This is a genomic window from Acinetobacter calcoaceticus (genome assembly GCF_051947995.1).
Taxonomy (GTDB): domain Bacteria; phylum Pseudomonadota; class Gammaproteobacteria; order Pseudomonadales; family Moraxellaceae; genus Acinetobacter.
This window is the reverse complement of the sequence record NZ_JBLVVH010000003.1, coordinates 287,560-345,230: the sequence shown is the minus strand read 5'-3', so window position 1 is coordinate 345,230 and position 57,671 is coordinate 287,560. Positions and strand designations below refer to the sequence as shown.

At 43.3% G+C, this 57,671-nt stretch carries 51 protein-coding genes and 1 pseudogene (2 of these 52 only partly in view); 16 read left to right on the top strand and 36 right to left on the bottom strand.

Features of this window, described 5'->3' with window-relative positions; all coding sequences use genetic code 11:
* Nucleotides 1–45, top strand: the final stretch of a protein-coding gene (locus ACNQO6_RS07525) for a LysR substrate-binding domain-containing protein (RefSeq protein WP_440208550.1). 834 nt of this gene lie to the left of the window's left edge; 45 of the gene's 879 nt are visible here — the last part of the coding sequence; its start codon lies off the left edge, out of view; it ends in the stop codon at nt 43–45.
* A 92-nt stretch (nt 46–137) separates the two neighbouring features.
* On the opposite strand, the gene ACNQO6_RS07520 is transcribed toward ACNQO6_RS07525, so the two are convergent.
* From ACNQO6_RS07520 to ACNQO6_RS07500, 5 genes and pseudogenes are all read right to left on the bottom strand, one after another.
* Entirely contained in the window at nt 138–839 is a 702-nt protein-coding gene (locus ACNQO6_RS07520; RefSeq protein WP_343578370.1) for an SDR family oxidoreductase, read from the bottom strand.
* Between the two features lie 327 nt (nt 840–1,166).
* Nucleotides 1,167–1,331, bottom strand: a pseudogene (locus tag ACNQO6_RS07515) (VF530 family DNA-binding protein); the annotation flags it as partial.
* A gap of 508 nt (nt 1,332–1,839) precedes the next feature.
* Nucleotides 1,840–4,005, bottom strand: coding sequence for a TonB-dependent siderophore receptor (locus ACNQO6_RS07510; RefSeq protein WP_440208549.1), 2,166 nt, complete (start codon nt 4,003–4,005; stop codon nt 1,840–1,842).
* A gap of 153 nt (nt 4,006–4,158) precedes the next feature.
* On the bottom strand, nt 4,159–4,539 hold the full coding sequence (locus ACNQO6_RS07505; protein ID WP_440208548.1) for a Fur family transcriptional regulator: 381 nt from the start codon (nt 4,537–4,539) through the stop codon (nt 4,159–4,161).
* A gap of 143 nt (nt 4,540–4,682) precedes the next feature.
* Nucleotides 4,683–6,674: a TonB-dependent receptor plug domain-containing protein gene (locus ACNQO6_RS07500; RefSeq protein ID WP_440208547.1), complete on the bottom strand. Its 1,992-nt coding sequence runs from the start codon at nt 6,672–6,674 to the stop codon at nt 4,683–4,685.
* Nucleotides 6,675–7,174: 500 nt separating this feature from the next.
* Here ACNQO6_RS07500 and dsdA point away from each other — a divergent pair, with 500 nt between their 5' ends.
* Nucleotides 7,175–8,500: a D-serine ammonia-lyase gene (gene dsdA, locus ACNQO6_RS07495; protein ID WP_440208546.1), complete on the top strand. Its 1,326-nt coding sequence runs from the start codon at nt 7,175–7,177 to the stop codon at nt 8,498–8,500.
* Nucleotides 8,501–8,574: 74 nt separating this feature from the next.
* Here the strand turns inward: dsdA and ACNQO6_RS07490 are convergent, their stop codons facing one another.
* Nucleotides 8,575–10,407: a DUF1302 domain-containing protein gene (locus ACNQO6_RS07490; RefSeq protein ID WP_440208545.1), complete on the bottom strand. Its 1,833-nt coding sequence runs from the start codon at nt 10,405–10,407 to the stop codon at nt 8,575–8,577.
* Between the two features lie 212 nt (nt 10,408–10,619).
* Complete coding sequence (locus tag ACNQO6_RS07485) at nt 10,620–11,213, bottom strand: RBBP9/YdeN family alpha/beta hydrolase (protein WP_440208544.1); 594 nt, start codon at nt 11,211–11,213, stop codon at nt 10,620–10,622.
* 300 nt (nt 11,214–11,513) lie between these two features.
* Between ACNQO6_RS07485 and ACNQO6_RS07480 the strand changes: the two genes are divergently transcribed.
* The gene (locus ACNQO6_RS07480; RefSeq protein ID WP_343578361.1) at nt 11,514–12,530 is read left to right on the top strand and encodes an AraC family transcriptional regulator; all 1,017 of its coding nucleotides are present in this window, start codon (nt 11,514–11,516) and stop codon (nt 12,528–12,530) included.
* Between the two features lie 75 nt (nt 12,531–12,605).
* On the opposite strand, the gene ACNQO6_RS07475 is transcribed toward ACNQO6_RS07480, so the two are convergent.
* From ACNQO6_RS07475 to gltS, 11 genes are all read right to left on the bottom strand, one after another.
* Nucleotides 12,606–13,610 carry a YeiH family protein gene (locus ACNQO6_RS07475; protein WP_440208543.1) on the bottom strand — a complete coding sequence of 335 codons (1,005 nt, stop codon included), beginning with the start codon at nt 13,608–13,610 and terminating at the stop codon, nt 12,606–12,608.
* On the bottom strand, nt 13,603–13,929 hold the full coding sequence (locus ACNQO6_RS07470; RefSeq protein WP_070075411.1) for a Rieske (2Fe-2S) protein: 327 nt from the start codon (nt 13,927–13,929) through the stop codon (nt 13,603–13,605). Before ACNQO6_RS07470 ends, ACNQO6_RS07475 begins: the two co-directional genes overlap by 8 nt.
* A 5-nt stretch (nt 13,930–13,934) precedes the next feature.
* Nucleotides 13,935–14,582 carry a DsbA family oxidoreductase gene (locus tag ACNQO6_RS07465; RefSeq protein ID WP_440208542.1) on the bottom strand — a complete coding sequence of 216 codons (648 nt, stop codon included), beginning with the start codon at nt 14,580–14,582 and terminating at the stop codon, nt 13,935–13,937.
* On the bottom strand, nt 14,579–15,919 hold the full coding sequence (locus ACNQO6_RS07460) for an MFS transporter (protein WP_440208541.1): 1,341 nt from the start codon (nt 15,917–15,919) through the stop codon (nt 14,579–14,581). The genes ACNQO6_RS07465 and ACNQO6_RS07460 overlap by 4 nt, the downstream gene beginning before the upstream one ends.
* A 103-nt stretch (nt 15,920–16,022) precedes the next feature.
* A complete protein-coding gene (locus ACNQO6_RS07455; RefSeq protein WP_440208540.1) occupies nt 16,023–17,075 on the bottom strand; it encodes a 3-keto-5-aminohexanoate cleavage protein in 1,053 nt (350 codons plus the stop codon).
* A gap of 60 nt (nt 17,076–17,135) precedes the next feature.
* Nucleotides 17,136–17,984 (bottom strand): TauD/TfdA dioxygenase family protein, encoded by an 849-nt coding sequence (locus tag ACNQO6_RS07450; RefSeq protein ID WP_032869719.1) that lies wholly within the window; start codon nt 17,982–17,984, stop codon nt 17,136–17,138.
* An 11-nt stretch (nt 17,985–17,995) separates the two neighbouring features.
* Nucleotides 17,996–18,982 carry a quinone oxidoreductase family protein gene (locus ACNQO6_RS07445; protein WP_440208539.1) on the bottom strand — a complete coding sequence of 329 codons (987 nt, stop codon included), beginning with the start codon at nt 18,980–18,982 and terminating at the stop codon, nt 17,996–17,998.
* Between the two features lie 366 nt (nt 18,983–19,348).
* Complete coding sequence (yddG, locus tag ACNQO6_RS07440) at nt 19,349–20,242, bottom strand: aromatic amino acid DMT transporter YddG (RefSeq protein WP_440208538.1); 894 nt, start codon at nt 20,240–20,242, stop codon at nt 19,349–19,351.
* A 158-nt stretch (nt 20,243–20,400) separates the two neighbouring features.
* Nucleotides 20,401–21,201 (bottom strand): SDR family NAD(P)-dependent oxidoreductase, encoded by an 801-nt coding sequence (locus ACNQO6_RS07435; RefSeq protein WP_440208537.1) that lies wholly within the window; start codon nt 21,199–21,201, stop codon nt 20,401–20,403.
* A gap of 147 nt (nt 21,202–21,348) precedes the next feature.
* Nucleotides 21,349–22,512 (bottom strand): zinc-dependent alcohol dehydrogenase, encoded by a 1,164-nt coding sequence (locus tag ACNQO6_RS07430; protein WP_440208536.1) that lies wholly within the window; start codon nt 22,510–22,512, stop codon nt 21,349–21,351.
* Between the two features lie 300 nt (nt 22,513–22,812).
* Nucleotides 22,813–24,033 carry a sodium/glutamate symporter gene (gltS, locus tag ACNQO6_RS07425; RefSeq protein WP_440208535.1) on the bottom strand — a complete coding sequence of 407 codons (1,221 nt, stop codon included), beginning with the start codon at nt 24,031–24,033 and terminating at the stop codon, nt 22,813–22,815.
* Between the two features lie 469 nt (nt 24,034–24,502).
* On the opposite strand from gltS, the gene ACNQO6_RS07420 reads away from it, so the two are divergent.
* Both ACNQO6_RS07420 and ACNQO6_RS07415 read left to right on the top strand, forming a co-directional pair.
* Entirely contained in the window at nt 24,503–25,138 is a 636-nt protein-coding gene (locus ACNQO6_RS07420; RefSeq protein WP_440208534.1) for an SOS response-associated peptidase, read from the top strand.
* Between the two features lie 545 nt (nt 25,139–25,683).
* Nucleotides 25,684–26,022: a hypothetical protein gene (locus tag ACNQO6_RS07415; protein WP_440208533.1), complete on the top strand. Its 339-nt coding sequence runs from the start codon at nt 25,684–25,686 to the stop codon at nt 26,020–26,022.
* Here ACNQO6_RS07415 and ACNQO6_RS07410 read toward each other — a convergent pair.
* The 5 genes from ACNQO6_RS07410 to ACNQO6_RS07390 form a co-directional block, all read right to left on the bottom strand.
* Nucleotides 26,009–26,479: a BLUF domain-containing protein gene (locus ACNQO6_RS07410; RefSeq protein ID WP_440208532.1), complete on the bottom strand. Its 471-nt coding sequence runs from the start codon at nt 26,477–26,479 to the stop codon at nt 26,009–26,011. The genes ACNQO6_RS07415 and ACNQO6_RS07410 overlap by 14 nt on opposite strands.
* A gap of 143 nt (nt 26,480–26,622) precedes the next feature.
* Entirely contained in the window at nt 26,623–27,267 is a 645-nt protein-coding gene (locus ACNQO6_RS07405) for a glycosyltransferase (protein ID WP_440208531.1), read from the bottom strand.
* The gene (locus ACNQO6_RS07400; RefSeq protein WP_440208530.1) at nt 27,264–27,863 is read right to left on the bottom strand and encodes a class I SAM-dependent methyltransferase; all 600 of its coding nucleotides are present in this window, start codon (nt 27,861–27,863) and stop codon (nt 27,264–27,266) included. Before ACNQO6_RS07400 ends, ACNQO6_RS07405 begins: the two co-directional genes overlap by 4 nt.
* Nucleotides 27,856–28,632 carry a PIG-L deacetylase family protein gene (locus ACNQO6_RS07395; protein ID WP_440208529.1) on the bottom strand — a complete coding sequence of 259 codons (777 nt, stop codon included), beginning with the start codon at nt 28,630–28,632 and terminating at the stop codon, nt 27,856–27,858. Before ACNQO6_RS07395 ends, ACNQO6_RS07400 begins: the two co-directional genes overlap by 8 nt.
* Nucleotides 28,620–29,633 carry an acyl-CoA dehydrogenase gene (locus ACNQO6_RS07390; protein WP_440208528.1) on the bottom strand — a complete coding sequence of 338 codons (1,014 nt, stop codon included), beginning with the start codon at nt 29,631–29,633 and terminating at the stop codon, nt 28,620–28,622. The genes ACNQO6_RS07395 and ACNQO6_RS07390 overlap by 13 nt, the downstream gene beginning before the upstream one ends.
* A gap of 263 nt (nt 29,634–29,896) precedes the next feature.
* On the opposite strand from ACNQO6_RS07390, the gene ACNQO6_RS07385 reads away from it, so the two are divergent.
* On the top strand, nt 29,897–30,130 hold the full coding sequence (locus ACNQO6_RS07385; protein WP_004772208.1) for a DUF2171 domain-containing protein: 234 nt from the start codon (nt 29,897–29,899) through the stop codon (nt 30,128–30,130).
* Nucleotides 30,131–30,238: 108 nt separating this feature from the next.
* Here ACNQO6_RS07385 and ACNQO6_RS07380 read toward each other — a convergent pair whose 3' ends face one another.
* On the bottom strand, nt 30,239–31,171 hold the full coding sequence (locus tag ACNQO6_RS07380) for an LpxL/LpxP family acyltransferase (protein ID WP_440208527.1): 933 nt from the start codon (nt 31,169–31,171) through the stop codon (nt 30,239–30,241).
* Nucleotides 31,172–31,523: 352 nt separating this feature from the next.
* On the bottom strand, nt 31,524–32,699 hold the full coding sequence (locus ACNQO6_RS07375) for a benzoate/H(+) symporter BenE family transporter (RefSeq protein WP_440208526.1): 1,176 nt from the start codon (nt 32,697–32,699) through the stop codon (nt 31,524–31,526).
* 93 nt (nt 32,700–32,792) lie between these two features.
* On the opposite strand from ACNQO6_RS07375, the gene ACNQO6_RS07370 reads away from it, so the two are divergent.
* On the top strand, nt 32,793–33,362 hold the full coding sequence (locus tag ACNQO6_RS07370) for a helix-turn-helix domain-containing protein (protein ID WP_440208525.1): 570 nt from the start codon (nt 32,793–32,795) through the stop codon (nt 33,360–33,362).
* Nucleotides 33,363–33,391: 29 nt separating this feature from the next.
* Here the strand turns inward: ACNQO6_RS07370 and ACNQO6_RS07365 are convergent, their stop codons facing one another.
* From ACNQO6_RS07365 to ACNQO6_RS07350, 4 genes are all read right to left on the bottom strand, one after another.
* Nucleotides 33,392–34,066 (bottom strand): YjjG family noncanonical pyrimidine nucleotidase, encoded by a 675-nt coding sequence (locus ACNQO6_RS07365; RefSeq protein WP_343578342.1) that lies wholly within the window; start codon nt 34,064–34,066, stop codon nt 33,392–33,394.
* A gap of 207 nt (nt 34,067–34,273) precedes the next feature.
* Nucleotides 34,274–35,530 carry a 3-(3-hydroxy-phenyl)propionate transporter MhpT gene (gene mhpT, locus ACNQO6_RS07360; RefSeq protein ID WP_440208524.1) on the bottom strand — a complete coding sequence of 419 codons (1,257 nt, stop codon included), beginning with the start codon at nt 35,528–35,530 and terminating at the stop codon, nt 34,274–34,276.
* 283 nt (nt 35,531–35,813) lie between these two features.
* Complete coding sequence (locus tag ACNQO6_RS07355; RefSeq protein ID WP_440208523.1) at nt 35,814–38,222, bottom strand: TonB-dependent hemoglobin/transferrin/lactoferrin family receptor; 2,409 nt, start codon at nt 38,220–38,222, stop codon at nt 35,814–35,816.
* Nucleotides 38,223–38,308: 86 nt separating this feature from the next.
* Nucleotides 38,309–39,001: a type 1 glutamine amidotransferase domain-containing protein gene (locus tag ACNQO6_RS07350; RefSeq protein WP_440208522.1), complete on the bottom strand. Its 693-nt coding sequence runs from the start codon at nt 38,999–39,001 to the stop codon at nt 38,309–38,311.
* A gap of 90 nt (nt 39,002–39,091) precedes the next feature.
* Here ACNQO6_RS07350 and ACNQO6_RS07345 point away from each other — a divergent pair, with 90 nt between their 5' ends.
* The 3 genes from ACNQO6_RS07345 (at nt 39,092) to ACNQO6_RS07335 (ending at nt 41,647) form a co-directional block, all read left to right on the top strand.
* Entirely contained in the window at nt 39,092–39,511 is a 420-nt protein-coding gene (locus tag ACNQO6_RS07345) for a MerR family transcriptional regulator (protein WP_343578339.1), read from the top strand.
* Between the two features lie 109 nt (nt 39,512–39,620).
* Nucleotides 39,621–40,424, top strand: a complete 804-nt coding sequence (locus ACNQO6_RS07340) for a type 1 glutamine amidotransferase domain-containing protein (RefSeq protein WP_440208521.1) — start codon at nt 39,621–39,623, stop codon at nt 40,422–40,424.
* Between the two features lie 185 nt (nt 40,425–40,609).
* A complete protein-coding gene (locus ACNQO6_RS07335; protein WP_440208520.1) occupies nt 40,610–41,647 on the top strand; it encodes an acetoacetate decarboxylase in 1,038 nt (345 codons plus the stop codon).
* Nucleotides 41,648–41,958: 311 nt separating this feature from the next.
* On the opposite strand, the gene ACNQO6_RS07330 is transcribed toward ACNQO6_RS07335, so the two are convergent.
* Entirely contained in the window at nt 41,959–43,197 is a 1,239-nt protein-coding gene (locus tag ACNQO6_RS07330; protein WP_440208519.1) for an NADH:flavin oxidoreductase/NADH oxidase family protein, read from the bottom strand.
* A 173-nt stretch (nt 43,198–43,370) separates the two neighbouring features.
* Nucleotides 43,371–44,201 (bottom strand): alpha/beta fold hydrolase, encoded by an 831-nt coding sequence (locus ACNQO6_RS07325; protein ID WP_440208518.1) that lies wholly within the window; start codon nt 44,199–44,201, stop codon nt 43,371–43,373.
* A gap of 425 nt (nt 44,202–44,626) precedes the next feature.
* On the opposite strand from ACNQO6_RS07325, the gene ACNQO6_RS07320 reads away from it, so the two are divergent.
* The 3 genes from ACNQO6_RS07320 (at nt 44,627) to ACNQO6_RS07310 (ending at nt 47,889) form a co-directional block, all read left to right on the top strand.
* Nucleotides 44,627–45,562: an acetoacetate decarboxylase family protein gene (locus tag ACNQO6_RS07320; RefSeq protein ID WP_440208517.1), complete on the top strand. Its 936-nt coding sequence runs from the start codon at nt 44,627–44,629 to the stop codon at nt 45,560–45,562.
* A complete protein-coding gene (locus tag ACNQO6_RS07315) occupies nt 45,559–46,803 on the top strand; it encodes a saccharopine dehydrogenase family protein (protein WP_440208516.1) in 1,245 nt (414 codons plus the stop codon). Before ACNQO6_RS07320 ends, ACNQO6_RS07315 begins: the two co-directional genes overlap by 4 nt.
* A gap of 99 nt (nt 46,804–46,902) precedes the next feature.
* Nucleotides 46,903–47,889: an NAD(P)H-quinone oxidoreductase gene (locus tag ACNQO6_RS07310; protein WP_440208515.1), complete on the top strand. Its 987-nt coding sequence runs from the start codon at nt 46,903–46,905 to the stop codon at nt 47,887–47,889.
* Nucleotides 47,890–47,941: 52 nt separating this feature from the next.
* On the opposite strand, the gene ACNQO6_RS07305 is transcribed toward ACNQO6_RS07310, so the two are convergent.
* Nucleotides 47,942–48,919, bottom strand: a complete 978-nt coding sequence (locus ACNQO6_RS07305; RefSeq protein WP_440208514.1) for an NAD(P)H-dependent flavin oxidoreductase — start codon at nt 48,917–48,919, stop codon at nt 47,942–47,944.
* Nucleotides 48,920–49,198: 279 nt separating this feature from the next.
* Between ACNQO6_RS07305 and ACNQO6_RS07300 the strand changes: the two genes are divergently transcribed.
* A complete protein-coding gene (locus tag ACNQO6_RS07300) occupies nt 49,199–49,501 on the top strand; it encodes a DUF3817 domain-containing protein (protein ID WP_440208513.1) in 303 nt (100 codons plus the stop codon).
* A 70-nt stretch (nt 49,502–49,571) separates the two neighbouring features.
* Here ACNQO6_RS07300 and ACNQO6_RS07295 read toward each other — a convergent pair whose 3' ends face one another.
* From ACNQO6_RS07295 to ACNQO6_RS07280, 4 genes are all read right to left on the bottom strand, one after another.
* A complete protein-coding gene (locus tag ACNQO6_RS07295) occupies nt 49,572–50,603 on the bottom strand; it encodes a M20/M25/M40 family metallo-hydrolase (protein WP_440208512.1) in 1,032 nt (343 codons plus the stop codon).
* Nucleotides 50,604–50,779: 176 nt separating this feature from the next.
* Nucleotides 50,780–52,243, bottom strand: coding sequence for an indoleacetamide hydrolase (iaaH, locus tag ACNQO6_RS07290; protein WP_440208511.1), 1,464 nt, complete (start codon nt 52,241–52,243; stop codon nt 50,780–50,782).
* Nucleotides 52,244–52,311: 68 nt separating this feature from the next.
* A complete protein-coding gene (locus tag ACNQO6_RS07285; protein ID WP_440208510.1) occupies nt 52,312–53,043 on the bottom strand; it encodes a response regulator transcription factor in 732 nt (243 codons plus the stop codon).
* A gap of 118 nt (nt 53,044–53,161) precedes the next feature.
* A complete protein-coding gene (locus ACNQO6_RS07280) occupies nt 53,162–54,187 on the bottom strand; it encodes an AraC family transcriptional regulator (RefSeq protein ID WP_440208509.1) in 1,026 nt (341 codons plus the stop codon).
* 113 nt (nt 54,188–54,300) lie between these two features.
* On the opposite strand from ACNQO6_RS07280, the gene ACNQO6_RS07275 reads away from it, so the two are divergent.
* Nucleotides 54,301–55,833: a flavin-containing monooxygenase gene (locus tag ACNQO6_RS07275; protein WP_440208508.1), complete on the top strand. Its 1,533-nt coding sequence runs from the start codon at nt 54,301–54,303 to the stop codon at nt 55,831–55,833.
* Between the two features lie 183 nt (nt 55,834–56,016).
* Nucleotides 56,017–57,671 carry the 5' portion of a heavy metal translocating P-type ATPase gene (locus ACNQO6_RS07270; RefSeq protein WP_440208507.1) on the top strand. The gene runs 832 nt beyond the window's last position, so 1,655 of the gene's 2,487 nt are visible here — the first part of the coding sequence; the start codon lies at nt 56,017–56,019; the stop codon falls past the right edge of the window.

Sequence of the window (57,671 nt, the reverse complement as noted above, 5' to 3'; positions counted from 1 at the left end):
GTTTGGCAGTGGTGTATAGAATATTTAGGGACTGAGCAAAAATAGAAAACTTATACTTATCAGTATGATGAGATATCTTTTAATTTTAAAGGGATAATATGAAAGTAATTTATCCCTTCCAATTTTTTTTAAAGTCACTATACAGAGCGAGTTAAGCCGCCATCTACTCGGATATTTTGTCCTGTGATATAAGCTGCACCATCAGATGCAAGAAAAGCAACTGTAGCGGCAATCTCTTCTGTTGAACCATATCGTTTCATTGGAACACTGTCAGCGCGTTCATCTGTTTTTGGCAGGCTATCAATCCATCCAGGTAAAACATTGTTAATACGAATATTATCAACAGCATATGTGTCTGCACAAATCTTCGTAAAAGCTGCTAATCCAGAACGGGCAACGGCAGATGTTGGAAAGAGTGAACTAGGCTCAAATGTCCATGCACTGGAAATATTTACAATCACGCCGTGTTTTTGTTGTTGCATGATCGGAATCACTAAACGGGTAGGGCGTACAGCATTGAGAAAATAAGTATCTATACCATCATGCCAATCTTGATCTGTTAATTCTAAAATTCCTTTGCGTGGGCCATGCCCAGCACTGTTGACTAAAACATCGATACGCCCCCAACGATCCAGTGTTTCATTAATCAGGCGTTGAATATCTTCTATTGATTGATTAGATCCAGTAATACCCAAGCCATTCAGTTGATTCGCGAGAATTTCACCTTTGCCTGATGAAGATAAAATTGCAACTTTGTATCCATCTGCTGCTAGTTTTTTTGCAACAGCTGCGCCCATACCACTTCCTGCAGCCGTAACAATAGCGACTTTCTCAGTCATGATTTTTACCTCTTCATGTCATTAGGAATATGAAAGAATTAACTAACTTTTAAAATAATATTAAAGTTCAACAGTGTGCTGAGCAAACGATAAATTTTCCTTAAAGGCAGTAGAAAATCTATAGGCTTGATCCGTAATCGAATCAAGTTAAAAAAGGGATATCCTAAAAAACAAGCGAAACAGGTTTAAATTAAATGGGCTATATCAAAGGTATAGAAAGATTTTTAGGTATTATTTTTCATACTAAGCCCATAGGATGATAGGATTGTATTTCATTTAAACAAGCTCAAGTTACGCAGATAAGAACGATGTGTAATCCTGAATATGTGTGGTACGTAAAAATCGTAACGATGACTTAACACTTGGATCTATACAAAAACATCTAATTTCAATTTTGCGACTTAAACCTTCAAAGCCACCGTAATAATCCAATAACTCATCCAAAATGTCAGCAAGTTTTTTGCCATGTAGAGGGTCACTGGAGGCATTCATAATAGATCAACTATATTTGGGGAGACCATCATTATAACCTGAGCTCGTTGAAAAATGAGAGGGTTAGTATTTAAGCGTCATTTACATAGAAAATTACAGCTTATCTTTCTATTGATGTGTACTGAAATAGCAGGAGACATTCACTTGGGAGACTCAAGTCAGCCGACTTGAAAAGACCTCTGCCATTTGATTTAGTGTCTTAATCTAATCTAGGCCTTTGTTTTTATGGAATGAGAACTCGAGCTCAGCAACGTGAATTATGATCGTAGAGATTCATGTTGCTGAGCTGTAGCTACAAACAATTCAGGCTAGAGTCTTTAGATATTATATTTAACATAATATACATTATGCGAAATAATATTAATTTATTAAGACCACGACTTGTTCCTCACCAAAAACTAGTTTTGCAGCTTCTAATGTTCTTATACGCATCTAAATAAAACAGCGTAAACTTAAATGACTTAGAGTTTACGCCGTGATGTATCTTTTCAGTTTTTTCTATCTCAAGTTAAAAATTAACAGTCCATGACAGCTGTGCTGTACGTGGCTCACCTAGGAATAAATAATCATCCCCAAGAAAATTGCCGACATCGCGCCAGTATTTTTTATTGAATATATTGTCTACATTCAATCTCAGTGTATTGTCATAACCATAGGCATGAAAATTATACGCTGCGCCAGCATCAAATACGTTATAACCTGAAACCTTCACTGTACCGGTTTTATTGGCATATTTACTGCTGCTGTACTGCATACCTGCCAATAAACGTAATCCATCAATTTGTGGCACTTGATACGATAAGTGGCTGGCAAAACGTACATTTGGTACATTTTGAGTCTGATGTCCTTTATATTCAGCTACTTGAACATCTGTGAGTCGTGAACGTGTCAATGCCAGACTTGAGGTAATATCCAGATTGTCACTTAAACGGCCTTGTAAGCCGAGTTCTAATCCCAGGTTGTGCTGTTCACCTTCAGCCACATAGTTATTGGCTGCATTGGTATATTGATTGTCCTGTTTTAAATCAAATATTGCTGCGGTAAAAAGTAAATCCTGCCATTGTTGTTTAATACCCAGTTCATATTGAGCTGAATGGATTGGCGCTAGCGTTACAGAGGCATTGTCGGCAAACCATGGCGCTTGACCACCATCGCTTAAACCTTTGGCATAAGACGCATATAAATGCGTGCGTTCCCAAGGCTGATACATCACTGCAACTTGTGGTAAAAAACGATTAAAATCGGTCTCCCGAATGCGGGAACCATTTGTTTGATAAGCATTTTCATCTAAATGTAGCAGTTTTCCACCCGCTAAAACTGACCACGCTGCATTGAAATCGATCTGGTCAATCATCGTTAATGCGGTTTGCTGGCTTTGTAAGGATTTATAGTGATTACCCAAACGCTTATCAGTGGGTTGATACGCTAGGCTATCCTGATAAATATTGCCTGAACCCACCATTTCATTTATTGGATCATATTGCGAATGACGTTTAGCTGTGTGTGACAATTCTGCACTGAGGTTGTGTAGCCATGCACCAGTCTTAAATTTACCGTTTATGCCTGCCTTAAACTGATTAGTCAGATAGCTGTCATCCGGGTTACGGAAGTCATAAATATCGTAATTACCATTCGGATCAAAAGTATTACCTTGCGTCTGACAAGTTTCACTATAACACCCCCAGGCAAAGGATGAATAATCATCGACCACCACACGACTTTGCGAAGCACTTAAATGCGACGTCCAGCTATCATTGATCTGATAAGTATATTTTAATCCGGTATTTAAGCTGTCACTGCTTATAGGTTTACTCCAGCTTTGATAACCCAGTAAACGATCCCATTTCACACCATCGGGTACGGCGTTGCCACCCAATAATTGATAACCTGGTACAGAACGCTGACGCTGATGCTGTGATTCAAGATCAAATTCGAGCTTGGAACGATCAGAGATGTTCCAGTCTAAAGCGACGGAGCCAAATAAACGACGTCCATTGGCATGTTCAACATACGGATGAATTTCTTCACTGGCCAGATTAATCCGGTAACCCAATTGTTGCTGCTCACCCAATAGTCCACCCAGATCTGTTGCGATACGATAGCCACCTTCACTATCGACACCCACGGTCACTGACCGTATATCTTTAGGCCGTTTAGTGACGTAATTGACCACACCACCGGGTGTTGACATGCCACTTTGAATCGCACTGATTCCTTTCAGGATTTCGACCTGTTGTTTATTTTCAAGCGCTACATTCTGCTCACCGCGAATCACATTGCCATTGAGCAAATAACTTGAACCCAGATTCAGGGCAAAACCACGCATCACAAAGTTTGGATAATAGCCAATCGGTGCATAGCCGTCCCCTACTGCTGCATCATTCTTTACCACATCGGTGAGTGTTTTTGCATGTTGATCTGCAATACGTTCAGCCGTAATGTTACTGATTGATGCAGGTATTTCAGCCAGATCGTGTTGATTAAAACCGGTTAAATTGACTTTTGGGTGATAATACGCATTTTCTGCGGCCTGAGCATTGACTGTAATGGTGGCAAGCCGAGTGGCTTCACTTTCAGTTTCGGCCTGTGCCACTGTGGAAATCAGTCCTAGACAGGAAAATGAGCCAACTGCCAGTAACGCTGTTTGTAGACGAGAAAATGGAAAGGTTTTCACAGTATTTGCCGAGTCCTAAAAATTAATTTTACAGTCCGAATTTGCGGCACGAGTATTCACAATTTCTTTCGATTGGACAAGCATATTTTCCATCTATCTACGACTTTTTCATATTTAGCCGACAAATTGAATTTAACTAATGATCCAAAGGCCTTATTTATATAAAATCAGTTCTGCCGTTGAAAACTCATCTCCAAGTTTGTCCATGATTTGTTCAAGCAAAGTGTTGATTTCAGGATTACTGTAGGGATGCATATTCCCGTTAAAGGTTTCTCGCACATTACAATTAATTCTATGTTTAAGTAGCTTATAGATACTTTTATTGCGACCAAACAGGATTCTTTGAATCAGGTGATGCTTTTCCAGATCGGACAGGACTCTGTAAATGGTGCCTATTTTGAGACCACTCTGTTTATTGGCAATCATATAGATATCATCTGCGGTAAGACCGTTATGTTGCGCAAGGACTTCGAGTACAGAAACTCGGGCAACGGTTGGCGTTAAGCCTTTATTGATTAATAATTTTGCGTACATAAAAAAACCTGTCAATTAAAATAATAACAACAATATTTTTATAAAAATAAATAACTTGGAATTAAGTAAATGTTTAAAAATTGAAGTAAAGAATGCCTTGAAAATGATTTCTCAAGGCATCTAGTTGCGGTCAATATTCAAAATCAGAAGGTATAGGTCACACCAACATAATAATTACGTCCCAGTTCTTTTTCATTGAATTTAATTCCCGCATTTTTGCCTTTTTCTTCCAAATCGACATCGGTCAGGTTACGGATGCCTGCTCGTACAGTCACTGCGGGATCTACTTTGGCTGAGAGACCAAGATTGACCAAGGTATAATCAGGTAATTTTTTCTGGTTAATGACCTGATCACCGATATAACTTGCACCCGCAGTTAGAGTTAACCATTCAAGCGGTTTTAAATTAAGATTGGTATTGGCTTGCAGACGTGGACGTTCATCCAGGCGTTTATGTGTTTCACTGTTTTTAGCATCAAGATAAGTAGTATTGGCATCGACAGAAAGCATAGGCAATAAATCAGCCTGTGCTGCTAGCTCTATCCCTTTGATTTTGACCCGCCCTAAATTGACCCAAGCAGCGCCCGTGGGGCTGGATTCACCGTTCGGATCAACGCTATAGCGAATATCCCGACTAATCATATCCTTAATTTCATTCTGGAATACGGTGACACTACCGTTCCAGCTTGATTTACGGATGGATGCACTCATTTCATAGTTGTCGCTGGTTTCTGGCTCGAGGTTTGGATTCCCCCATAAGGTACACCCTCCTCCACAACTGACAATGCCATAATCTTTGGTCATTTGTGCCAGAGACGGCGCCTTAAAGGCTTGCCCATAACCGCCCTTAACGACAATATCATACGGTAACTGATAAACCAGATAGGCTTTTGGACTGAAATGGTGACCAAATACCTCATGATCATCATAACGGCCAGACAAGGATAAGGTCAGCGGATCGGTGATATGGATGTCATCCTGTACAAACACCGAAGATGTGCCGACTGAAGCCTTACCCGAGTTTTGATAGCTTATGTCGTCTTTGACTTCCTGATGATTGTATTCAATACCCGCAACAACGCCGTGAAGACTGACATTAAAATTACTATAGGCACGCAAGTTGGTATTATTTTCTTTCAAAGTACGATGCGTGGGCTCATCAAAATCTGAATCATAGTCTTTAATTTCACTATTTTCCTGTTGCGCTGAAACGGTGGTTTTCCCCCAGCTCCAGTCACCACGATGTGTTAGTCCAACGGAATGGCGTTCAATCTCCTGACTGGCAAAGCCCTCATTTAAACGACCAGTAGCTGGATAGTACTGATAATCGGTCTGACCATACGGACGTTTATCCTTGTTATATCCTAAGTCAAGATCAAGATCTTGCTGATCATTGAGCTCATAGCTCAGGGTTGAGCGTAAGTTCTGGGTTTTCTTACCTTCAATATAATAGGCTGGCGTGGCTTGTTTGCCTTGTGAGAACCAGGCATCACGGTCATATTGCTCTGCTGAAACCGATAAACCCAGTTTGTCGGTCAATGCACCAGATGCAGAGCCGCCCAAGCGATATTGCTGCTTTCCTGCACCGCGGTCGACCAGATGATATTCAGCATTGATTGCCCCCTGCCACTCATCCGTTGGCTTTTTGGTAATGATGTTAATTACACCACCAATCGCATCCGAACCATAGAGCGCAGACATTGGACCTCGAATCACTTCTACCCGCTCAATACTGGACAATGGAATCGAGCTAATATCCAGATCGGCATCGCGCCATAAGGCACCTGTAGAAGAAATACGTTTGCCATTGACCAGAATCAAGGTATATACCCCGTTTGATTCACGTACCCCACGGATGGTCAGTTTCTCGCGGCCCCCGCCATTATAATTTTGTACCCCGACGGTTTTACCCAAGACTTCCGCCAGACTATTTGCCGCGGATTGTTCGATCTGTTGTTTACTGACCACTGTGATTGAAGCAGGCGCCGTATCAGGGCTCTCCTCTGCCAGACTGGCAGTGACCACGATCGTGGGTAAGGTTGTGTCTGCTTGCTCGGTCTGATGCTGTTCTGCCCATACTGCAAACGGCGTCAAGGCTGCAATTGCAAGCACTAATTTGTTCTTTGCCAAGACCATGTTGTCGCATCCTCATTATTAATAACAATTTTCATTTGTTAGTTGTTATCATTTATAAAGTTTGCGCATCATAGCCATTTATTAATCTTCATTCAATAGTTGAAATTAATAATCATTCTTATTTGTAGCTTTGTTTATCATTGACCATTTGAATCGAGGGGTCTTCCCCTATTGTTTAACTTGTGTTTTAGTCGGTAAAAATAATGCTCCTCCATTTTTTACTTATCCATTTGTTTTGTATGGAGATTGTGGTTTTTATACTGTGTGCTTAGTCTGACGCCAGTGTATCGCATTGCTAAATGTGCGGTTGAGTGATACGAATATCGCGTGCTATGGGCAAACTAAACCACAATGAGGATGCTTTATAACTTTCATTATTTTTTTATCGCTTAAAGCTCTTTTTCTTGTTTTAATCTGAATTTGACTGAAATCATGAACCAAAAATAAAATGGCTTTAGCCAACGACTATGACCCATTATCCAAATTTTATGAGAAACTGAATGGATTCGAATCAAATTCAAGACCTTGTTAAGCATTATCCGATTGTGAAAGATCTGATTGAACTGAAAGAGACAGTCTGGTTTAATCCATCATTCACTACGCTCGAGCAAGGCTTACCCTATGTCGGGTTAACACAAGCGGATATTGATGATGCGCGTGACCGCTTACAACGTTTTGCACCCTACCTCATGGCCGTATTTCCAGAAACCCGTGTCAGCCATGGCATTATCGAATCGGAGCTAAGCGCCATTCCAGAGATGCAGCAATCGCTTGAAATGCACTTCGAGCAAAAAATTGCAGGCAAACTCTGGTTGAAAAAAGACAGCCATTTGCCTATTTCAGGATCAATTAAAGCACGTGGAGGCATTTATGAAGTGCTTTTCCGCGCGGAGCAGCTCGCGTTACAAGCCAATCTACTCAGTCTTGACGATGATTATGCCAAACTGAATAGTGCGGAATTTAGAGTCTTTTTTAGTCAATACAGCATCGCGGTAGGCTCAACGGGTAATCTTGGGCTCTCCATTGGCATCATGAGTGCAAAGCTCGGCTTTGATGTCACGGTGCATATGTCAGCCGATGCACGACAATGGAAAAAAGACAAGTTACGTGCTCATGGCGTAACCGTGATTGAGTACGAACAAGACTACGGCATTGCGGTGCAAGAAGGCCGGAAAGCAGCGCAAAAAAATCCGAACTGCTTTTTTATTGATGACGAAAATTCTAAGACCCTGTTCCTGGGCTATGCCGTTGCGGGTGAACGCTTAAAGAAACAGCTGGATCAACAGCGGATTCGCGTGGATCAGGACCATCCCCTCTTTGTTTATTTGCCTTGCGGTGTCGGTGGCGGGCCTGGTGGTGTAGCCTTTGGCCTGAAAATGGCGTTTGGCGATCACGTCCATTGTATTTTTGCCGAACCTACCCATTCCCCGTGTATGTTATTGGGCGTTGCCACCGGTTTACATGATGAAATTTCGGTTCAGGATATTGGGATTGATAATATTACGGCGGCAGATGGTCTCGCCGTGGGACGTGCGTCAGGCTTTGTCGGCCGTGCCATGCAACGATTGTTAGATGGTTTTTATACACTGGATGATCAAACCATGTATCGCTTGCTCGCAATGCTCAACCAGTCCGAAAATCTGAAACTTGAACCGTCTGCACTTGCAGGTATGCTCGGGCCAGTTTTAGTCAGTAAGTATCAAGATTATAAGAATCTACATCAATTGACTGAACAGCAGTTACAGCACGCCACTCATATTGTATGGGGAACAGGTGGTGGCATGGTACCCGCAGAAGAAATGCAAAATTATCTGGCAAAGGCTTAAAGCCCTTTACTTAGGCTCAAACAGCGCGACAAAAGCCGTGCTGTTGGAACCCTGATATGATCTATTTAAATGAATTAAAAACTATATTTAAAGGCAAGCGATATAAAGTCTCTATCATCAATGGTACTAAACTCATTTGAGCCAAAAAAGTTTTGATAGATTACTTCTGCCGAATATTTTTGTCGAAAGTTGGCTGAGATTGCCGCCGCCAGACTCATTTGCCCTTGCTGAAAGTTCTGGCTATAGCCAGATAGATCATGGCGGAAAGTTAAACTGGGGCTAATTACTGTTGCAGGTAAAAGGTCTTGATAACTTAATGCCGCGCGTAGGCGATAACCATAGGACCATTCACTAAAAAAACCGTCTTTATTGCAATAACGTTCATTCAAACGGTCAATTGCTCCATTAGGCAGGTTTGCTGTGCCATAAGGTGTACACTTAAAGTTTCCTGTTTCCGAATCATAAGCGCCTGTTGATAGTTCACTGCGGCCAAAAACCCCAACCCGCCCAAAACGATGATTGCCAATATTGGCGATATGATTCACAGCAAATTCAGCGCTCCAAGACAAGCGATTTGCTTTTAAAATATCTGTCATAGAATCACTGGCACCGATGGAGAATTGTGTGACAGGCAGCCGTACATAACCTTGCAAATACTCTCCCAATTCTGCAGCAACACCCACAGGTTTGAGCGGAGTTTCTTTGGAGAGCACCTGAGCATAGACAATATCAGTTCCATTCAGCTGTAAGGGTTGATTGGGCTTGTAGTTTAATTCACCAAATAGCTGCGTTGTGCCTACCTTTCCACTCAGGCTTAGACCATACATTTTGATATTTTCAGGATAAATAGAGAAAAACCGTGCTGTTTTAAAGTTCTCAACGCCAGTTGCAGTCACGGCGGTCCCATCGAAGTTTGCATTACGATGATGATAATTGGCGAAATAAACACCCAATTCAGCTTGATTCAGGCTCGATAAATTTCGCTTTAGCGCAATACCATATTGCCCACTGTCTTTTGCATAATGACTGGCTGAGCGAGGAATATAGGTTTGCGCCTTGGCAGCAGTTTCCGTTAATTTATCCCCCGGTGTCACGGTTAGCATAATTGGGCCACAATTTTCCGGAACAAAATCCGAAATCGCAAAAAAGGTCCCGCAACCATCCACCACAGAAGGCCTAAACTTGAATTGATAGAATCCTTCTAATTTTAAGTCAGGCTGAATCGCGGCTTCAAAAGACAACATCTCGACCGGAATAACGCGTTCTTTGGCTTCACTGGCAGGTCGATTGATGGCAGCAAAATCAAAGGCGCTGACTGAGTTCAAGCCATTTTGGAAAAATTGGGATTTGCCCCAATTCAAGCGATGTTTACCCAGTTTCAGGTTGAGAGACTGCCTGGAATCAAATTCGATATTTTTCCAGAGATAGGCATCCCATAGTTCAATCCCCTTAAACTTAACCAGACCAGGCCACTCAGCATCATCGAAAGGTTTTAAATCACCTTCCCTAGTTTCATAGGCATGGTCATACCAGTATTTGGCGCTCAATACCGCACCTTGCTGTACCCCATTTAAACGGAATTCGGTTAAACCTTTAACGATTTGTGAAATGGTATCACCACGATTGAAGTTGGCACGTCCATCATCACCGTTAATATCTACACTCAAGCCATTTTTACCCATATGATTGGCATCGGGTTTATATAACAATGCGGCTGATGGCGCTTGGGTACTCCAGCTGGCCCCCAGAGCAATCGTGGTATTGCTTTCTAAACTCCAGTCTTCATTGATTTTATAAGGGGATGCTGAAGCATCTGACAGTGAACATAGCAGTCCTAACAGCATTGCTGCCTGAGCTAAAACAGCAGTGGTGAGTTGTACATTTGAATCTTTAACATGACAAACCATACCATCTCCATATCGATATGATGTATGAATAATTGACGCCTGATCCATTCAGTCAAATGGAATAAGTTCAGGCCGTTTTTTTTGTTTTAAGCAAATGGGGGTAAAACCTTACCTTGCGATGGGGGGTGATGCATTAAGGCATGCTGTACTTAGATGTGAAATCAAAAAAAGTCGCCAAATCCGGTTTGGAGAGTTGATCTATACATCATCGATTAGGCAATCAGGCTTGGTTGATTAACCTGCCCATCCAATTGCTGAATTAACTGTTCTGCCTGAGGCCAAGGACCAAACCCGGATGCAGGATTGAGATGTCCGACGGCACCTAGATTGATGAATACACTGCCCCAGGTTTTCGCCATTGCCGCCACTGCATTAAAATGGGCTAGTGGATCATTAACACTAGCAGCGACAATACTTGGAAATGGCAGCACTTGATCGGGCAATGGCGACCATCCTGCTTCTCTGAGTGTTTTGGGTGCTGGATAATGTTCTGGCCAAACGTCATTCAAGTCAGGTGGCGTCACCAGCAATGCCCCTTGAATAGCGTGTTGATATCGTGCGGCCCAATGTACCGCCATCAGTACTCCTGCACTGTGTGCCACCAGAATCACTGGACCCTGTATTTTTTCCAGTTCAGCCTGTATTGCAGCCACACGTTTTGCACAGTTGAGCTTATCTTCTTGCAAAGGTAGTACTGAACGAACCTTGGTTAAACGTGTTTCCAGAATAGTTTGCCAATGCGAAGCCACATGGTCACGCAAACCGGGGATAATCAAAACCGTCGCTTGTGTTTGTATTTTTTCCATCTCTACACCTATCAACCCTTCTTTTAATAAAAATAACGAGGATGTATCACGTCATATTCAACATAGAGGGACAGTAGAGCGTCTGATATACATGGCGCGACAGCCACTTTTCATTTGATGACAAGGCGATTGAAACGATCTCATATATATCAATATGCTTTGCAGAAAAAGTCGCTTCAAAAACAATAATCATCATGCCAACATGGATTTATGTAAGCCTTGGTACTTTTCGAAACACCGTATTTTAGTTATAAATAAAGCATAACTAGGAAGGTTATTTTTAAAATTTGGGAGATCAGCATGGTGCCTCTTGCCCACACTGCTGTGCTTAAAAATTATTTAGATGTCAGCCAGCAATTAGAACTGAATCCATATCAGCTTTTGTCTGATGCAGGCATTTATCCTGCACAGCTACAAGACAGTACGCAGCGTATACCAGTCGATAAAGCCGTGGCATTGCTGGAACAGTCAGCACAATTGAGTGGTTGCGAATCCTTCGGTTTGCATATGGCAGAACAACGCCAACTCGCAGATTTTGGAGAGCTGAGTTTATTGTTGAGTTATCAGCACACCTTGCGTGATGGTTTATCCACCATTGTGCAGTATCGAAACCTGATCAACAATGCACTGGAAATGTATATCGAAGAAGTCGGTCATACCGTCATTATTCGGGTAGAAGTGATTACGGCATCGACAGAATACAGCCGCCAAGCCATTGAACTTGCTTTAGGCATCACCCATCGTTTCTGCGCAGCTTTATTGCAAAAATGGCAGCCGTTAAGCATTCATTTTACCCATGATGCTCCGCATGATACGGCCATGCACCAACGGATGTTTGGTTGCTCGCTTGAGTTTGGCAGCGAATTTAACGGTATTGTTTGCAATGCAACGGAGCTGGATAAAACCAACCCCCATGCCAATACCACGATGCTGGCACATGCCAAACGTTTTCTTGAAACGGATCTATTGCATCGGGAAAGTGAATCTTCGATTATTTTTGATATTCGTAAAAGTATTCATCTGCTTCTGCCTATGGGGCGTGCCACCATTGATCAGGTCGCCCATACCCATGGCGTCAATGTCCGTACCTTGCAGCGCCGTCTGGAAGCAGCACATACCAACTTCAGTGTGTTGATCAATGATGTGCGTCGCAATCTGGTTTTCCGCTATCTCAAAAACCTGAATTATTCGCTTGGACAAGTTTCGGATATTTTAGGCTATTCGATGCCAAGTTCGTTTACCCGCTGGTTTAGCAGTGAATTTGGTATGTCACCCACCACTTGGCGTAATAACAATAAGACGGTTATAAAATCCTAATCATAAGACTTTGAGATCGAAGCTGATTTAATCATCTTTGATCTCAAAAGTCGTATGTTGCTGAGATAGTAGTCTCTAGAACATCCAATGCATCAATAGTAAAACCAGCACGACCAGAAAAATGGTTTCACCAAGCATCAGCAAAATTGGCTTGATTCCAACAGAAGCCAGCTCCTTCAATTGTGTTTTCATGCCTAAAGCACTAATTGCAATCACCAAACACCATTTCGATAATTCATTCACCCCTTGCTGCAGCATACTTGGAACCCAACCGGTGCTGTTGATACAGGCAAGCATTAAAAAACCGACCGCGAACCAAGGCAATAAAGGTGGATGTTTTCCTGTCGCATCTCCACCTTGCATACGTGTAATCATGGCTGCGCAGATAATGACAGGCAATAACATGGCAACCCGCATCAATTTGACCACGGTTGCAGTATCCCCTGTTTCTGACGACATGCTATATCCTGCCCCTACAACTTGAGCAACATCATGGATGGTTGCCCCTAAAAATACCCCTGCCTGCTGTGGTGATAGTTCAAGCCACCGTGCAATCATCGGATAGACAATCATCGCCAGTGTCGACAATGCAGAAACCCCAATCACGGTGAATAGCGTGGCTTTCTCTTTTTGGGGATGTTGCGGAAATGCAGCAGATAAGGCCAAGGCTGCTGATGCACCACAGATTGCGGTTGCACCGCCTGTCAGCATTCCGAAAAGTTTTTTGAAACCCAGAATTTTAGCCGTTATCACGGAAACCGAAATCGTCACGATCACCAATGTGATCACCAGTACAATCGGTTGCCACCCCAAAGCGGTAATTTGTCCTAGCGTAATCCGCATCCCCAGCAAGGCAATCCCGATACGTAACACTGTTCGTGCCGTAAATTCGATGCCTGCCTTACATTGACTTTCACTGGAAAGAAAGTTCAAGCCCATTCCTAAGAGCAAAGCAAATAACATCACGGGTGCACCATAATGCTCTGATAAAAAACAGGCTGCAGCTGCGACAACGCTACTGACAATGAAGCCTGGTATCAACTCACGAGTGCGCAGACGAAAATCCATGAATTTAGTCATTGTTTTCTCCTGAACCGATCAGGATAAATAGCTGTTCTGCATCGACTTCAACTGGATATGCCGCCACTTTTAAATGCTTCGAATTCAACATATATCCTGTCGCCAGATCGAAAATCAAACCATGGGCACAACAACGGATTGCTTGTCCTTCTAATTTGCCAGAAAATAAAGAAGCACCTTGATGCGGACAGCGATCCTCAATCGCATAAAATCGTGTACCGATATGAAACAGTGCAATATTCTTTCCCTCAATTTGCAGAAAGGCTCTTGCACCTGATGCCGGGATTTTTTCTTGTGGAACCTGAAAACGAACAGTCATTGTATTTATCCCTGTACCACCAAGGCCTCTAACATGGCCTGATAAAGCACATCGATCGAATGCGCACCAGCCAAGGTCAGATAACCATCAAAAATAAAATAAGGTACGCCGTTTGCCCCTGTATAGGTCGATTGAATCGCTGGATTGCACTCCGTCCATCCACGACCTTGTTCATTAACCGAATATCCAGATTGCTTGAGGATCCTTTTCAGCACAGCGCTATCCCCAAGGTTTTCACCTGCCTCGAAATAGGCAGCAAAAAGTTGTTCCAGTAAATGCTCGGCTTGCTGTGCTGTTCCCAGCTTAAAAACGTTTTGAAACATATGATGGGCTTGGGCGGTATTTGGCATCCATTGGATCTTTTCAAAATGCAGTTCGACACCAACCGTCTTGGCAGCCTGACGAACTTGGGTTTGCCGTTGTTTTACCGCCTCCAGACTGCCCAATCGTTTTTGATAAAACTGTTTGAAATCGACACCCTCGACCGGAATCTCAGGAAGCAACTGCATACTGTGCCAGTGCACATTCACCTCAACCTCTGGATCACTCTGTTGCAATTGCGCAATTGCAGCCTGTAACTGACGTTTGCCGATCAGACACCAAGGACAAATAAAATCAAAAAAGACATCAATATTTAATTCACGCATCATCATTTTTCTTCCGTATTACATGAACGGGTGCTTTCGAGACCGGGTAAAATTGCCTGATCAGTCAGCCGTGCAATATCTTGCTGATAGTGTTTTTTGGCATAGAGAAATACGGCTGCCGCAACAATGCTGATCAACGGCATCAATTGAAAAGCGGGATGAAGGCCAATCACGTCGGAGAGCTTGCCGATAACCAGAGGACCAAGTGCCAGTCCCAACAGATTATTGGCCAAGGTTAAGGTGGCAAAAGCGGTACTGTGGACGCTGTTATGGGTCAGATTGGCCACCATTGCGCTGGATGGTCCATTGGTTCCCAGTGCAATAAACATTCCCATGCAAATCATCAGCAATTGAGATTTTCCAGCAGGCAATGCAAACGCCGTCGAAAGCAGTAAACAGCTCCCGATACAGTAAGCAATCGCTAAACTAACCTTACGATCGGGGCTGTTTTGACCAAAGCGATCACTGAGCATGCCGCATAGAATGCTCCCGACCGCACTGCACAGTACAATCACGGCGGCCAGCACACCTGCAGAATCGGTATTCATACCGTAATAACGATTTAAATAACTCGGCATCCAGACAATGACCGTGCCGCCAACAAACAGTTGAAAGCCACTGCCGATATAAGTTGCGATTACGGATCGACTGGAATAAATACTTCTTAAGCATTGTCTGCTTTGTTGCTGTTTCTGGGCGTTAAGAGGTATTTTTCTGGTGATACCCACTCTTTTTTCTTTCACTACCATGGGATAAAGCAAGGCCAAGATCAAACCAAACAAGGCCATGCCACCAAAAGCCCAGCGCCAGCCAAAGTGCTCAGCCATCACACCGCCCAGTGCCATGCCGAGAAATGAGCCGAATACCCCACCTGCCATAAAAGCACTGGCTAGCGTGGCTCTCATTTCGCGGGGAAAAATCGCCACCACCACAGCAATGCCAACGCTGCCATAAGCAGCCTCGCCAACACCGACCATAAAACGAGCCACAAACATTTGCTGATAGTTCTCAGCAACAGCACAACCCAAGGTCGCCAGACTCCATAGCACCGCCATAATGACCAGGCTTTTCACGCGTCCAAAGCGGTCCGCCAGCAAGGATAAGGGCAAGGTTAAAATACCCACCATCAGGGCCACAATGCCGCTTAATAAGCCAAGTTGGCTATCGGTCAGGGCCCATTCTGTTTTAATCAGTGGAAATACGGCATTCAGCACTTGCCGAGACATATAGTCTGAAATCAACAAGCCAAATGTCAGCGCAAATACCAGCCACGCATAACGGCGTGGTACGCCGATTGAGGTATCGACATGATCCGTATGTACGGTATATGGATGAGCACCCATAGGGACCTCCTTGTTGTATTGTTATCATTTCTATTTTTAATTGCAGTACGTGGCTTGCCGCGTACTGCATTTATTGTGTGGTTCAATCCATTGTTGTTCAGGCTTAAGGGCGCTGAGGTACACCTTTTTGTTTTGGCTGACGGTTGGGTGACATTCCATTGGCCTGCAAGGTTTCTTCAATACTTTGATATTGCACTCCAATCCGGTAGATTTCTCGTGCCTCTGGGCCTGTTGCCACTTCACGGCCTAATTCATGTGCAATACGTACGGTTTGCTGGATTTGTTGTACCGACGAGAAACGCTGACCACGATGATCGATAATGGTATCTTCATTACCGACCCGTGCATGAAAGCCCATCGCCATCGACATGGTATTGAATGGCAATACATTTTTAAGCAATGATTCCGAAGTCAGTGTGCAACCATCAGGGACACGGTGAATAAAATTAAAGAAGTTAAATGGATTGGGTCCATCGAATCCGCCACCAATGCCGATCCAGGTCAAATTTAATGGCCCCATATAGAGTCCTTTACGTACCATCCGTTCCAGGGTCTCTAAACCATGCATTCCGGTCAGCTGGAAATGCGGTTGAATATTATTTTGGCAAAGGCGTTTTAAATGTTCTGCTACCCACGCTGGTCCTGCCGGAACGGTCATTTCAGCATAAGCTTCCTGAATTGCAGGATGTGCCAATGATGTGCCTTCCAGATATTCCGGATAGAGCAACTCCATGATGTTCATTTGCGTGGTGTTAATTGCGACCGTGACCTGATCTGGTTTTGGTGTTAATTCAGCCAGCATATGACGGGTATCGTCACTCAACCATAAAGCCGCCTCACCTTCACTTTCAGGTGCAAAGGAGATCGAGCCACCTACTTGAATAATCATATCGGGAACAGCTTCGCGTACTCCGGCAATAAGTTCATTAAACTTGGACAACCGTTTGGAACCTTTACCGTCCAGTTCGCGTACATGCAAATGCAGCACTGTAGCGCCTGCCTCATAGCATTCCACCGCTTTCTGGATCTGCTCATCCATGGTCACCGGAATATCTTCCGGAAAGTCCTCTGGCATCCACTCGGGGCCATATGGCGCAACGGTAATGACCACTTTTTCCATATTTTCCGGGTGCAAAGAATCGTCAAAGAATTGCATGTGCATCTCCTGTTGGTATTTTATAAAACGGTATTGAATTAAAAAGTTTGGATCTAAAATTTAATAGGTTGCATCACCGACGATACCTGCCCGTTCCATTTTGCGATGACACGGCGGGTAATCCATCACGGCATAATGTTGGGTACTACGATTATCCCAAATGGCGATGCTATTCGGCTCCCAACTCCAGCGCACCTGATATTCAGGAATTGCTGCCTGAGTAATTAAGTAACGGAGTAAATCTCCAGCGCCCGGATTGGCATCCTGCCCAAAACGCACGCGATCTTTAGTGTGGTAGTTACTAAAATGGGTGGTGAATGCATTGACGTAGAGAATTTTCTCGCCTGTCTCAGGATGCGTTCGTACCACAGGATGCTCGGCGTCGGGAAACTGTGCCTTTAATGCCAGACGTTTTTCGATAGGCATGGCAGCCCCAAAACTGGCTTCGATACTGTGATAGGCACGTAAATGTGCGATTTTTTCCTTAATATCGTCAGGCAGATTTTCATAGGCCATGACCATATTGGTCCACATGGTATCGCCGCCAACGGGTGGGCATTCCACACACCGTAATACACAGCCCATCGGTGGGATTTTGCGCCAGCTGGCATCGCTATGCCATGCATTTTCATACCGATCAATCGGACTGTCAGGATGCTTGTAAATTTGTACCAAACCCGGGTGATCAGGATGACTACCCACCGCAGGATGATCCTCCAATGCCCCAAAGCGCTCGGCAAAAGCCACATGTTCAGCCCGTGTCATCTGCTGGTTACGCAAGAACACTACCCGATGTTTCAGCAATTGTGTCCGGATCTCAGTGAATAATCCATCATCATGAATCGCATCGGCTAAGTGGACACCACGTAGTTCTGCACCAATATTGCAAGTCAACTGTTCAATTTGCATCAGAAATCCCTTCAAATTACAAAAATGGATGAGCCTATGGTTTTGCGTGCTTCCAGATCACGATGTGCTTGTACGGCATCCTCAAGCGCATAGCGATGGTTAATCTCGATCTTGATGCGACCGCTGCTGACATGATCAAACAGCTCCTTGGCCAAGGCTCTTTTTTCTTCTGGATCTGCAATGTAATCGGCCAAAGCAGGACGAGTGATAAACAATGAACCTTTCATTGCCAGTAACACAGGATTAAAGTCAGGAATTGGCCCTGATGCTGTACCCACGCAAACCAACAAGCCCCGGCGTTTGAGGGAGTCTAATGAGGCCATAAAGGTATTTTTGCCCACACTATCGAAGACCACATTGACCCCGATGCCCTCGGTCAACTCACGCACCCGCTCAGCCACATTTTCATGGCTATAATTAATCACATGATCACAACCATAGGCACGTGCCACGGCTGCTTTTTCATCCGTAGAGGTGGTTCCGATCACGGTTAAGCCCAACAGTTTGGCCCACTGCGAAACGATTAGCCCCACACCACCTGCGGCTGCATGTAATAAAATGCAATCACCAGCTTTAAAGTCATATATCCGACGCATCAGGTAGGCTGCGGTTAAACCACGCATGGTCATTGCAGCCGCAGTTTCACAGGAAATATCGTCAGGGAGTTTGATTAAGGCATCAGCAGCAATAAGCCGTTCGGTGCTATAAGCGCCAAGCGTATTCAGAAACCCGGTATAGGTGACGCGATCGCCCACCACAAAATCGGTTACGCCGTCACCCACTGCTTCGATAATGCCGGATGCTTCGACACCAATGCCATTCGGCAAGGGAATCGGATAAGTGCCATCGCGGAAATAGGTATCAGCATAATTGAGGCCCACTGCTACGTGGCGTAGGCGTACTTGACCCACCGCAGGTGCACCGACTTCGATGTCCTCATAGCGCATTACTTCGGGTGTGCCTGTTCCATAGAACCGTATCGCTTTATTCAACGTCATTTTTCTATCCATCTTGTATTTTTATTCAGTGCCGAAGCAACATGACTCAAAAATACAATACTCAGGAGAGCGTCGACTTTACTTAACACGACACACCTATCACCTTTGGCGACAAATTGATTTTTTAATTGCGGTTTGATTCGGGCTAAAGACGGAAGTCGATACAAATATTATTTTATTTCTTCTTAATGCAGCGCTTGAGCGCAAATCGTTTTTATACAGATTCATCTGATGAAAAGACGTAGATAGAGCAGAACTTAGTCACTTATTGCAAAGCACATACCTGTTCTGCTCTATCTACACTTCACTGTGGGTAGCAGGATAAACTGCATAAGTCTTTCAACTTAAATCATGTGTTTTCGGCAATTAAGCTGAATGCTTTGGCCGTGTTGCTACCCAGCACAGCACGGAACCGATACAGACCATGGCTGCACCTTGCCAGAACGACAAGGAAAGAGCGGTTTGTAAAACAAGGGCTGCCAGTGCCGCTGAAAATACGGGAATAAAGTAAGACGCACCCGCAAGCAATGTGACATTGCCATGTAGAATCCCGACGTTCCATGCGGCATAGCCAAAGCCCATTGCAGCAGCAGCGAGGACAAGATAAATCAGGGTATGTAGATCAAATTGCATCGGTTCGGCACCCGTAAGCACATATTTGACCCATAATGCTGTTGCCGTGAGCATAAAGAATAGCGTAACACCATTGTTACCATTGGCAATTCTGGCGGTGACAGTACAATATGCAGCCCAGATTAACGCACCCATAAAAGCCAGACCATAGCTTAACGGATTATCTTGAATATTGGCTGTGATACTGGCGAAATCAAGCCCCTGATCACCTCCAAGTACCCAGCAGATTCCAATAAGGGCAAGGACAAAACCAGGAACAATCAGTAAATTTGATTTTTGATGATTAAACAGGATGGCACAGACCATGGTCAGTGCTGGCCATAGGTAGTTCACCATACCGACTTCAATGGCCTGCTGACTGGTATTGGCATAACCAATGGATAAGGCCAGACAAAGTTCATAGGACACAAACAGTAAACTGCCCCAGAACAGGTAGGCGCGCGGAAATTCGCGTAGCTTGGGAAATCCGAAACTCAATAATAAAAACACCGAAGCCACACTATAAATCATGGCTGCTCCACCCGTTGCGCCCAGACTTTCACTGACACCACGAATTAGTCCGACAATCGAACTCCATAACAGCACTGCAATAAGCCCTATTAGGGTTGCATTTCTTTGGCTTATCATCCACTTAATCACTTATCAAATTGAATATTCTGATCAGGAAGAACCCAATATTGATTCTTCCTCTGAATATTGGAGTTTATAAGGATTCACTTTTTAGCATGACTCGTCCGTTTTGCACAGGAATGACGTTGAATTGCTTAAATTCTATCGATCATTTGCTATGAATTTATGGTCGCACCCGCAGTCACATTGACAATTGTGGCGGTCATTGCACTGGCATGATCAGAGGCCAGAAATGTCACCGTTTCGGCAATTTGAGCCAGTGTCGGCAATCGTTTTAACATGGTACTTTGCGCAGCACCATTCAACCATTCATCCAGGGTGATGCCCATGGCTTGTGCTTTTAAGCTAAATAACTCGCGCGTATAAGAGCCTGCCTGAGCCGCATCCGCAATGGCATGGGAACGTACCCCAAGCACCCGAATATTCTTTGGACCCAGTTCACTGGCGAGCGCTTTGATAAATGCTTCGCTGCCTGCACAACCGACAATATGCCCCAAATGACCCGGAATCGCCATTGCGCCAGAGGGTGCGATGATACTCATCATTGAACCGGTCGTCTTTATTCCCATATAGGGAACCACGGCTTTTGCAATATTAAATTGTGCAGCAAGAAAAGGTGTGATGCCCTGCATAAATTCATGCTGGGTGAGTGCTGAAAGTTCCTTGCCTTGGTTATGCATAAAACTGGTGGCATTGATCACAACATCGATGCCCCCCGTTAGCTCAGCCAGCTGTTTTATCGCTGTTTGGGTCACTTCCTCATCTAGCACGTCCACAATAAAAGTTTTTACTCGACCTTCTACGTTATGAATATGTGCTACAACCTGATCCAGTTTGTGCTGGTGTCGGGCGCCCAAATAGACAAAAGCACCTTCTCGGGCCAAGGCCTGAGCGATTGCATGGCCCACTGCGCCACTTCCTCCAAAAATCACAGCAATTTTATTTTTAACTAACATGAATATGCTGCCTGTATTTTTTATTGATTGTTAATTGTACGCTTTTTTTAGCAGGCTCAAGCTATTCCCAATTGTTTTTTGTTTAAAGTGTTTTGGGACAATAGAAAACCTCCAATATGACTTAGCGGTTTTCTATTCTCAATCAGGTTAAGGTGTCAGAATGACTTTACGACATTCTTGTTCCCTGTTATCGAAGATACGATAACCTTCAGCTGCATCTTCTAGCTTCATCCGGTGGGTAATAATCGCTTCAGGCGCAAGTCTACCGTCCTCAATCAATTCTAAGAGTTGAGGTAAAAAATGATGGACATGGGTTTGTCCCATTTTAAAAGTGAGGCCTTTGTCAAAGGCATCGCCAAATAAGAAGCCATGAATAGGTCCTGCATATACTCCCGGTACACTGACCACACCGCCACGGCGTACAGCAGCAATACATTGGCGTAGTACCACACCACTGGAACCTTCCAGTTTTAGATTGGTCAACAGCGTTTCAATCACACTTCCCTTTGCCTCAAATCCAATCGCATCAATCACGGCATCAACACCACGATAATTGTCGGTATGCTGGATAATATATTCGGCAGCATTGACCGCTTCAAAATCGACAGGAATGGCACCATACGCTTCTGCGGCATATTGCAGTCGATATTGATTATGATCAACCATGAAGATCTTTTCTGCGCCGAGCATTTTGGCGCAGGCTGCACTAAGCAGACCTACCGGTCCTGCCCCATAGATAGCCAGCGTGGAACCTTTGCTGACTTTTGCATTGCTTACTGCCTGCCATGCGGTGGGTAAAATATCGGTAAGAAAAAGCACTTTTTCATCGGACAATGAACCCGGTACTTTGAATGGTCCTGCATTGGCCTTAGGTACGCGGACATATTCTGCCTGCCCACCGGGAATGCCGCCATAGAGATGGCTATAGCCAAATAATGCAGCACCTGAAGGCATCTGCTTTTTGTTGACGATCGCACCTCGACCGGTATTGGTGGTTTCACAGGCTGCAGTCAGGTTTAACTGGCAAAAGAAACACTCTCCACAGGCAATTACGAAAGGAACAATGACTCGATCTCCCTTTTTGACCTGAGTGACGGCCGAACCCACCTCTTCAACAATGCCCATGAATTCATGACCAAAAATATCACCCTGCTCGGTTTGAGGAATCTTTCCCCGATAGAGATGTAGGTCCGAGCCGCAAATTGCCGTTGCCGTGACTCGTAAAATAATATCGTCAGCTTCCTGAATCACCGGATCTGCTACCGTTTCGACTCGGACATCCTCAGCACCGTGGTATGTAAGGGCACGCATGGCTACTCCTTTAATTTTTAATCTGTCACTTGATTATGGGCAGTGATTCTTTACGGTTTGCAACGATTGTTAGCGCTCACGTAAGCCCTATTGTGAATATGCAAAAGGATTGAGCCCCTTTGTAACCAGACATGAAAAAGTTGAGAAACCGCTGGAATGATCTGCAATCAAACTGGATGGGAGAAGAATAAAAAATGCCAGTTCATATAAACTGGCATAATCAAAATGGTGAAAATATGTTAGCGCTGGAATGATCTGCTTTTTGTAAAAATCAATGTAAATCAATCAAAGCGCTGTGTGCTAAAAGAAATTAATAATGGTCTGGATCACCAGCGCATTAATAATATCGACAAAAAATGCTCCAGTAAGTGGAATGATTAAAAAGGCTTTATGTGAAGGCCCATAGCTATTGGTAACTGCCTGAATATTGGCAATTGCCGTAGGGGTGGCGCCGAGATTAACACCACATTGCCCTGCACAGAGAACTGCTGCATCGTAGTTTTTACCCATAATTTTAAAGGTGACAAAAAACAGGTAAAGTGCCAGAAACAAGGTTTGTGCAATCAGGATAATCAGCAATGGACCTGCAAGACCGGCAAGTTGCCAGAGTTGTAACGACATTAAGGCCATCGACAGGAATAATGCTAAAGAGGCATTACCAAATACGTCAATACAGCGGTCAAACAGCTTGATATTAAAGACATACTCTAGCGTGTTACGTAAGAACACGCCACAGCCCAAGGCCCAGACGAAGGTCGGTAATTCAAACCAGTAGCCTTTGGCAAAGTCAGTCATAAAATTGGCAAAGAAAATACACAGTGCAAACATACCCAGCGTCTTTACAGCATCGTCCGCCGTAATAAGCCGGGTTTTTTCCGGGTATTCAAATGGTGCCGTTTCATTGGCCGGTGGCGCTTCAGTGCGTTGCTGGGTCGGAGCAATTTCTTCAGCCAATTGATAGCGACGGATCAAGAATTTGGCAACGGGTCCCCCCATCATGCCCCCAATGACCAACCCAAAAGTCGCACTTGCCATGCCCAAAACTACCGCGCCCTGAATGTCGTATTCATTTTCGAATATGCTGCCCCATGCACTTGCTGTACCGTGACCACCCGTTAAGGTTACCGATCCAGTAATCAGGCCAATCAATGGATCAAGTCCTAAAGCCGTTGCCAGACTAATCCCTAAAATATTTTGTAAGACCACAAAAGTGACTACACAGAACATGAAAACAATTAACGTTTTGCCGCCCTCTTTTAGCTTTGACAGGCTGGCACTCAAGCCGACTGAAGTAAAAAACACCAGCATGAAACTACGCTGAATGTCAGTGTTAAAGTTGACCGTAACATCAAGTTTTGTGAAGAGAAAGTAAGTGATGATTGCCGCTACAAGTCCCCCAATTACAGGTTCAGGCATATTGTAGCGTTTTAAAATACTCACTTTATTTACCAGGAAATAACCGATAAAAAGTACAAAGACTGCAACGACAATCGTACCAAAGATGTCAATATCAAAATTCATTGTTCACCAAATCAAAAACCTTGAGCAATGGAGCTGGCGAAGGAAACCCTTGCCATAAAGATAAAGCGAGCGATGGTAAAGCAATTAACCCGGTTTGTTTGTTACGCTTAGTAATTATCAGACATTTTTTTAATTAAAAAAATTGATATAAATACAATGATTTAATAACTTTAAAAATTACGAACGGAGAAAATTTTAAATCCATTCATAAAATATGCTTTTTTCTGGCAGTTTCTGTAATTGCATTATCATCATGAGATAATTTTCGAAAGCTACCCTCATTTAGAAAGTTTTAAGCTTATTTGCTTCACCCGATATCCGCCGTTTCAATTTTTTTAGTCTCATGCGCTTAGCATTAACGACCAAAACGTAACGCAGAGATGCAATCCAAATACAAAAATGCTCTGATGAATGAGGTGATAATGATCAACACTGAAAGCATATTTTTTAGTCAATTTGAGGCGAAGGTATGTGTGCGAATTATCGACCTATCCATAAAAGTCGGACTCACTTATTGGATTTATTTGAGCCGACATTTGACTATAAAATGGATATCTATCCTGAAGATCTTGGTCCAATCCTGATTTCGCCAGAACAAAAAATAGAATGGCGCGCTGCCCGTTTTGGACTTGTTCCTTTTTGGGCCAAGGATCTAAAGGCCGTTCAGAGTACTTATAATGCACGTGTCGAGACAGTAGCTGACAAAAAAAGTTTCAAACATGCCTGGAATAAAAATCAATTTGCCTTGGTACCTGTCGAGGTTATTTTTGAGCCGAAATATATTGATGGTCAAGCCCAGTGGTATGGCATCTATCGTCAGGACAAAAAGCCATTTACAGTCGCCGCCATATATGAATATGCAAGCGTAGCAGGTCAGGAAATTCTTTCCATGAGTATGCTGACGATCAATGCGGATACCCACCCTTTAATGAACCAGTTTCATTCGCCTGAACATGAAAAAAGATCGGTAGTTATCATTTCTGAAGGACATCGTCTGGACTGGCTGAATGCAGATCATACACAGGCAACTGAACTCATCCTTGAATTTTCGCCAGATGAATTTACTGCTGCACCAAAAGCTAAAATTGATAATTTCTATCCCTGAATGCATTAACTTTTCTTCAGAAAACCTGATTCTTGTGGCATTTCTTCGGTGTAGTAAATTGCATCACTAAAAATGCATCACGATTCAAGATAATCATCATGCCTCTTTCATTTAAATGTGGCCCATAATCATTGTTTTTATTTGGCAAAATCGCATGTTGCGTTTTGTTAAAAATGTAAATTTATAACATTTGGTTAAATAGCATAACTATATATTTTTTAATGAATTATTTTAATTCTGAATTGTAATTTTTGATCAAAAAATAAGCATTTGTAGGTAATCTCTTACAAACGTGTAAGCCAAAAACCTATTCTTCAACTGTTTGATTTTTTTAATAATTAATTCGGTACATTTAAGCGCTCTTTACTATTCAATAGAAAGCTGAATATTAATGAAGAGATCCCGTAAAATAAAAAAGGCATCTTTATTAATATAACAAATCTGAATAATAGAAAAGAATCTCAAATAATGTCTAAATATGTACCATCTTTCCTCTGGTTTCAGAGGAAAGATTTTTAAATTAACTTCAGGATAGGAAATAGAATATGTTTATTGCAAAAAATATCTTTGTCTTTTTACTATCAATGTTAGCGTTGTGCCTATTAATTATTTTCTTCAATTATATAGGCTTAAACGAAACAGTTAATCTAGTACTCTCCTCTATTCTGTTTGGTGTGTTTATTACCTGGTATTTCAAAGGCACAGAATTATGTCTGGCCTTATTTAGTTTCTTCTATTGTGCCATGCTGATTATTAGTCAGAGTCTGGAAGTAATCATGATGTTTATGACTTCCGTTGCTGTCTATTTACTGATGGCCAAAGTATTGCCGAAACTCAAAACAGTGAATATCAGGTTAAGAACCAAACAGCTTAGAATGGATTAACGCCGCGATTAACCATGCCAACTTTCTTGCCAATGGGTAACGTGGTTTGTTCTGCAAGCAGTAGTTCACTAAGAAAAGTATCTAGACTTGTCTGGTCGAGACAGCTCGGATTAAAGCTATTTTCTCCCAAGCTCAGAAAGAAACTTTCAATATTGGTATTTCGTTGTACATATTTCATTGACCAGCGTTTAAAGGTCGATTGGTCAATGGAATGTGTATTGAGATGCTTGACTTCAAGATGCCTAGCATCGGTTTTTATTTTTTCAAATAAGCTTTCAACAATCTGCTGCTCCCCCTCTAGGCATTGGAAAAAGGCATTATCAGCATAGTACAGGACCCCATAGATAAAATGTTGAGTATTGAAATCCCGGGCTTCGGTAAGGATGTCGCGTAAATCTTGCAGCAAATCGTCGCTATTTTCATTGCGTTTGCTGGCATAACACAGTCGTATATTCATAAAGATTTCCGCAAACTATGAAAGTTCTTTTGTTCATTATAATTTTTAAAACTATCATATATTTACAGAATCAAGAAAACTTTAATTTTTTATTTTCCGATTTGCTTTTTAAAGGGTTTAATTAATTTGACCCTAAAAGCAGTTTAGAGTTGTTTTAAAAAATGCGACAAGCCTTGGGGTGCACGTCCTTGCAGCCGACTGCTGGTGGTGACTCGAACCAGATTACTCCAGGTGATCTTGCAGCATTGGGTCATAAATTTTTGAATTAATGACACATCCTCATGACATGGGATTGGCTCAAAACCGCCTGCTTGAAGATAAGCGTCTACACTAAAGCTTAGATTCGCGCCATGAATATGTTGATGGTCCATACTGTCTTGATAATGCGCCAGATATTTCTGCTGTTGTGGTAGGGACAAGGGATTGAGATCATCCAGCACTACGATTCCACAAATTGCATCTGTGGGCTGATGTTGCATCTGACGTAATAGCCAGTCTGGATTGACGATGGTATCGGCATCAGTACAAGCGATCCAGGTCACACCTTGATGAATCAGATGCCGAATACCCAGATCTCTGGCCTTGCCCACACAGGCATAGTCGCATTCAATCCAGTTTACCTGATGGGATTCGACCATCAAGCGGGAGTGATCCGTGCAGCTGTCTAAAACCACCAAAATCTCGACCCGATCATGACCTATGTGTTGTATAGCCTGTTGAATCGATTGTAAACAGGCAGATAAATGCTGTTCTTCATTATGGGCAGGAATCACGATACCGATTTTCATATTAACCCCTGCTGTTTGGCCAGAGATGAAGGATTTACCGTCCAGATATCAATGAAGAAATCAGGATCAGTCAGGCTTAAATAATGAGTGAAAGACAAAGATTGTTTTAAATGATCATGGACCTGAAAGGCATCGAGCTCAAAATCCTGAATGGCGTGACGCCAGTGACAACACAGGATTTCACCTTGTGGGGTTAAGCTGTCTTTGAGTTGATCTATTAGCGCATGTAATTCAGTGCGGGATAAGTAATAAGCCACTTCACTGATAACGATCAGGTCAAATTTCTGTTCAGGAAAATGTTCAGGTATTTTTTGCTGTTGAACGCTCACATGTTTTAAATGCTGTAAACGCTGGGTAGCCCAGTCAACAGCATGTGCAGAAACATCTACACATAATAGCTGATCGGCACGTTGGGCCAGATACTGGCTTAAATGACCATTGGAACAGCCGATTTCCAGTACGTTGGAATAATGTTTTTGAGTAAGGAGCGCCAGACAAATCTGCCTTTTACGCGCCTCATACCAATGACGATCATAGCCCCAAGGATCATTATTGTGATGATATAAGGCTTCGAAATATTGACTAGAATCATTCACAAAGATAAACCTCCCAAGGCATCAATAAACGTTCGATGATTGCTGGAGTTAAAACCGCAGCGTTGCCAGTACTTTCATCTGCTTCAATCTGACTTTTGAATTGCATAATGGCCTGACGTTTTTTGATTAATTGCGGCTCGGTTAAAGCGTAAGCGCTGGCCTGTTGCCAGTTGATACGCGGATCGAACGGTTGCGCCCAGTGCCATGCCCAGATCAGCACATGGAAATATGAGAGCTCATGCGCTAAGGCAAATGTCTGTACTGTTTTTCCGACTGCTTCATGATCGGGATGTCCATCCTGTGCATAGCTACAAATCAGGATGTCTTCGGCTTGAACCAGCTTGTCTAATGCTTGCCACAGCTGCCCTGTATGCAAATGGATCTGTCCATCGGGTAAATTTAAGGCAATCCGATCAGCATATTCAGAAACCTCTAAACGGTCTAAAGCAGCCAAACTCTCTTGTGGACGGATACGATTTAACTGATCTGGACTGTATTTGCTTGAATGCGGATGGCTTTGGGTACCATTACTAACCGCGACAATCACCAGACGACAATTCAAGCGAATCAACTGTTGCATCAAACCGCCACACCCAAGTATTTCATCATCCGGATGCGGCGCCACAATCACAATTCGTTTCGATTGAAATTTTTCAAGGTTGAGCGGCGATAGCGGGTGTTGCTTAAATGCTGATAGCCATTGTTCTCTACAGGTGCCTTGCCCTTCAATAATACGATCCTCAACTAAAGGATGCTTTAGAGTTGCCATGACATGTGCTCCTCTAAACATCGTTCAGCAATTTGCTCATCATCAAACGCCGCATGACTTTGTCGAATAAATACAGGTAGATCGGCCATTAGACTGGCAAAGGTCGCTTGTTCACAAAAAGGCCGTGCGCCTAATGCTTTCCCTGTGCGTTCAATAACGGCGAGACAGCTTTGCTCTGTCTGCGCACGCAAGATTCGTACTTCCCGTTCATGACTAAGCTTGGGTTGGCTATCAATCAGTTGCGCGACATACTGGAAATATTGCCGGGTGACCGCAAGTTGACTTGCCAACTGGCCTAAATACATTGATTTAAAAGGGTTCGATGCGTTAAGACAACTTTGTTGCAATTCATCCATTAAACGTACGGCTGCGCCATACCAGCAAGCCGCGACACCTGCTGCGCCATGCCAGAAACCTGCCCGATCAAGGTAATCATTGGGACGACCAATGATTTTGACTGCTGTATCCTGAAAATTGACTCTGGCAGTCTGTGTCCCTTGCATTCCTACAGCTTGCCAATGGTCTAAATCCATGGTGATCGATGGTTGCGTAAGATCAATAATGCCGAGTTGAGATTGGCCTTGCTGATCTTTAAAACTGATTAATGCGTTCTGAATAAACTCGGCACCTGAACACCACGGTTTAACACCATGACACAGCCCATTTTGGACTTGTAATGGCGCCGGTCCACCCTCGGCAGCCCAGACGGCCCAAGGCTGCTCATCGATTTCATTTTCATAACCGAGTTCATGCAAAATGCTTAGGGCATCACAGTGTGACTCAAACAGCTTGGCTAAACTTAAGTCAAACCCCGCAATATGGGCAAAAACTTGCCAGCGCTGATAGGTCTGACCTGAAGCCGGTTCAGGCAACCTCCCAATAGCATGGATCAATTGTTGAAGCACAACTGGCCGTTGCTTAAATTTGTCTTCAGCTGAGGACTGCTCAAAGCGATTTAAAATGTCGAAAGTTGATCTTTTTATCGATATTTTACTATTCATTTTTAAAATATTAATTCAAGTCGGTTTATTTAAAAATAAATGAAAAATTCCGTTTAGTTAAATAGATGAATTGTAATAAAAAGATAATTGTTCGTAGTTATTTAATTATTTATTTCGTTTTGTTTCATTGTTTACTAAATAGCTTAGTTAGGTGAAGCTATAAAATCATCCTGTAAGGATTATTTAAAACCCAACATTTATGAGCAAATATGCAGTAGCTTAAAGACTTCCATGTTGTGATGTTTATAAAAGAGGTTGAAGAAATGAGTACTTTAAATATTCAAGATATTAAAAAACATTCAGATGTAATTGCTTCTTGTGGCACCAAAGTAGGAACAGTTGATCATCTCGAAGGTGATAGCCAACTGAAACTGACCCGTGATGAAAATGACCAACATCATCTGATCCCAACGGCATGGATTGGTGAAGTCAAAGATGACAAAGTGGTTCTGATTAAAAACTCAGAAGAAGTGAAGCAACAATGGCAAGCGATATAACCAAGTCGATGCTCTAAAGTATTTTTGTTTGCTCAAAAAACCTACTGCCTTGATGGGGAGTAGGTTTTTTATATTGATGATTTAACTCAAAGTATTGATACTCATCGATTATGAATACAGTGTGGCCTCTCCTAGTGCTCTGGTCTTGAATCTTCGGTGAAACCACATATATTGGGTCGGGTACATGCTGATCTGATTTTCAAGAATCAGATTTACCTTGGTTGCATCTGCAACTTCATCCAGACTTGGAAAATTCTGTAAAGGGGGTTCCAGCAATATATGATATTGAGGGTTGCGGATATCACCTGTACGATAGAAAAATAAAGGAATGGCCTGAACTTTCGAGATGTTCATAAGACGTCGGTGTGCCGTGAGAGTAGCCGCTTGAATATTAAAGAAAGGTGCCATCACGCCTTGTTTTAAACCAAAATCCTGATCTGGACTATACCAAATGGCACGTCCCTGTTTGAGATTGCCAATTAAACCTTTCATATCATTTTTGGAGATTTGGTTTTTATAAATGGTGGCACGTGACCGGCTGATTAACATATCCAGTAAGGGATTATTCTGCGGGCGGTACACCACATCAAGATCGAAGAAGCAGCTGCTGACATAGCCACCGGCATCCAATAAGGTGGTATGGGATCCCAATAAAAGAATTCCTCTGTCATCTGCTCGCGAAAGATGTTCTAAACCATGAATATGGATACGGTTTCTATACCATTTCGGGTTGTACCAGGCATTTAAGGCTTCGAATAAGCCAATCATCATATTGAAAAAAACTTGTTTTGCTTCAGCTTCTCTTTCTGATGCATTTTTATGCGGAAAGCATAATTCAAAATTTCTTAATGTGGTTTTACGTCTGGATTTTAACACCTTCCACGCCAGTTTTGATAAAGCGTCAGCGAGTCTCCATTGAATCGCCCACGGCAATATTGCAAATAACATTAAAATTGTAAGGGAAATCCATACTCCCCAATATCGGGGTAATAAAAATGACCAATAAAACTTTCCTGTTTCATGCTTTTGCTTTAAATCCATTTGTGAGTATTTTCTTAAGAAAAACTAAACAGCCTAGCACATATAAATATTTTATGTTGTATCTCGCTTACAATCACAACAATTTAATCAGATAAAAATCGATTTTATTAAAATAATACGAGAAAAGAATGAATAAATTGCTGATTAATATGTATTAATAAAATTTAGTGATGTAATATACGTAGTTTCTTTATTTTGTGACTTTAGTCTGCTTTACTGGTTTTATTTTTTATAAAATATTCGTTTAATATCCTATTCATATTTAAGTTAGAGATTTGATAAGAAAAAGGCGATAATTTCCAATCAATCATCGCCTTTTATATAAAAATAAAATTAAGATCAATGCAACATATTACCGAACAGGTTTCACCAGAATCTGATAAGCCAGAATCCCGCCGACCAAGCCCCAAAACGCTGAACCGATACCCAGTAAAGTGATGCCAGATGCGGTGAGAAGAAAACAGATTATCGCTGCATCGCGGCCCTGTTCATCTACTAATGATTGATGCAGACTGTTCATCAAGGTCGTTAATAACGCCAGTCCAGCCAGAATATGAATTAATACGTTTGGTAAGCCATTAAACAATATAAAAATTGCACCGCCAAAAATCCCGGCAATTAAGTAAAAAATACCGGCCCAAGTCGATGCAATATAACGTTTTGCCGGATTAGGATGAACATCAGGCGCCATACAAAGCGCTGCGGTAATGGCTGCAATACAGATACTAAAACCACCCCACGGCGCTAAAATGATTGCGGTTAGAGAGGTAAAGACCAGCAACATAGAGGTTTTAGGTGTATAACCACTGGCCTGCAAGATCGCAATACCCGGTGCATTTTGCGATGCCAGCGAAACGATAAAAAAAGGAATTCCGACACCAATCAATGTGGTCATGGTGAACTGCGGCTGGACAAAGGTAGGTAACGTGAAGACATTACCGGTCTGGGTAAAATGTAGGTCTCCGCTGATCCAGGCCACAATAATACCTGTAATCAGCGTTGCAATAATGGCATAGAGTGGAAACCAGCGTCGGGTCAATACAAACGCCGCCAACATGGCAAGACACAGGGTAAAATTGACCTGTAAGGCTTCAAATGTACTTAAACCAAAACGTAACAGGATGCCTGCCAGCATGGCAGAAGCAATCGAGCGTGGAATATAGTTCATGAGCTTGGCAAAAATACCTGTCGCGCCACATAACAGCATCAGACCTGAAGCAAAGATAAACACACCCACCACTTCATTAATACTGACTCCAGTCAGGCTAGTCGCAAGCAAGGCAATCCCGGGTGTCGACCACGCCGTTAAAATCGGAGTACGATAATAAAGTGACAATCCGATACTGGTGATGCCCATGCCGATACCCAGCATCATCAGCCAGCTTCCTGTTTGCGAAGCATCCAGTCCCGCCCTTTCCAGCGCCTGTAAAATAATGGCCAAAGAACTGGCATAGCCGACCAGCACTGCCACAAGCCCAGTCATAATCATGGCTGGTGAGGAAGACCTAAAAAATGCTAAGTTACGCATAGGACATACTTTACTGACGAATGAAGGTAGAGTGACTAAAGTATCATCGTCTGTTATAACGGACAATCATTTTATTCAAGAAGATGCCTATTTATGCAAGATATTCCACCCAATGTTGCTGAAGCTTTAAAAAGCTTGAGAACCGAGCGCGGTTTGAGTTTAAGCCAGACTGCTGAATTGACCGGTGTCAGTAAAGCAATGCTTGGTCAAATCGAGCTGGGCAAGTCGAGTCCGACGGTGGCAACGCTCTGGAAAATCGCGACCGGATTCAATGTTGCATTTTCGACTTTTCTTGAAGGTGGACAATCTCAAACACCACCGGAAATCCATCATTTCAGAGACTTACCTGTTTTTGAACAAGGTCATTCAGGCATGCGGGTCAGCCCCTTGATTGCTTTTGATGAGGAACTTCGCATGGATGTGCTAAAGATTGAATTACTGCCCGGTGCCAGCAGTGAATCCAGCCCGCATGAAGCAGGCGTGATTGAGCATATTATTGTGTTTACAGGCGTACTGCAGCTACAGCTTGAAGGGGTTAAACACACACTTTCAGCAGGAGAATCCATCCGCTTTCATGCCGATATTCCGCATACCTATGCCAATACGGGTGAGCAGAGTGTGATCATGCATAATGTTATTCACTATCCACGTCCTGCCCCTTAACCCCTTATCGGCAAGCGCATGCTTTTCTTTTATAGAATCTTGGTCAGATCTGACAGATGTTGAATGGTATAAGTAATATTCAGATTTTGTTCATTCTTGATTTGTTTGGGATTGTACCAGCAGGTTGGAATTTCACATGAAGAGGCACCCTTGATGTCTGCTTCTAGACTGTCCCCAATAAAAAGAATTTCTTCTTTGGCAATCTTACTTCTGGCCAAACAGGTCTGGAAAAAACGCTGATCAGGTTTTTCAAAACCGACATCATCAGACACATACAGGTCAGAGAAATGTGGCAATAAACCGGCTAAATGTAAACGCGCTTTTTGTTGATGCAAAATGCTATTTGAAGCGGCGAAGAGTTTATATTTTTGGCTCAAATATTGAATTGCTTCTGCAGCACCCTCTTCAAGCGTATGTTCTTTTGCCAGATTGCCTTGAAAAGTATCGCGAAAATGCTCGTGATTAATATCAACTTTCAAGGCACTAAAGAGTTCTTTAAAGCGGTTATTAATTACGTCCTGTACAGTAATTTCGCCTAACTTCTGTCTTTCCCATAAAAGATGGTTAATGTGTTTATAGGTCGAATAGGTCAGATCATCATGATGTAAATCAAATTCTCCGAAAGATTTCACAAATGCAGAGCGATTGGCGATGCTAAAATTCAGCAAGGTATCATCAATATCAAAGAAAATCGCTTTATACATCCTACTCTTCCTATCTGTTCATCCTAAATTGCCGCTATTTTATGATACCGATAAGTCAAAAGACAATGTGATGAAGGAATTATCCTGACTGTGTCATCGAGACCATTTCAGGCTGAAATAAAAAAGGAAACAGCAATGCTATTTCCTTTGATTGAGACAAGAAGTCGAAAAATTGTTTTTCCCTCATCCATTCTCAATAAGTCCAAATCAGCTCGTGACAACCTTGAAATTCTCTTTTTCTTCAGCTGAATGGATCGGTTTACGAAGTAAGATCAATGCTGAAATGGCTGCCAATAAAATCATCGGAATACTGGATGCAATCACCACAATTTCACTTTGCCCTGTTCCCAGTAAATAACCCGCAACTAATGGACCAGAAAACGCACCTATCCTGCCAATTGCAACAGCAGCACCGACGCCGGTTCCCCGCATTTCTGTTGGATAATACTTGGCTGCCAAGGTATATAGAATTGACTGGCAACCAATCACAAACATACCGCATCCTGTCGCAAATAAGGTAAAGCTAAACGCGCTATTAGAATAAGCCAGTCCAATCAGTGAGAGTAAAATACCGCTATAGACACTTGCAACAATCACGAACTTATTCAACCGATCCAGCATAAAACCTAAAATGAGCACGCCCACTGATCCACCCAGATTAAAGCCAATCTGGATATAACTGGCCTGTTCTTTATTGAGGCCTAAGCCTGAAATTAAAGTCGGTAACCAGTTCTGGAATAGCGCTAATACCAGAAGTGTGCCGAAGAAACTCAACCACAAACTCGAGGTAATCAGCACACGAGGCTTTGCAAATAAAACAGTTACCAGACTTTTACGGTTTGCCGGGCTGTTTGCTGTTTTATTCAGATACGCTTTGGATTCAGGTAAAAAGAAAATCAGAACGGGTACAAGTAATAAAGGTGCGATGCCACCGAAATAAAAGATATGCCGCCACTCATGATCAGCAGTGAGAGATAAAGCCACCACGGAGGTGAGAACGCCACCAATCGGCATGCCACAATACATGGCACTGACGGCAGTCGCTTTATATTTTTCACTCACAGCTTCAGACACCATGGTAATTACAATCGGTAGCGCCCCGCCCATGCCTAATCCGGTCAGAAATCTCACCAGAAGCAGGCTATTCAATTGTTGGGTAAAAGGTGTCAGTAAAGACATCAGGCCAAAGATCAGGATACAGCTAATAAATACTTTCTTGCGTCCCATCGAATCGGCGATCCTGCCTGCAATCATGGCTCCTGGGAAAGTGCCTAGCACTGCAGCACTAAATACCCAGCCCATTTCAGTACTGTTCAGTAGCATCTCCGCTTTCATTCTTGGTGCGGCAACGCCCATGGATTGCAAATCAAAGCCTTCAATAATGGCGAAAATAAAACATAAAACCAATGTCATGATCATGCCAATTTTTGATGACTGTGATGCGACTTCTGCATCCTTTATCATTCCTATCTTCCTTTTTGATTATTGGAATTTATAATCTCTTGTATACAATCCTTATGTTGGCATATTTTCAGAGAAAGCAAAAAAAAGACTAACAGAGCGGAAAAAGTTACGCAATATATAAAAAAATTATGGAATATGTAATTGGATAGCAGACAAAATTGAATGAATTTTGATCTTGCAGATTTGAGCTAGCTTTTTGAAAATGATCCAGTCATTTTCAGTCCAGAAGCTATTTAACAGCTTTCTGGACTGAAGTTTATTCATGTGCTCATAAATACAAGAATTAGAATTTTTGAGAAATACTGAATTTATAATCGCGGCCTGTGCCGGTCATATATTCACCCAGATACATCTTGTAGTCTCGATTAAACAGGTTATCAATCGACATATTTAAGCTAGGCCCTTTTGTCCCGATCGGTTGCCAGTCCACATAGACACCATGCAATGAATAACCCTTGGTTTTCGGCAGTGAAAATGAAGAGGCGGCGATAGATTTGTCATTGTCCGAAAGACTACGGTCTTGTGCCGCCACAAAAATCCCGCGCCAGCCCATTGTGAGGTGATGCTCAGGCACATTGACACCCAAAGTTGCCGTGGCCTTCCTTGGTGGAATATCCGTCATCCAGGTTTTCTGGTCAAACCATGGATTGACTGGGGAATTATCCCGTTGTCCGCGAATATAAGAATAGGTTAACCCGGTAAACCACATGGGCTGGTTATAGAAAATCTCGGCTTCATAGGCTTTGATGGTATAGTCATTCACATTCCGATAAAAACCGTGGTGATATTTTCCATTGCAGTCATTAATGCTGCCATTGCCACCGTTGGCCTTGTTTTCAGCTTGTGCTTTGCAGAACGTTGAAAGATTACGGAAGATTTCATCCGTTCCACGATTACGATGATAGGTCAGGCGAACTTGTAAATGGTCATCCTCTGCAAATACATCATCGAAGTTCATTTCATTGCCTAATCGAAGTGCCAGCATTTTTTCAGGTAATAAATAACGACTGGTGGATGGCACAGAGGTGATCGCTGATTGTACATAATATTGTTCATCGACACGCGGTGCACGCCAGGTTTTACTGATATTGGCGAACCAGGTCAGATCATCTGCCTGTTTCCATGCGAGTGCTAGGCGCGGCGACCAGCCGGTATAGGTTTTACTTGAATAATCATGTCCCGCTTCAGGGTCGTTATAGCGTGATGCACGGTTTGGTTTACCCGTGTTGGTAATATGGTCGTAGCGAATAGAAGGCGTAATGGTAAAATTATTGATCTGATATTGATCCTCTACAAAGGCACTCAGCATCTGCTGATCCCCAGCTGGCATATAATAGGGTTCATAATAACCAAAATTATAATCTGGCTTTTTCGAGTTGGTTTTATCGTAAATCAGGGAGTTCTGTTCCATTTTCTGATATTGCGCACCGAGCTTTAATTTATGTGAGCCGTATTCAGTCTCAAAATCACTGATATTACTGAGTTTAAAAGCCGTATTGGTATAAGTCACCCAGCTTTCATTGCCCAAGGTTGCAGCTGATCCATTCACACTGGGTAAGCGCTGGTCATGTTGATCTGTTTTGGAATAAGAGGCTGTGGCTTTGAGGTTGACATAGGGATTAGATGCAGGGTTTAACTCATATCCAATCGAGTAGCTGGTATCTTTCTGGTCACGGTAAACCAGTCGGCGTTTCCATGCCTCTTCATAGCCATATTTTTTAATATCGGCTTCGGTCGGCACGGCATCCTGATCACGCATGGCGGCAAAGGGTTCCCAGCCATCATGTCCACTCTGCATGGCATTGAAGCTGATTTTCTGACTCTCTGTCGGATGAAAATTCAGTTTAGCCAAGTAGGTATTTTGCTCTTGGGCGGAGTATAAAAATTTTGTGCCATCTGGACGTGTTACATCACCACTATCACGATTGGTGTAATAAAACATGCCATCGACCAGACCATTGTTGCTTTGTGCATAAACCGCACCGGTATAAGTATTTTGCTGGTTATTAGAAAAACGCGAATACTTTAAAAATGCACCGACCTGATTATCGCCTTCAAGCAGATCAGTCGCATCCTTGGTTTCAAGTGTTACTTTACCGCCAAAACCGCCATTGCCAACCTCAACATTATGCGGCCCTTTATCAACCGTAATTTTCTTTAAAATTTCGGGTTCAATAAACACCGAGCCCTGCCGGTATTTATCAAAACTTTTGACCGAGTCATCCAGGGTAATCGGAACATCCTCTACACCGCCCATCCCGAGAATATTAATGGTCTGCCCACCTGGTCTTGGGGAACCCGCTGATCCTACACTAGGCATATGATCCAGCAATTGCGCCACATTATTGGCTTGATAACGGTCAATCGCTTTCTGGTTTAATACACTCTGACCAAACTGGATGGTATCGTCTTTCTCTGCCTGCACCACAATCGGTGTCATCTGATAAATCTGGTTTTGGGCATTACTTTGGGACGACGTCTGGAGCGATTGATTTGATAATGAAGCGCTGCTTTCAGCAAGAGCTAATGGTTGCCCTGCAACGCTTTGTCCAGAGATTAAATTCATGGACAAAGCAATTGCACTGGTTAACAACAATGGTTTAGATACCATGCCCTGTGCAAGCGGCTGATTAAGATTTGATTCACCAAGACGTAGAATCTGTTTCTTGGGAAAACTTAGGGAGTGTGTCATTCAATTAAAAAAATGTTGCTTAATTGATAATAATTATCGTTTACATTTGTGATTTTGTAAATAAAATCATGCTGTTTTTCCATCAATTAAACTTTTTCTAATGCATCAATGATCGCTAATGCAGTGATACGGGCTGAAAATGGATTCTGTCCCGTAATCAGGTTGCCCTCCTGAACCACATTCGGCATAAATGGAATCAGTTTCTTTTCGTATTTCGCGCCGCGTTGTTTAGCGAGTTGTTCGGCATTATACGGCACTTTTTTTGCTACCCCAGCCAGTATTTCTTCACACCAGGCAAACCCCGTCAGCTTTTTACCCGCAATCAAGTATTGTCCATTTGCAAGCTGAACATTGAGCAATCCACAATAACCATGACAAACACTGGCAACGATGCCACCATGTTCATAAATATTGCTGGTGATCTGTTGCAGTTCAGGATTGTCTAAAAAATCCCACATCACGCCGTGCCCACCGGTGTAATAGATCACATCGTAATCTTGCCAGTTGATCTCGGCAGGTTTTTTGGTGGTTTCCAGCAACTGCATAAAGGCAGGATCATTTTTGCGCTTTAAAACAGATGCATCCGCGACGAAACGCTCCAGTGATTTGGGTTCAAGTGGAGAATGACCACCCAAAGGGCTCACAATATCTTGAATGTAATGATGCTTTTCAAACTCATCATAGGCATGGGTCAACTCGCCAAGCCATAAGCCGGTTGGACGATCAACTGTTTCATATTGAGCAATATTGGTTACCACATGCAGAATACGTTTAGACATTTTTCACCTCAAGGTTTCACATTATTTTTAGTCTTGCTTTTAATCCACTATAAGTCTAAAGTTAGCTTTAATGTCAAGAGGAAATCAGTAATGAATATTAGCGAATTATCAAAACAAAGCGGTTTAAGTACGCCTACGATTCGTTACTATGAACAGATCAAATTGTTACCCAAGGCAAAACGTAAATCTAACGGCTATCGTGAATATAGTGAAAATGATCTGAAACAATTATTCCTGATCCAGCAAGCACAGCAGGTTGGCTTTTCCCTGACAGAGATCAAGGCTTTTTTACCGTCGAATGTGACTTCTTGGGATCACGATATCCTGATCGGCTTGCTGGAAAGTAAAATTAAGGACATTGAAGCGCTAGAACAGAAACTGGCCATGAGTAAACACAATCTTCATATGATGATTACGGCGATTAATAACAAGCCGGATGAAATTACCTGTGAAGAAAATGCCCAACGCCTGCTCAATCTTTATTATACCGCTGATAAAGCTGAAAAATAATCATCATCTTTTCTAATGGTTTTTCACTGAGTAATGGATGAAAAGCTATTGACCTTAAAGCCCACTTCAAGCATAGGATCATTGACAGGTGATTGATGAGGAACCTGTCATGTTGCAACGTTGGAATCTTCAAAAGTGGTGGATCAGCATTCTGATGCTGATCTTTTCGGTTAACCCAGTCTTTGCTGCTGAACGTGGGCAAAATGTACACACCCAGTCCTTAGGCAAAATTCTGGTGGTGATGACCAACCATTCAGCTTACCCTACCCGTTCGGATCATACAGGCTTGTGGTTAACTGAACTTACCCATTTTTATGACATTGCCCAAGCCGCTGGTTATGACATGGATTTTGTCAGTCCGCAAGGTGGCGCAGTTCCACTGGATGAGCGTAGCTTAAAACCGATTTATATGGATAAATCTGCCAAAGCTCATTTAGCCGATCCTAAGTTTATGCAACGTTTAAACACCACGCTTGCCCCGAATGCGATTGATTCTTCCCGCTATAAGGCGATTTATTATACCGGCGGTCACGGCACCATGTGGGATTTTCCAAACAATGACGGCCTGAAAAAGATCAGTGAGCAGATTTACCAGCAAGGTGGCGTGGTCTCTGCTGTTTGTCATGGTGTAGGAGGCTTATTGTCACTACAGGACAAAAATGGCAAAGCTTTGATTGCAGGCCGAAGCGTGACCGGATTTGCCAATATTGAAGAAACCCTCTCAGGGATCAAGTCTCAAGTCCCATTCTCCTTGCAAGATAGTCTGGTTCAGCGCGGTGCACACTATAAACGGGCATTTGTTCCATTCAGTTCTTACGTAATTGTTGATGACCGCATTATTAGCGGACAAAATCCGCAGTCGAGTAAAGAAATTGCAGAAGCTGTAGTGAAACGTCTCGCTACTTTAAAATAAAATATCGCTTGCAAAGCCAGATTCTTGAATCTGGCTTTGTTAATATCCCCTCCCTTGTTCAGTGAACTGATATCTCCCTACTGATCCATTCCTCCCGTGCATGGCTTGAATAAAATCCTGCAAAAATGCTTGACCTTAAAGTGAGCTTTAATCTTAGCATCTCAAGTGTGAACAGGAGGAATCTCATGAATTTTAATTATCGTTATTTAAGTCGCTCTATCTCGGCGATAGCTGCAAGTGTGTTACTCAGCACTGCAACTTATGCCATTGAGCCGAAGCAACCTGCCATTACCACACAGGACACAGCGCAAACCACAGTGGTCGAATTCGGTCCGTACAAAGTCAATGTACCTAAAGGCGGTTATTACGATCGTTTTCGTATGAATCCGGATCTAGATGAAGTGGCAAAAGACCCAGCCGCTGGAAATATTGATTACTTCCGTACTATTCCTAAAAAACTGGTAGAAACACGTGTGGGTAAAGTCTGGTCACCGAATTTTTACTATCGGACCAGTAATGTGCAATTGTTGATGCTTGCCCCAATCGCAAAACTCAAAGCCAGGCTTCCTGCACCACTTGAACCTTTACAGCCTTTTCCTGGCTATGGTCTGGTTTCACTGACCTTCTTTTCTTATGCTGTGGGTGATGTTGATCCATACGACGAAGTTTCCGTTGCCATTGTGGTTCGTCAGCCCAGCGCACATCAATTCAATAGCACCGAACTATTGAGCTCGATGCGTAGTCATAAATACTATGGTCATGTACTGGCTTTACCTGTCGATACGGAAATAGCCCGTGTCCGCGGTGTCTATGGCTACCAGTTACCCAAATGGCTGACACCGATTGACCTGAATATTGGCAGTCAAACACTGAAAGCCCAGATTTTTAATACCGATGGCACCCCAGATCTAAGTCTCAGCGCAGCTTTGCCAAAAATTAAAACGGTGAAGCCACAGTCAAGAATTGAAACCAAGACCATGTATCAACTGGTCGACGGGAAATGGCACAGCACCTCGGTCCAATCAAATACACTGGCATTTGGACAAAAGTTATTTCCAAGGGATGTGCAACTAGTACGCAGCGGTGGCCCACTGACGAAACTTCTGGATGATTTAGGCGCAGCGAAGATTTTACGTCTGGATGTGGTGAAGGACGCCCAATTGGCGCTGAATATGCCTGTTGCTTATCCTGCCTTGGATCAGGTCAGTCTGCATAAAAAATAAATATATTCAGTGATTGGCACCCGCTTTCAGGCTGAAAGCGGGTGTTTTTTTATTTGAGTTAAGCTAGTTATGGTTCTAAGCAAAAAACAGACTTGAAAATCGCCGTTTTTAGTCCATGATTTTTCTTTAGTTTTAAGTCAAGGTAATCATTTTAGCCACGACTGTATAGGGTTGTAGCGCGTTTGGTTTGTCCTAATTGTCTGCCTATAGGGTGCAAAAAGAACAACAACTAAAAAAGCCAATGGCAGAGGTACTGTCATTGGCTTTAGTTTCAGGATGCAAACCATAACAACGTGTAGAAGCCGTATCTTTTAACAGGCTGCGGTATAGTGACGCATCCGGTTTTTATAGAGACGGGTGCGGCGTGTCATCGCAGCTTGTTGCAGAATTAATGCCCAGACTGGAGAAACTTTAGGATTCGGGCGTTTTCCAAGGCTGAGTTTACGCAACTGAAATTTTACTGTAGCCATATTGGCCAGAGATGCCAGCGTTTTGTTTTTCCAGTGGATAGGCTTTAATTCAGGCGCCGTATTCTGCCCTTGCTGCCACTGATGGGGGAGATTGGGCTCGATAGCCAAAGCAGTGGCAATCCCGACCATATCCACACCGCTTTCAATCACCTGTTCCGCCACCTGCTTACGGCGGATCCCCCCGGTGACCATCACGGGCATCTTGGCGACCTTACGGATCTCCTGTGCAAATTCCAGAAAATAGGCTTCACGTGCCAAGGTGCGCCCATCGCGTGCCTGACCTTGCATGGCTGGTGCTTCGTAGCTACCGCCAGACAGTTCGACCAGATCTACGGCCAGTTCATTTAGCATCTGCACCACTTGCTGCGCATCTTCGGCACTAAAACCGCCACGCTGGAAATCTGCCGAATTGAGTTTTACTGCAACAGTAAAGGTATCAGCAACCACGGCACGTACTGCTTTGACGATCTCGATCAGAATGCGTGCTCGATTTTCCAGAGAACCACCCCATTGATCCTGACGCTTGTTGCTCAGGGGAGAAAGGAACTGGCTGAGCAGATAACCATGCGCTGCGTGGATTTCAACGCCGGTAAAGCCCGCTTTTTCACCCAGACGTGCGGTATTGGCAAAGCGGTCAATCACCTCCTGAATCATGGCCTGATTCATTTCAATCGGTGTATTAAAACGATCTGACATTTTGCCAAGATCTAGTGCAATCGCTGAAGGTGCCCAAGTCTCCTGGCCTAAATTGGATTGCATCTGACGTCCCGGATGATTGATCTGCAACCACGCTTGTGCACCCTTGGAACGGCTGATTTGCGCCCAGCGTTTAAAGCTTTCCAGATGCTGTTCATCTTCCAGTACCACACCGCCGGGACCGGTCATGGCACGGCGATCGACCATCACATTACCGGTAATGATTAAACCAACGCCGCCATCCGCCCAGGCCTGATATAAACGCATCAGTTCTTCTGAAGGGGCATGATTGATATCTGCCATATTTTCTTCCATGGCAGCTTTGGCAATGCGGTTAGGAATCTCGGAACCATTCGGGAAAACCAGTTTTTCAAATACTTTCATTTTTGTGACCTCATTGAGTATGGATTTACTTTAAGATTAAAGCCAACTTTAATGTCAATAGTTTTATTAAATGGAATAATATATTTTTTATAAATTTTTTAGATTCAGATAATTAGGTTATAAAAAAATAGAGGCATCTAGGCCTCTATTTTAATAGTGTTGAATAAAGTGGATTATTGACGGATAAATGCCAGTAAATCAGGATTAATCACATCCGCATTCACGGTGAGCATACCGTGTGAGAAACCTTTATACGTCTTTAAAGTCCCGTTTTGCACCAATTTGGCAGATAATGCGCCCGAGTTTTCATAAGGTACCACCTGATCATCATCGCCATGCATCACCAGTACGGGCACTGAAATCTTTTTCAGATCTTCTGTAAAATCGGTCTGGGAAAAAGCCACGATGCCATCATAATGTGCTTTGGCGCCGCCCATCATGCCTTGGCGCCACCAGTTCCAGATCACAGGTTCAGATGGTTTGGCATCGGGGCGATTAAAACCATAAAAAGGACCGGCAGGCAAATCGTAATAAAATTGCGATCGGTTCTTGAATAACTGGTTTTGCAGGTCATCAAACACTTCTTTTGGTAAACCGTCAGGATTATTCGCTGTTTTTACCATAATGGGTGGTACAGCACTCACCAGCACAGCTTTGGCAACGTTTTCTTCACCATGACGCGCAATGTAATGCGCCACTTCCCCGCCTCCGGTGGAATGTCCGATATGAATAGCATTCTTGATGCCAAGATGTTGCACGACCGCAGCGACATCATCGGCATAATGATCCATATCATGTCCATCCCAAACCTGGCTGGAACGACCATGACCACGACGATCATGTGCGACCACACGGAAACCTTCGTTTAAAAAGAACAGTAACTGGGCATCCCAGTCATCAGAACTGAGTGGCCAGCCATGATGGAAAAAGAGGACCTGTGCATCGCGTGGACCCCAATCTTTATAAAAAATCTCTACACCATCTTTTGTCGTAACGTATGCCATCTTTGTTTCTCCTGTGTAAAATTTACACTGTCGAGTCATGATCTATGTTGTAATTTATGTCAGTAAAATCACATTATGTGCTGTGCTATCTCTACAGATAGTGACTCTATACTAAGATTAAAGTTCGCTTTAAGGTCAATAGATTTAGTCCTATTCTGATAATAAAAATGTAATTTTATAATTTAAGCATTACACACCAAAATAAAGATGAATGATTAAAATTCAAAAGCTTATTAAAATTCTATAATAATTAGCCAATGTTTTCGTTTACATACTTTCAACGAATCAAGCCTAGGTGTTTAAAAACCAAAATTTTAGTACTTGACTTTAAAGTTAGCTTTAATCTTATAGTGATCTCAGTTGAAAAGTGCTTTGGGTGGCATACAGGCATTTTGAATGACTCGATCAATCAAAGGTTAACCAATATGAACAGTGATAAACAGTTTACTGAAGTTGAGTTTGGCGCACACAGGGTAAGCGTTCCCAAAGGGGGCTATTATGACCGTTTTAGGATGAACCCGAACCTTGATGAAGTTGCTCAGGATCGTGCTGCCGGGAATATCGATTTTTTCCGCAAGATTCCAAAGAAACTTGTGGAATCGAGAGTTGGTCCGGTCTGGGCACCGAATTTTTATTATCGTAGCAGCAACGTGCAGGTTCTCATGCTTGCACCACTGAAGCAACTCAAAAAACAGCTACCTGCCCCTTTAGAACCGTTACACGCTTTGCCAGGTTATGGATTGGTTGCACTCACCTTCTTCCATTATTCTGTTTGTGATAACGATCCTTATAACGAAGTTTCGGTGGCAATAGTGGTGCGTAAACCAGAGGCACGTGGGCCACATATTTTAGAGCTGGCCAATGCGATTCGACAACGTCATTTTTATGCCCATGTATTGGCATTGCCTGTCGATACCGAGATTGCACGGGTTCGTGGCGTCTATGGCTATCAATTACCGAAATGGCGCACTGAAATTAATGTCGAGATTGACCCCGATCAAATTAATGCCAACCTGACCGATACCACAGGCAAGGTTGATCTCAGCCTGACTGCCGTGACACCTGTATTAAAGCAGGTGAAATCCGAATCCCGAATGTCTGAAGCGACCATGCTGCATCAAGTTGACGGCAAATGGCATCAAACGCTGGTGCAATCAAATCCCCTTTCATTGGCACAGCAGTTATTACCGAAAAAGGTCAAGCTGCTTCGTCATGGTGGGCCTTTAAGCCAGTTACTGGATCAGTTGGGTGCCTCCAAAATTCTTCGTCTGGATGTGGTGGAGGATGCTCAGGTTGTACTGAATTTGCCGAAACCTCTGGAAATCTTAAACAACTTAAAAATCAAGGAAAATGAACAATGACACAAAGCAATTATGATCTTGTGGTATTCGGTGCCACCAGTTTTGTCGGGCAGATCCTGACCCGATATCTGGCAGAATATTTTTCAACTCAGCAGGAGCAACTGCGCTGGGCAATTGCGGGTCGCTCTCAACAAAAATTACAAGAGGTTAAAAAGGGTTTAGGGGCTTTGGGTGAATCGTTGCCCATCCTGATCGCCGAAGCGAGCAATCAGGCTGAGCTAAACGCGTTGTGCGCACAGACACGTGTGGTGGTTTCAACAGTTGGTCCTTATGCGTTATATGGTGAACCGCTGATTCAGGCCTGTGTTAACAACGGTACAGATTATTGTGATCTGACCGGGGAAACCCAGTGGATCAAAAAAATGATCGAGAAATATGAATCTCAAGCCCAACAGTCTGGCGCCCGTATTGTGCATTGTTGTGGCTTTGATTCGGTTCCATCGGATATGGGAGTTTATTACTTACAGCAACAGGCACAAAAACAGTTTCATGCACCTGCGACCCAAGTCAGCATGCGGGTCAAGACCTTAAAAGGCGGTGCATCCGGCGGTACGGTTGCAAGTCTCATCAATGTCATTCAGGAAGCTGCAGCCGATCCTGCCCTGCGTAAAGATCTGGTTAATCCTTATGTGCTTTGCCCACCTGATCATGGCAACAGTCAAAGACAAATTTATATTAAAACCGCGAAATTTGATCCTGATTTTAATGCATGGATTGCGCCCTTCGTGATGGCGGCAGTCAATGAACGTGTCGTGCATCGTTCTAACGCTTTATCCGGCAATGCGTATGGCAGCAACTTTAGCTACAACGAAGCCATTTTAACTGGCGAAGGTTTGAAAGGACGTTTCAAAGCCTTAGGCGTTGTTTCTGGTTTAGGGGTATTTATGCTTGCGGCAGTGAGTAAACCGGTGAGTCAGCTCATGGAGCGTTATATGTTACCAAAACCTGGTGAAGGTCCGACACCACAACAGCAGCTTGCAGGACGTTTTGATTTACGTTTTGTCGGGAAAACCGAAGCAGGTCAAAGCCTCAAGATCAAAGTAACAGGTGATCGTGATCCAGGTTATGGCTCGACTGGAAAAATGTTGGGACAGGCTGCCTTGAGTCTTGCGCTTGATCATTACAAAGAAGGTCAAAAGACGGGGCGCTCAGGGGGCTTCTGGACACCAGCGACCATGTTTGATGCGCAGTTTATTCATCGTTTGACTAAGCATGCAGGACTTGCCTTTGAACAAATTTGAATGATCTTTCCTCCTTATAGGGAGATATTCCTCATTTTTAAACTTGAACATAAAGCGATTGAATCAAGTTCCCAATATGATCATTAAGGAAATAGCTACATGAAATGTATTACCTTTAACGGTTCGGGTGGTCCGGAAGTCATTACGGTCAGTGAAAGACCAATGCCTGAACTGACCGATGACGGTGTCTTAATTGAAGTGGTTGCTGCCGGAATTAATGGACCTGATGTCATGCAACGTCAGGGCTTATATGCACCGCCACCGGGTGTGACCGATATTCCTGGACTGGAAGTTTCGGGTATTGTCAAACAAGTGGGTAAATCGGTCAGCAAATTTAAAGCAGGTGACGAGGTCTGTGCATTGGTACCGGGCGGTGGCTATGCTGAATATGTGGTTGCCCATCAGGACAATGTGCTTTTTATTCCCGAAGGGCTGACTTTGGTAGAAGGCGGTATTTTGCTTGAAACCTTCATGACTGTCTGGTCGCATTTATTTCAGCATGCCAAATTTCGTCCGAATAGCTCGATCCTGATTCATGGCGGAACTTCCGGTATTGGCACGACAGCAACCATGTTGACCAGGGCATTTGGTGCTACACAAATTTTTACTACGGTTTCAAGTGAAGCTCATCAAAAAGCCAGTCTGGAACTCGGTGCGGATGTTGCCATTAATTATCATGAGAAGGATTTTGTTGAAGAAGTTAAAAAACATACGGATGGTAAAGGTGTAGACTTCGTACTGGATATTATTGCAGGTGATTATATCCAGCGAAATTATGAAGTTGCAGCGATGAATGGTACGATTTTACAAATTGGTGTCTTAAAAGGCCTGGCACAGAACCTCAATATTTTTCCGATGCTGGCAAAACGCCTTACCCATACTGGCGCAACTTTACGTTCACAGTCACCTGAGGCCAAAGCGGAAGTCATGTCAGCCTTGCAGGAAAAAGTCTGGCCTTTAATTACCCAAGGACAAATCAAACCCTTACTCTATGAATCTTTTGATCTGGAACAAACACGTCAGGCCCATGAACTTTTAAATCAGGGGCAACATGTGGGTAAGCTGGCATTAATCGTTAAAAAATAAAGGATAACAAGGCCTTGAAAAGAGCTAAATGCATTGCTTTTAGCTCTGAACACTACCCCAGCATTAAACGCTTTCTGGCAGCGAGATATTCTCTTTCAAGACGGTCAACCAGTTCGGCAACCGAAGTGGTTGCTTTGACTGCATTTAAACCTTGACCACATCCCCAGATATCTCGCCACGCTTTCACTTTATGCTGTGTACCATCTTCGCTAGAGGTACTAAAGTCCATGTCTTTTAAGTTACCTTCTGGCAGATTGGCTGGATCAAGCCCTGCTGCACGAATACTGGGGGCCAGATAGTTACCATGTACACCGGTAAACAGGTTGGAATAGACAATCTCATCTGAATTATGATCCACGATGGCCTGTTTGTATGCACGCGTTGCATTCGCTTCATGGGTTGCAATAAATGCAGAACCGATGTAACCGAAATCAGCGCCCATTGCTTGCGCCGCCAAAATGGCATCGCCTGTCGAAATTGCACCCGATAAGGCCAGAGGTCCATCAAACCATTCCCGGATTTCCTGAATCAATGGAAATGGATTTTTCACACCTGCATGTCCTCCTGCGCCGGCAGCCACCGCGATTAAGCCATCTGCGCCCTTTTCAATCGCCTTTTGGGCAAAGCGATTATTAATCACGTCATGCAAGACTACGCCCCCATAGCTATGCGTGGCCTCATTAATTTCGGTACGGGCGCCTAGAGAGGTAATCACAATCGGCACTTTATATTTAACAATCAGTTCCATGTCATGTTCGAGGCGATTATTACTTTTATGCACAATCTGGTTGATCGCAAATGGCGCCGCAGGACGGTCAGGATGTAAGGCATTGTGTTCCTCAATTCCATCAGTGATTTCCTTGAGCCATTCCTCCAGTTTTTCTGCAGGTCGTGCATTCAAAGCAGGCATTGAGCCTACCACACCCGCTTTACACTGGGCGAGCACCAGTTGCGGTGTACTGATGATAAATAATGGAGAGGCAATCACAGGAAGTCTGAGCTTGTTGAACACTGCTGGAATTTTTGACATGACTTCTACTCTTTTAACGATACATTATTATTTCCATAGACTCAGCCATTCATAATCATGAAGGCTTCGTTGTTGATTCAATTGATCATATCGGGACAGTAATTTTTATGCAACAAGTTGCATAGAATCAATTAATGAAATGATTTTATCAATCATATTGGAGCACCGGGAATGAAGCCCTTTCCCAAGCAAGTGACTCAGTTGCGCAAGCGTTATGATCGATAAAGATGTTATGCTTCAGCCATTTTTATATTTTTATTTATCTCCTGAGACGATGTTATGAGTATTACCACCCAAAAACTGCAACGTTTGCGCCTGGCTTCCATCCTCGAAGCGGTAACTTTATTACTTCTGTTTGTAGTTGCCATTCCTGTTAAATATGCTTTTGATCTGCCTGTGGCGACCAAAATTATGGGCCCAATCCATGGACTGGCTTTTCTTTTCTATTTGTGGAACCTGATCAGCACAGTTGCTATATGGTCGAAAACTGAATTACTCAGATTATTTATTCTGGCATTTATTCCTTTGGGCGGTTTCTTTAATGAAAAATATATCGCCCAGCGACAAGCCCATCTGAAATAGGACTAGATGCCCTGACATAAAAAAGGAAATCTTATGATTTCCTTTTTTATCATCCACAATAATTTTAGAATTATTGTTTATCGAGTGACTGGAGTAAGTAAATTACGGCATCACCTGCCAGTTGCATCGATTTTGGATCGACCTGCTCAAAGGTGTCACATGCTTTGTGGTAGCATGGCGCGAACTCAAGTTCATCGCCTTTCATTTGTTCATTAAACAAGATGACAGAGGTCACAGGCACTTTACCTAAAAATGGAGCCGTATCACTGGCGGTTAAGGTGGCGACATCCTCTTTAATTTTTAAATTTTTTGCTTTAAAAAATTCTTTGAGCATATTCTCCAAGGCTAAATCACCGCTATGGCTTGGTATACTGCGTAAACCATCGAGTAATGGCTTATAGTCCTGCTCCTGCATGCCACGCTCTTTTAACATTTTTTCCATTTCGTCCACAGATGACTTATCGCCATCTGCAATCAGGATTTCAGGATCTTTGGTGCCCACCATATCCACATTGATATAAGCCTTAATCGCCTTTAACTGATCAGCAGTCAGTTTTTTCACATAGGCTTGGGACCCTGCGATTCCTACTTCTTCCGAATCCCAGAATGCTAGATGAATGCTATGCTTGGGCTTTATGTTCTGTTGAGATAATTGTGCCATTAACTCAAGTAGCAAGGCGACGCCGGAGGCATTATCATTGATTCCAGGCCCCATTTTGACCGAGTCATAATGTGCCCCTAGTAGAATAATGTCTTGTTTCGATTCACCCGGAATCTCTACAATAATATTCTGCCCTTTGGTCTTTTCACGATTTTCGAAAGCCTGAACCTCTGTCGTAAAGCCTGCTTTCTTGGCGTGATCTAAAATATAATCTGCACTCGCCAAACCACCTTGCGTCCCCACTGCACGATTGCCACCATGCTGTTTGGCAATTTGTTCAAAAGCATGTAAATGCGTCATCATCTGCGCCGCATCCATTTTTAAACCAGATTGACTAACATCTTCAATTTTTTCTTTGGAATCTTGCTCGTTTTTTTGACAGCCACTGATTGCAAACATGCTACTTAATACACAAACAGCTAAAATTTTCTTTAAAAACATAAAATAAACGTAAACCGATTCTTATAAAGTCAGTCTAATACTAGGGTTGAGCACGCGGATTTGCCATTTCATTTTGTATCCTTGGCCGTTATTGATTGAGTCAGCTAGTAATTTCAAAAATGACAGGCAAAGCCCGTTTTCAATGCAACGGGCGATGTATTGCGGCTCTGGTTATTCTAGTGAAGATTTAAATTACTTAAAATCTGTTCCAAGACCTGCCCGATGGCTAAGAGTTGATGATCCGTATGCGGTAGTCCATCAATTTCTAGCCCTACAGGAAGTTGTGATTCTTTTCCTAAACCAATCGGTAGACTGAGACCAGGCAAGCCGATATTACTGCCCGGATCGGTATTGCGGATCAGTCTCTGGAACTGATCAATGGAACTGACATGCTCATCCACGAGTGGTGCCACAATTGGCGAGGTTGGAAAGATCAAGGCATCAAGTTGATGCTCCTGAAACACTACCTGGTAAAGCGCCAGCAGTTGTGGTCGAGCTTCCTGTATGGCTTTTTGATACAACGGTTGCACGGCTAACGATTGCCCCGTCTCATCCATGAGCATTTCCGGCAATATATTCTGCTGAAAGATATGTTTTACGTCTGGACTAGAAATCTGCTCGACCAGTGCTTCCAGACCGATATTGATCTGCTGGTGTTTTAAATAGTCAATCAGGTCATATTTACCTTCATAAATCACCAATGGGAATGAAATACGCTGGTTGAGTTGAGCTAAATCCAGCATATTTACGGGGACAATTTCGATACCTGCGGTTTTTAAGCAATGCAGTGCCGCATGTGACTGCTCATGGACATCCTCATCCAGATCCTCCCAAAAATAGCTATTGACTCCGAGCCTGATCGGTCGGGTCGGCAATGCAACAGGCTGAGCTGGTGGTGCAATCAACTGGTCCACCAGAATAATATCGGCCATGCAATGTGCCATCGGCCCCGCGGTGTCCCGTGTATGCGAAATCGGGGTAATATCTGCTTGATCATAGCGTCCAACCGTTGGGCGAAAGCCAACACAACCATTTAAGGCACTGGGCAATCGAACCGATGCACCTGTATCCGTCCCCATTGCAATCGGCACCATGCCTGCAGCGACCGCAACGGCACTGCCAGAAGAAGAACCACCCGCAATATGTAAAGGATTAACCGCATTACGCGTACCGATCACATCGTCAATATGCATTGCGGTATTATAACCCGTTACCCCGAATGCCAATTCATGCATATTGGCTTTGCCCACCACAATTGCACCTTGATCAATCAAGGCCTGAATCACGGGAGCCGTCGTTTTAGGCCGGAAATCAGTCAAAGCTGGCGTTCCTGCCGTATTCGGAAAACCAGCAACATGGATATTATCTTTCACCGCAAGCAATACGCCGATCAAGGCAGGGCAAGCTTTCCCATCCGCAATATGTTGATCCCAGAACTGGGCTCGTTCAAGGGCCGCTGCTTTATCGACATTAATAAAGGCATTTAAGCCTTGCTGCTGTTCAATCTGGTCAAAATGAAAATGGACGAGCTGTTCACAACTGACTTTGCGCTCACGTACCAAACGGCTAACTTGGTCAATACTGACTTTATTGAGTTGAATGATTTGGTCCGAATTTAGTTTTTTATTGATATTGAACATGGTGACTTAAAATCCATTTAAGTAATTGTTCTGCTAATTTAGTACAGATATAAAGTCACGCGATATCCTCAAAATTGAGGAGTTGATTGACAATGGATGAGCCGCGCCATTTCGGTACGATTATGGCAGCCCATTTTTTGCATGGCATTTTTAAGATGGGTCCTGACCGTGGTAAAACCAATCTCAAGTAAATTGGCAACCTGTTTATCGCTTAGTCCCTTCGTGACTAACATTACGACCTCCTGCTCGCGTGGCGTTAAAACATCAAAGCAAGATAAATCCATCGTTAAGGCTTGTGTCAGATAAGGTTCCAGTAGGTTTAATATCCTTTTCTCACGGTCACTGAACATGACCGAATCTTTGGCGCGCCAGATACGCAGGTCTCCAAGATCCATGCCATTTCGAACAAAATAAACATTCAGGCCATGATGGAGACCATAAGGCCGTAAAAACTCATTGTAGTAATCTGTTTTCTTGAGCGCGGTTGGAGAAATGATTTCATTCACAAAGGTGGGATGTTGTCGCTGGCGAAGCTGTGCCGTGATCGGATCATTGTGCTGCCAAATGGTGTCATATTCCAACATGGCTTTGGGATCAATTTGCCACATGATGCCTTTTTTAGACAAACATTGTTTTGCATCCCAGATATAGGATGCCGCAAAATCTGCACGTAACAAGGTTGCAATGTCTGCAATAAGGGTTTCGCGTAAGCTTTGCTGTCCTTTTCCCGAGCCTAATTTCCACAGTATTTCGGAAAAAAGACTAAACTCCGCTGGACTTAAATCCTGTTCTAAAAGCATGGCCTGCTACCTTTCTATCTTCCTGATACCTGTCCACGCTACAATCAAGCTGAACAGTAATTCCCTTTTGTTTATTTCGCTTTCCTCTATCTTTTATATGTCACGGAATCTTTATTTTCTACACTTTATTTTTTAATCGGGTTGCATGAGGCGTTTTGCCATACCAGCGTTTGTAGGCATGAATGAAACTGGCAGGCTCTGCATAACCCAACCATTCGGATATTTGCTCAATGGAGGTTTGGGTTAAAGACAGATAATAGTCTGCAAGAATTTTTCGTACCTCTTCCCTGATCTGTAGAAATGTTACCTGCTCTTGGGCCAAATAACGACGCAAGGTGCGTGAGTTTAAATGCAAGCGATCCGCAACCTCCTCCATCGACGGAATTTCACCTTTGTTATTCATCAAGACTTGCTGAACCTGATGGGTATATTTCTTTTGGGTTTGTCGTTTATCTAGCATCTGTCGGCATTGTTGTTCCGCAGCCTGTAACACCAGTTCATTGGCCATACTGAGTTTTTGGTCTATTTTTCCTGCATTTAACACAATCAGGTTTTTTAATGCACCAAATTTCGGGCTAATTCCAAATAGCTCAACATAAGCCTGAACTTCTCCATGAGCTTGAAATGAAAACATGACCTTTTGACAAAGTTGCTCCTGAATTAAATCGCGTTGCACGGTCATCAGTGCAGCCACATCTCGCTGAATAATAAACTGCCATAAATTTTGTGGGATCCCTTGATCCACGATGATCTCGATTTGGATATCGTGTGTATCCGGATGTTCTGATACCACAAACTGGCTAAATGCAAAGGACAAGGGAAAATAGGCCAAGGCAAAATTTAAGGCTTCACGAATATTGGCACTACTGATCAAAGCCAGTCCTAATGAACCAAAGGTGGTAAAGTGATAACGGGTTCCAATTTCCAGCCCGAGCAAAGGCCGATGTCCGAACAGCTCTACCAGATTACGGATCAGTTGCAATTCCTGTTGACCTGTCACCAGCATATTCGGATCAAGTAACTGGTGTTGCTCTATACCAGTTCCGGTCAGAATCTGACTATGACTAGTTCCGAGCTCTACGGCAAAATCAGCCATCAGGCGAACACTATGGATACTTCGTTCGTAAGTCCATAAGTATTTCAAGCGTCTTCTCCTTGTCCGCTAATCACAAGATTTTGTCCTGATCCATCCTCTAAATCAATGCACGAAACGATTATTCTGCATGTAATACATGATAATTTTTACTTGAGTCCGTTATGTCTAAACCACAATTATCTTCAAACAACAATATACGTATCGCCATTATTGGAACAGGCTTTGGTGGCTTAGGACTGGCGATTCAGCTCAAACTTGCTGGTTTTGAACAGTTTACCTTATTTGAAAAAGCCGGTGATGTGGGCGGTGTCTGGCGTGACAATACCTATCCCGGTGCTGCCTGCGATGTGCCTTCCCATCTATATTCTTTTTCCTTTGAGCAAGAACTGGGTTGGAAAAACCGTTATGGTTCCTCACAGGAAATTCATCAGTATTTGAAGCATTGCACAGAAAAATATCAGCTCTATCCACATATCCAGTTTAATACTGAAATTGCCAGCGCTGATTTTGATGCCACCCAAGGTGTCTGGCAGATCCAGAGCTTAACCGGAGAAAAATTTGAGGCAGAATTTCTGATTGCCGCGGTAGGTCAGCTCAATCGACCTGCTTATCCCAAAATTAAAGGGTTGGAGACTTTTAAGGGTAAGACTTTCCATTCGGCACGCTGGGATCATGACTACGATTTAAATAACAAACGTGTGGCAGTCATTGGGACTGGCGCCAGTGCGATCCAGTTTGTTCCTGAGATTGCCAAGCAAGTGGCACATTTAGATATTTATCAACGTTCTGCTCCTTATGTGATTCCTAAACCAGACCGAATTTATTCCAGTCTGGAACGCAAAGCATTTCAAAAGCTTCCGGTTTTGCAAAGCCTTGATCGCGTATTTCAATATAGTTATAACGAAATTCGCCTCAAGAGCTTTACCGCTACGCTGAATGAAATTCCATTAGCCGAATATATTTTCCAGCGACATATCCGTGCAGAAATTAAAGATCCGCATTTTCGCCACCGTCTGATGCCTGATTATCCGATTGGTTGCAAGCGTATCCTGATCTCCAATCACTGGTACCGCAGTCTGGTCCGCCCCAATGTCGAGGTTATTGATAGCGCGATTCAGCAAGTCACTGAAAATGGTATTGTCGATAAAGATGGCAAACACCGCGAAGTCGATACCATTATTTATGGAACAGGGTTTGCGGCAACCGAGTTTATGGCGCCCATGCAAATTACAGGACTGAATGGCAAAAGATTAAAAGACCAATGGGTTGATGGCGCCGAAGCGTATTTAGGCTTAACCGTTAGCGGCTTCCCGAATTTCTTTATGCTGTATGGTCCCAATACCAATCTTGGGCATAACTCCATTGTGTATATGATTGAAAGCCAAGTGAATTACATCTTAGATGCACTTCAAGCCCATATCCAAAATAATTTAGCCTTTACCGATCTGAAAGCTGAAATCCAAGTACAGTTTAATCAGGAAATTCAGGAACGGATGAAGTCCACCATGTGGTCGCAAGGTTGCACCAGCTGGTATCAAACTGCGACAGGAAAAAATACCAATAACTGGCCGGGTTTTACACTGGAATACCGTCAGCGCACTCGTCGTTTTGATCTGGAAAACTACACTCAGGTACAAAAGTCGGTTCAGCTACCAGAGCCAATAGTAGATCCGGTTAAACGAATCGCGGTTTAACCCCCTCATTAAAGGACTTCGTCTTTGGGTTGTCCTTAAATGAGATAAAGGATAATGCTTGAGTGAGTTTCAACTTCGTTTGCATTTTGCATAAAGTCTTAAAAGTTGATTAATCTGCTTGACCTTCCCATAATGTCAAGGTCTATGCTTTTAGCAATTGGATTATCTCTATAGGTCTATCTTATGGAAACGCAAACAAAAACATCATCTAATAATATGAATGTCAGCCTTCAGGTCGAAGGCATGACCTGTGCCAGTTGTGTGGGACGTGTCGAAACAGCACTCAAAAAAGTCGACGGCGTTCAGTCTGCATCAGTGAATCTAGCCACAGAACGTGCCGATATTACACTTGCCAAGCCCGTAGACCGACAAGTGCTGATTCAGGCCATTGAACGAACAGGTTATGATGTTCCTGCATCGACAGTAGAACTCTCTATTGAAGGCATGACCTGCGCTTCCTGCGTCAGTCGTGTCGAAAAAGCCTTAAATGCGGTGAATGGCGTAACCACTGCCAACGTCAATTTAGCAACAGAACGCGCCACGGTGACAGGTACAGCCAGTATTGAAAGCCTGATCGCCGCAATTGATAAGGCGGGTTACGATGCCAAAGCAATTCAGGCATCCATTCCGGATCAAAGTGAACAACTGGAGAAAAAAGATCAAGAACGAGCTGAACTCAAACGTGACCTGATTATTGCCATTATTTTAGCCTTACCCGTGTTTATCTTGGAAATGGGCTCACATTTGATACCGGGTGTGCATCAACTGATTGAACAAAGCATTGGAATGCAAAATAGTTGGTACTTACAATTCGTTCTAACCAGCTTAGTCCTGATTATTCCGGGGCGTCGTTTTTATCTTAAAGGGCTTCCCGCTTTAGTTCGTTTAGCACCCGATATGAACTCTTTGGTGGCAGTCGGTACACTGGCGGCTTATCTATTTTCACTGGTTGCAACCTTTGCACCAAAGTTACTGCCTGCGGGCACGGTCAATGTTTATTACGAAGCAGCCGCTGTGATTGTAGCCTTGATTCTACTCGGTCGTTTTCTCGAGGCAAAAGCCAAAGGACGTACTTCCGAAGCCATTCAGCGCTTGGTCAGCTTACAGGCCAAAGTTGCCCATGTTTCTCGTAATCATCAGTTTATTGATATTCCAATTGAGCAAGTGGTAACGGGTGATCTGGTTATCGTGAAACCGGGTGAACGAATTCCTGTCGATGGTGAAGTCATTGAAGGCCAAAGCTTTGTGGATGAATCGATGATTACGGGTGAACCGATTCCTGTTGAGAAAAACATTGGCAGCCAAGTGGTGGGTGGAACCATTAACCAGAACGGAACTTTAAGTTTTAAAGCCGTCGCTGTCGGTGGCGACACCATGCTGGCACAGATTATCCGTCTGGTCGAGCAGGCACAAGGTTCTAAAATGCCGATTCAAGCTGTGGTCGACAAAGTGACCTTATGGTTTGTACCCGCAGTGATGATTGCCGCTTTACTCACCTTCCTCGTATGGCTGATTTTTGGCCCATCACCTGCTTTAACTTTTGCACTGGTCAACGCCGTCGCCGTACTGATTATTGCCTGTCCATGTGCTATGGGCTTGGCAACCCCGACCTCGATTATGGTGGGTACCGGACGTGGTGCAGAACTGGGTATCCTGTTCCGTAAAGGTGAAGCACTACAGCTGTTAAAAGATGCTCACGTGGTTGCTGTTGATAAAACAGGCACTTTGACCGAAGGTCATCCCGTACTGACTGATTTTGAAGTGGCGTCGGGCTTTGAACGCAGAGATGTGCTCAGTCTTGTTGCCGCAGTGGAGTCACTGTCTGAACATCCAATTGC

Coding starts and splice junctions, on each gene's coding strand:
- ACNQO6_RS07520 (WP_343578370.1), bottom strand. CDS start 839: ATGACTGAGAAAGTCGCTATTGTTACGGCTGCAGGAAGTGGTATGGGC.
- ACNQO6_RS07505 (WP_440208548.1), bottom strand. CDS start 4,539: ATGTACGCAAAATTATTAATCAATAAAGGCTTAACGCCAACCGTTGCC.
- ACNQO6_RS07500 (WP_440208547.1), bottom strand. CDS start 6,674: ATGGTCTTGGCAAAGAACAAATTAGTGCTTGCAATTGCAGCCTTGACG.
- dsdA (WP_440208546.1), top strand. CDS start 7,175: ATGGATTCGAATCAAATTCAAGACCTTGTTAAGCATTATCCGATTGTG.
- ACNQO6_RS07490 (WP_440208545.1), bottom strand. CDS start 10,407: ATGGTTTGTCATGTTAAAGATTCAAATGTACAACTCACCACTGCTGTT.
- ACNQO6_RS07485 (WP_440208544.1), bottom strand. CDS start 11,213: ATGGAAAAAATACAAACACAAGCGACGGTTTTGATTATCCCCGGTTTG.
- ACNQO6_RS07480 (WP_343578361.1), top strand. CDS start 11,514: ATGGTGCCTCTTGCCCACACTGCTGTGCTTAAAAATTATTTAGATGTC.
- ACNQO6_RS07475 (WP_440208543.1), bottom strand. CDS start 13,610: ATGACTAAATTCATGGATTTTCGTCTGCGCACTCGTGAGTTGATACCA.
- ACNQO6_RS07470 (WP_070075411.1), bottom strand. CDS start 13,929: ATGACTGTTCGTTTTCAGGTTCCACAAGAAAAAATCCCGGCATCAGGT.
- ACNQO6_RS07465 (WP_440208542.1), bottom strand. CDS start 14,582: ATGATGATGCGTGAATTAAATATTGATGTCTTTTTTGATTTTATTTGT.
- ACNQO6_RS07460 (WP_440208541.1), bottom strand. CDS start 15,919: ATGGGTGCTCATCCATATACCGTACATACGGATCATGTCGATACCTCA.
- ACNQO6_RS07455 (WP_440208540.1), bottom strand. CDS start 17,075: ATGCAATTCTTTGACGATTCTTTGCACCCGGAAAATATGGAAAAAGTG.
- ACNQO6_RS07450 (WP_032869719.1), bottom strand. CDS start 17,984: ATGCAAATTGAACAGTTGACTTGCAATATTGGTGCAGAACTACGTGGT.
- ACNQO6_RS07445 (WP_440208539.1), bottom strand. CDS start 18,982: ATGACGTTGAATAAAGCGATACGGTTCTATGGAACAGGCACACCCGAA.
- yddG (WP_440208538.1), bottom strand. CDS start 20,242: ATGATAAGCCAAAGAAATGCAACCCTAATAGGGCTTATTGCAGTGCTG.
- ACNQO6_RS07435 (WP_440208537.1), bottom strand. CDS start 21,201: ATGTTAGTTAAAAATAAAATTGCTGTGATTTTTGGAGGAAGTGGCGCA.
- ACNQO6_RS07430 (WP_440208536.1), bottom strand. CDS start 22,512: ATGCGTGCCCTTACATACCACGGTGCTGAGGATGTCCGAGTCGAAACG.
- gltS (WP_440208535.1), bottom strand. CDS start 24,033: ATGAATTTTGATATTGACATCTTTGGTACGATTGTCGTTGCAGTCTTT.
- ACNQO6_RS07420 (WP_440208534.1), top strand. CDS start 24,503: ATGTGTGCGAATTATCGACCTATCCATAAAAGTCGGACTCACTTATTG.
- ACNQO6_RS07415 (WP_440208533.1), top strand. CDS start 25,684: ATGTTTATTGCAAAAAATATCTTTGTCTTTTTACTATCAATGTTAGCG.
- ACNQO6_RS07410 (WP_440208532.1), bottom strand. CDS start 26,479: ATGAATATACGACTGTGTTATGCCAGCAAACGCAATGAAAATAGCGAC.
- ACNQO6_RS07405 (WP_440208531.1), bottom strand. CDS start 27,267: ATGAAAATCGGTATCGTGATTCCTGCCCATAATGAAGAACAGCATTTA.
- ACNQO6_RS07395 (WP_440208529.1), bottom strand. CDS start 28,632: ATGGCAACTCTAAAGCATCCTTTAGTTGAGGATCGTATTATTGAAGGG.
- ACNQO6_RS07390 (WP_440208528.1), bottom strand. CDS start 29,633: ATGAATAGTAAAATATCGATAAAAAGATCAACTTTCGACATTTTAAAT.
- ACNQO6_RS07385 (WP_004772208.1), top strand. CDS start 29,897: ATGAGTACTTTAAATATTCAAGATATTAAAAAACATTCAGATGTAATT.
- ACNQO6_RS07380 (WP_440208527.1), bottom strand. CDS start 31,171: ATGGATTTAAAGCAAAAGCATGAAACAGGAAAGTTTTATTGGTCATTT.
- ACNQO6_RS07375 (WP_440208526.1), bottom strand. CDS start 32,699: ATGCGTAACTTAGCATTTTTTAGGTCTTCCTCACCAGCCATGATTATG.
- ACNQO6_RS07370 (WP_440208525.1), top strand. CDS start 32,793: ATGCAAGATATTCCACCCAATGTTGCTGAAGCTTTAAAAAGCTTGAGA.
- ACNQO6_RS07365 (WP_343578342.1), bottom strand. CDS start 34,066: ATGTATAAAGCGATTTTCTTTGATATTGATGATACCTTGCTGAATTTT.
- mhpT (WP_440208524.1), bottom strand. CDS start 35,530: ATGATAAAGGATGCAGAAGTCGCATCACAGTCATCAAAAATTGGCATG.
- ACNQO6_RS07355 (WP_440208523.1), bottom strand. CDS start 38,222: ATGACACACTCCCTAAGTTTTCCCAAGAAACAGATTCTACGTCTTGGT.
- ACNQO6_RS07350 (WP_440208522.1), bottom strand. CDS start 39,001: ATGTCTAAACGTATTCTGCATGTGGTAACCAATATTGCTCAATATGAA.
- ACNQO6_RS07345 (WP_343578339.1), top strand. CDS start 39,092: ATGAATATTAGCGAATTATCAAAACAAAGCGGTTTAAGTACGCCTACG.
- ACNQO6_RS07340 (WP_440208521.1), top strand. CDS start 39,621: ATGTTGCAACGTTGGAATCTTCAAAAGTGGTGGATCAGCATTCTGATG.
- ACNQO6_RS07335 (WP_440208520.1), top strand. CDS start 40,610: ATGAATTTTAATTATCGTTATTTAAGTCGCTCTATCTCGGCGATAGCT.
- ACNQO6_RS07330 (WP_440208519.1), bottom strand. CDS start 43,197: ATGAAAGTATTTGAAAAACTGGTTTTCCCGAATGGTTCCGAGATTCCT.
- ACNQO6_RS07325 (WP_440208518.1), bottom strand. CDS start 44,201: ATGGCATACGTTACGACAAAAGATGGTGTAGAGATTTTTTATAAAGAT.
- ACNQO6_RS07320 (WP_440208517.1), top strand. CDS start 44,627: ATGAACAGTGATAAACAGTTTACTGAAGTTGAGTTTGGCGCACACAGG.
- ACNQO6_RS07315 (WP_440208516.1), top strand. CDS start 45,559: ATGACACAAAGCAATTATGATCTTGTGGTATTCGGTGCCACCAGTTTT.
- ACNQO6_RS07310 (WP_440208515.1), top strand. CDS start 46,903: ATGAAATGTATTACCTTTAACGGTTCGGGTGGTCCGGAAGTCATTACG.
- ACNQO6_RS07305 (WP_440208514.1), bottom strand. CDS start 48,919: ATGTCAAAAATTCCAGCAGTGTTCAACAAGCTCAGACTTCCTGTGATT.
- ACNQO6_RS07300 (WP_440208513.1), top strand. CDS start 49,199: ATGAGTATTACCACCCAAAAACTGCAACGTTTGCGCCTGGCTTCCATC.
- ACNQO6_RS07295 (WP_440208512.1), bottom strand. CDS start 50,603: ATGTTTTTAAAGAAAATTTTAGCTGTTTGTGTATTAAGTAGCATGTTT.
- iaaH (WP_440208511.1), bottom strand. CDS start 52,243: ATGTTCAATATCAATAAAAAACTAAATTCGGACCAAATCATTCAACTC.
- ACNQO6_RS07285 (WP_440208510.1), bottom strand. CDS start 53,043: ATGCTTTTAGAACAGGATTTAAGTCCAGCGGAGTTTAGTCTTTTTTCC.
- ACNQO6_RS07275 (WP_440208508.1), top strand. CDS start 54,301: ATGTCTAAACCACAATTATCTTCAAACAACAATATACGTATCGCCATT.